Here is a 56,879-nt window from a genome sequence, read left to right as displayed (position 1 = left end):
CAGCGACCTGGCGCGTCGCCCAGTAGCCGAAACCGGCCGCGAACCCCGTCAGCGCCGTCCCCCACGCCACGTCGACAACTGCGACGACGATCGGCCAGTCCCTGAGCGTCGCGTAGTTGGTCATGTCGTAGGTTGCATAGGCGAAGAAGCCGAACAGCGCGCCATAGAGGACGGCCGTCGGCATCGAGCCTGCCTTCAGCGCCGGAACCACCGCGAAGATCAGGATCCCGATGACATAGACGGCGTAGAAGACCGCCGCGACCGCCAGATTGGGCTTGTCCATCATCAGGTGCCCGATCCGGTCGAAATAGAACCGGGTCGCGATCTGCGACAGCCAGATGAAGTCGACCAGCAGAAAGGCTGCCGCGGTCGCAGCATAGGCAACGAGATAGTGGGTCATTGGCTTTGCGCTTCCCGGCTCCGCTGCAGTCACGCTCGGGTTACGCCGGTGCCGGTTTTTTGGATCACTGCCCGGCGGCGCCGTCATGCCGGACAACCTCTTCCGCATCAGCCTCCACCGTCAGGAAACCGCCGGACTGGCGGTCCCACAAGTTGGCGTAGAGCCCGCGCCGGGCGAGCAAGTCGTCGTGGCGCCCCTGTTCGACGATGCGTCCGCCGTCCATGACGATCAACCGGTCCATCGCCGCGATGGTCGACAGCCGGTGCGCGATGGCGATCACGGTCTTGCCGGCCATCAGCTCGGTGAGGTTCTCCTGGATCGCGGCCTCGATTTCGGAGTCGAGCGCCGAGGTCGCCTCGTCGAGCACCAGGATCGGCGCGTTCTTCAGCAGCACCCGGGCGATGGCGATGCGCTGGCGCTGGCCCCCGGACAGCTTGACGCCGCGCTCGCCGACATGGGCGTCGAAGCCTATCCGTCCCTTCGCATCGCGCAGGCCCTCGATGAACGCCAGCGCATGGGCCCGCTCCGCCGCCCGCCGCAGCGCCGCCTCGTCGGCCTCCGGCCTGCCGTAGAGGATGTTGTCGCGTATGGAGCGATGCAGCAGCGAGGTGTCCTGCGACACCATTCCGATCTGCCGCCTGAGAGACGCCTGCGTCACCCGCCCGATGTCCTGGCCGTCGATCAGGATCCGTCCCGCCTCGACGTCGTAGAACCGCAGCAGCAGGTTGGCGAGCGTCGACTTGCCCGCGCCGGACGGCCCAACGACGCCAATCTTCTCGCCCGGCTCGATACTGAACGACAGCGAGTCGATGACGCCGCCCCTGCGCCCGTAGTGGAACCGTACGCCCTCGAAGTCGATCCGGCCCTCGGTGACGACCAGGTCCGGCGCCGACGGCGCGTCGGTCAGCGCGATCGGCCTGACGATCATGTCCATGCTGTCCTGCAGGGTGCCCATGGTGCGGAACAGGCCATTGAGCTGGCCGAGCATGCGGTTGAGCAGGAGGTTCAGCCGCAGCACGAGCCCGAGCGTCAGGGCGACCTCGCCGACCGACACCGTCCCCGCCTGCCAGAACAGCAAGGTCAGGCCGGCGATCAGCACCATCATCGTGCCGCTGAGCAGCGCCATCAGGCCGCGCACCGCCGTCAGGCTGCGGGTGAAGCGCCGCAGGACGTCGAGATAGACGCCGTAGCCGATGCGCACGCCCTGTTCCTCGCCGCCGCGGGTGCCGAACAGCTTGACCGTCTGAATGTTGGTGTAGGTGTCGACCAGCCGCCCCGTCACGCCCGAGGCGGCATGCGCCGTGCCCTTGGCGAGCGTGCGGATCCGCGGCACGTAGATCCGCGCGATCGCCGCGAACAGAACCAGCCACAGCGCGACCGCCGCGCCGAGCCACAGGTCGAGATCGGCGACCAGCAGCAGCGTCGCAAGGGCGTAGACGACGATGTACCAGACCGTCTGCAGCAGCGTCGTCATGAACTCGGCCGCCGACTGCCCCGCCTGCCAGACCTTGGCGGAGATACGCCCGGCGAACTCGTCGTGGAAGAACGACAGGCTCTGGTCCATGATCCGCCGGTGCGCCTGCCAGCGCACCAAGTTGGTGAAGCCCGGCACCACCGTCTGTTCCTCGACCAGCGCCGTCAAGGTGGCGACCGCCGTGCGCAGCACCAGCACCACCCCGGCCATCGCCAGCAGCACCGGACCGTGCCGGCTGAACAGGTCCGCCCTGGCGTCAGCCTGCAGCATGTCGACGATCATGCCGATGAAGCTGTAAATTCCCGCCTCGATCGCCGCCGTGATTCCGCCCAGCGCCAGCATGAGCACGAACGGCCAGCGCGCCTGGCGCACGAAGTGCATCAGGAACGCCGCCCCGCTGCTCGGCATGTCGGAGCCCGGTCCCCCCGGCCCCTTGCCGAAAGGGTCGATCCAGCGCTCGAAGAGGCGGTAGAGAGATTCCAAGGTTCGGACTCCTGACGGTCCGGCCGAACGGTCGGTCGCCCCCCGTCGCTTACAGCAGCACGGGGCCGGCATCAAATCTCCGGCCCGGACATAGATGGGGCGCGACGGCAAAACGGCGATGCCGCCGCGTGACAGCCGCGTGTCCGCGGTGCTATTCGGGCGCAAACGATGGGTCGGCGCGGAATTTCGCGGTTTCTGGCAGGTCTCCGGCAGGTCTCCGGCAGGTCTCCGGCAGGTCTCCGGTAGGTCTCCGGTAGGTCTCCGGCAGGTCTCCATCCACCGCAAACGCACGGAACCGATGCCCGATCTGGCCCTCTTCCAGCCCAACATTCCGCAGAACACCGGCACGATCCTGCGCCTGGCGGCCTGCATGGGCGTCGCCGTCCACCTCATCGAGCCAGCCGGATTTCCCTTGTCCGACAGTGCCTTGAGGCGCACCGGAATGGACTATCTGGAGCGCGCCGCCCTGATCCGCCACCTCGACTGGCCCGCCTTCGAAGCCTGGCGCAGGGCCGAAGGCCGCCGCCTCGTCCTGCTGACCACGAAATCCGCCGATCCCTATCCGCATTTCCCCTTCCAGGTGTCGGATATCCTGCTTTTCGGCCGCGAGTCGGCCGGCGTCCCTGCCGCCGTCCACGAGGCTGCGGACGCGCGCCTGACGATCCCGATGGTCGCGGGCCTGCGCTCCCTCAACGTCGCGGTTTCCGCGGCCATGGTGCTCGGCGAGGCCTTGCGCCAGACCGCCGCCTTCCCGCCTGCGCCGGCCGGCTAAACCGTTTTGGCCTTTGTCGGTCGGACTGCTAGAAAGGCCGCAACGAACGACCCGATCCGAGGAAAGCCCATGACCTCTTCCCCCACGGACCAGCGCGGCGGCCCTGTTCCGGACGCCATCGAAACCAAGAAGATCACCGCCGCCACCTGGTTCGAAGATCTCCGCGACCGCATCTGTTCCGCCTTCGAAACCCTCGAGGACGAGATAGGCGCACGCGGCGGCCCGCTGTCGGACAAGCCCGCCGGCCGTTTCGTGCGCACGCCCTGGGAGCGCACGGACGCCTCCGGCGCCAAGGGCGGCGGCGGCGTCATGTCGCTCATGCACGGACGCGTGTTCGAGAAGGTCGGAGTGCACGTATCCACCGTCCACGGCGCGTTTTCTCCCGAATTCCGGGGCCAGATCCCCGGCGCCTCGGAGGATCCGCGCTTCTGGGCCTCTGGCATCAGCCTGATCGCGCACCTGCACAATCCCCATGTGCCGGCCGTGCACATGAACACCCGGATGGTGGTCACCAGCCGCCAGTGGTTCGGCGGCGGCGCCGATCTTACCCCTGTGCTCGATGCCCGCCGCACGCAGGAAGATCCCGACACCGTCGCCTTTCACGCCGCCATGAAGGCCGCCTGCGCGCCCCATGCCTGCGCCGACTACGACCGCTACAAAGCGTGGTGCGACGAGTATTTCTTCCTGCCCCACCGCAACGAACCGCGCGGCATCGGCGGCATCTTCTACGACTACCTGCACTCCAGGGACTGGGACGCCGACTTCGCCTTCACCCGCGACGTCGGCCTCGCCTTCCTCGACGTCTATCCGAGGCTGGTGCGGGCCAATTTCGAGAAACCGTGGTCGGAAGCGGAGCGCGAGGAACAACTCATCCGGCGCGGTCGCTACGTCGAGTACAACCTGCTCTACGACCGCGGCACCATCTTCGGCCTGAAGACCGGCGGCAACGTCGCCTCGATCCTGTCGTCGCTGCCGCCCGTGGTGAAGTGGCCTTGACGGCTTGAAAGAATTGCAGAAATTTCCCAGGCCTACGCCGTGCCGCGGGTGTCTTCGGCCAGGCGGAGCAGGTCCTCGCGCGTCATCGTGTAGTCGCTGTCCATGAACGCGGCCCTCAGCCGCGCCAGCACCGCGCCCAGCGCCGGCCCCGCGGCGACACCTTGCTTCAGGAGGTCCCGGCCGCCGACCGGGAACATCGGGATCGGCCAGTTCCGGGCCAGGCCGAGAAGGGATTTCCAGGTCTCGTCGTAGGCTTCCCCGCCGCTGCGGGCCCAGGCGAGGAGCGCGCCATCGATCGCCGGCTGGCGCCCATCCGTGAACAGCACACCCCGGATGCCACGCTCGTCCGCACCGTGGGCGAGCTGGGCCGCAGCCCGGTGGGCGCGCATCATCCGCTCCCGCTCGGCGTTGGATAGCCGAAATCTGCTCACCAGCCGGTCCAGATCTTCCTCCACGAAGCCGGACAGCGCCACCAGGCAGACCGGCGCCTCCTGTGCCTCCGGGGCGACCCGGTCCAGCCGCCTCAGTGCCTCGAAATCCACCAGCCGGCCGACGCCTCCGGTCACGATTTCAAGGATCCCGCAACTCTCCATCAGACGGATGACGCCCGGCGCGCCGGCGGTGGTCACCAGCCGCTTGACCTCCATGCCGACCCGTTCCGCAGACAGCCGCCGCAAGCCGTCCCGCGCCCGGATCGCCGCATGCAACCCGTCCGGATCCGGCTGTCCGACACCATAGGCCGCGTGAATGCGGAAAAATCTCAGGATTCTGAGGTAATCCTCGCGGATGCGCTCGGCCGCATCGCCGATGAACCGTACCCGTCGTGCCAGGCAATCCTCGTAGCCGCCGATCGGATCGTCGATCCGCCCATGGCGGTCGACGTAGAGCGCGTTCATCGTGAAATCGCGCCGCCGCGCATCGTGGCTCCAGTCCCGGCCGAAGCGTACCACCGCATGCCGCCCGAAGGTCTCGACATCCTCGCGCAGCGTTGTGACCTCGTAGGCTATCCCCGAACTCACGACGGTTACCGTACCGTGGTCTATCCCCGTCGGCACCGGCTTGAGGCCATGTGCAAGGGCCCGTTTCATCACGGTGGCAGGCTCTGCGGTCGTGGCGATATCCACGTCCGCGACCGGAACCCCGAGCAGCGTGTTGCGCACCGCCCCGCCGACCGCGCGTGCCTCGTCACCGTCCTGCTCGAGCGCCTCGAACACCTGCTGGATCGATTGGGCGGTCAGCCAGGGGGCATCGGACAGGGAGCGCATGGCGGCCTATTCGAACCGGCCGGGAACGAACACGCCGTCGCGTATCTCGGCCGGCCTGTACTCCAGCCCTTCCGGCGACTTGTCGAACGAGGCCATCAGGCCGAGGCTGATGCTGACCAGCACCGCGCCGACGATGACCAGCCAGGCAATCGGCCCCTTGCGCCAGTTTTCGGAGGTCTGCTCCTTTTTCGACACCCAGAGCCAGAGCGCGTAGAACGCGAAAGGCAGCAGGAACAGGACGAGGTGGGTGAAAATAACGCGGACCATCAGCCGTACACCGTCTCATAGAGCGACCGGACGATGCCTGCGGTCACGCCCCAGATGAAGCGGTTCTGGAACGGCATGGCATAGAAATACCGCTGCTTCCCCTGCCATTCGCGGCTCTGGCGCAGGTGATTGGCCGGATTCATCAGGAAATCGAGCGGAACCTCGAACACGTCGGCAACCTCGTTCGGATTCGGGCGAGGCCGGATCGCGGGATCCAGGATGCCGATGACGGGCACGACCCGATAGCCGGACCCGGTGAGATAGGGACACAGCCGGCCGACGGTTTCCACCGCCGAGGCCTCGATACCGACTTCCTCGAAGGTTTCCCGGATCGCCGCGGCCTCCGGGCCGGCATCCTGCGGATCGATCTTGCCGCCCGGAAACGCCACCTGGCCGGCATGGGCCTGCAGGTGGTCCGTCCGGAGCGTCAACAGGACCGTCGCCCGGTCGCCCCGGTCGACGATAGGGATTAGAACGGCAGCGTCGCGCGGTGGTCCGGACCATGTCGCATAGGGCCCAAGGTCGGGATTGAGAATATGGTCACCCGTATCGCGGGGCGGATGCACGGGAATGCGCCGGGATGCCCGTTCGCGGAAATCCGCGACGGAGAATGCCGCCCTCTCGCAGGTTGAAGCGTTGTCTTCGATGATCGTCACGAATCCTTGCCGTTCCTCTCGTCGTCCGGGGGCAACGGCTCGACCGGGAAAAACACGCCGCCGCTCCAGACCCCTGTCCGCACTATGCCATCGACATCATGGTCGACAAAATCCTCTGCCAGTTCATAGAGCAACGGCCGGTTGAGCCGTGCCTCGAGCCGGCCACGAACCAGGATATAGGGTTTCAGGCCATCGTTTTCAGGATCGCGGTCAAACCGCAGCGGATGCTCGCCCCCGATCCGAACCACGTCGCCGACATTGGTGCGCACCGTCAGGACCTGCAAGTCGCCGCGTCCCTCGCGATGGAGTTCGACGCCGACGAATGGCGCGTCGTCCACCCGGATGCCGACCTTTTCCACAGGGGTCACGAGATAGTGACGACCGTCCGCATCGCAACGCAGGACCGATGCGAACAGGCGGACGAGCGCCTCGCGCCTGATTTCTGAGCCCATGTAGTGCCAGCTGCCGTCCGAGGCGATGCGCATGTCCAGGTCGCCGCAAAAGGGCGGATTCCACCTGTCGACCGGAGGCTTGGTCCGCCCGTTCGTGCCGGCGCGGGCGATCAGAGCCGCCAGGGCGGGCGACAGGTCCGTGATGGTGTCGAGCGGCTTTTCCGACATTGCCTGCGTCCTGTTCCGGTGGCCTGCCATGATTCCGCCGCGCTGACGGCCTGTGATCCGAGCCGGGAACGGTGGCCGTATGGGGTGCAGGCGCTCCGATCGCGATAAATAGCGGCTTATCTCTGACGGGATATGGTGTCAAACTTCGACGGGATATGGTGTCAAACTTCGCGGATCGCACCTGACGCAGCACACCCGTCCCGACAGCGAAGCGCGTCCGGCGGGACCGCTTGTTGGAATACCGGCGTGGAACCAGGGTTGAAACAGCAAAGGTCGACCATGAGCGCAATGAGCCCCAGCCCCGAGCTAGACCCGGCACGGATCGTCCAGGACGCGGAAGCGGCCGTCGAGAAGATCAATCAGGCCCGTACGGACATCGCCCGCGTCATCTTCGGCCAGGAAGACGTGGTCGAGCGAACGCTGGTCACCATCCTGTCCGGGGGACACGGCCTGCTGGTCGGCGTTCCCGGCCTGGCCAAGACGAAGCTGGTCGACACGCTCGGCACGGTCCTCGGCCTCAACGCACGTCGGATCCAGTTCACGCCCGACCTCATGCCCTCCGACATCCTCGGCGCAGAGGTCATGGAGCAGGCCGCCGACGGCAGCCGCGCGTTCCGTTTCATTCCCGGACCGGTCTTTTCCCAACTGCTGATGGCCGACGAGATCAACCGCGCCAGCCCGCGCACCCAGTCGGCCCTGCTTCAGGCCATGCAGGAATACCACGTCACGGTTGCCGGCCACCCGCATGACCTGCCGCGGCCGTTCCACGTCCTGGCGACGCAGAATCCGCTCGAGCAGGAAGGCACCTATCCGCTGCCGGAAGCCCAACTCGACCGGTTCCTGATGCAGATCGACGTTCACTATCCGGACCTGGAAGCCGAGCGGCGGATCCTGCTGGAGACGACCGGAGCATCGGAAGCAAAGCCCCGGACCGTCATCCAGCCCGAGGAGTTGCAGGCCTTCCAGCAACTGGTCCGGCGCATGCCGGTCGGAGAATCCGTCGTCGAGGCCATCCTCCGCCTGGTCCGCTCCGCCCGTCCGGCGGAGAGCGGCGGAGACGACGACATCACGCGCCTGATCGCCTGGGGTCCCGGCCCCCGGGCGAGCCAGGCGCTGATGCTGACCGTGCGCGCGCGAGCCCTTGTCGAAGGGCGGTTGTCCCCGTCGATCGACGACGTTCTGGCCCTTGCCGAGCCGGTCCTGCAGCACCGCATGGCCCTGACCTTCTCAGCGCGGGCCGACGGCCATTCGATCCGTGACGTGATCGCCAGGGTCAAGGCGCGGATCGGTTAGACCAAGAGAGGCAAATGGCAACGGAACAATCCGGCCCGACCATCGACACGGAGACCTGGCCAGGAATTCTGGGACAGGCCCGCACCGTTGCGGAGGCACTGCCGGACCTGCTTGCCGAGGCCCGGCAGGTCGGAAATTCCGTCGTGTCCGGATGGCACGGCCGGCGGCGATCAGGTCCGGGCGAGAGCTTCTGGCAGTTCCGGCCCTTCGTCATGGGAGAACCGGCGAAACGGATCGACTGGCGCCGCTCGGCCCGCGACGATCACCTGTACGTGCGCGAGCGGGAATGGGAAGCCGCCCATACCATCTGGCTGTGGGCAGACCTGACGGCATCCATGGCGTTCCGCTCCCGTCTGGCTCAGGTCACCAAGCGTGACCGCGCCCTCGTGCTGCTGCTGGCCGTCGCCGACATGCTGGCCAACACGGGAGAACGGATCGGTCTACCCGGTCTGACCCGTCCTTTCGCCGATCGCAACGCCGCCGAACGGATCGCCGACGCCCTTACCCATCTCGCCGGGCCGGTCGCCTTGCCGGACACCTCGGCGGTCCGACGCTTTTCCGATGTCGTCCTCATTGCGGACTTCCTGGATCCGATCGATCAGATCGCCGCCTGGGTCGGCCGCGTCGCCGGGACCGGCGCAAGGGGACATCTGGTGCAGGTTCTGGATCCGATCGAGGAAACATTCCCGTTCGACGGCCGGGTCGAGTTCCGCGACCCGGAACACGGCATCCGCTTGACCACAGGCCGGGCCGAAGGCTGGCGCGAGGCCTACAAGGACCGTCTGGAGGCCCAGAAGGCCGGGCTCAAGGATATCGCCGCGCGCGCCGGTTGGACCTACATCCTCCATCACACGGATCGGCCGGCCTCCGAACCGCTGCTGCTCCTGCACAGCCGACTGTCCGGCGCTCCGGCGGCCCTCCTGCGGGGAGGCGAATAGCCATGCTGGGCCTGCCGCTCGCCTTTGCCTCGCCGATGATCCTGTCGGCCCTGCTGCTGCTTCCGGTCATCTGGCTCCTGCTGCGCCTGACCCCGCCGCGGCCGCGCGAGATCACGTTTCCGCCGACGCGTCTGCTCCTCGACATCGAGAAGCGCGAGGAAACGCCCCAGCGCAGTCCCTGGTGGCTGACGCTTCTGAGGCTTCTGCTCGCCGCCATCCTCATTCTTGCCCTTGCCGGCCCGATCTGGCGACCTACGGAAGAAACCGCGTGGAGGCCGGGACCGCTGTGGCTGCTCGTCGACAACGGCTGGACCTCCGCGAAGGGATGGGACGTGCAGATGGCGGCGGCCGAGCGCATCCTTGCGCGTGCGGCAAGCGAGGGAAACCCCGTCGCTCTGGTCGCGACCGCAGACGGTGTCGGTCAGCCGCTCGACCCCGTCGCGGCCGATATCGCCCTTGAAAGGTTGCGCGCCCTGCAGCCCCGCCCCTGGGACAGGGAACGAAATGCCCTCACCCTGGCCCTGCGCAAATCCGCGCGAGAAGTACCGCCGGCAATGGCGATCTGGCTGACCGACGGTTTGCAGGACGGTTCGGGCGGCGCCTTCCAGAGGGATCTCGCCGAAACGCTTGGCGACACGCCTCTGACGGTGTTCACGGGACTTCAGACGCCCCTGGGCCTCAAAGGTCTCGCGAACACCGGCGACGCCCTGACCGTCACAGCGATCCGCGGCGACGAGGACGGCCCACGCACCGTGACCGCGCGCGCCCTCGACCTCAAGGGCCTGACGATCAGCGAGCGGACGGCTGAATTTGGGCCCTCGGACAAGACCGTCGACCTGACGTTCGACCTGCCGACCGAACTGAGAAACGATATAGCGCGGGTGGAAATCGTCGGCGAGACCGCCGCTGGCGCCTTGCAGCTCGTGGATGACAGCTGGCGCCGCAGGACCGTCGGCCTGATATCAGGCGCGGCGGCCGATCTCGCCCAGCCGCTGCTGTCGCCGATCTACTATCTTCAAAGGGCCCTTTCGCCGTTCGCCGACCTTCGCATCCCGAGGCAACCGGACCTGTCGCTATCGGTCCCGCAGTTGCTGGAAGAGGGCGTGTCGGTGGTCATGCTGGCCGACGTCGGGCGGCTGCCCGACCCGGTTGCGCAGGACCTCGACCGATGGATCCGCGACGGCGGCCTTCTGGTCCGCTTCGCGGGTCCGCGGACGGCCGGGGGAACCGATGACCTGTTGCCGGTCGGCCTGCGCGCGGGCGACCGCTCGCTCGGCGGCAGCCTGTCCTGGGAAGAGCCGCAACGCCTCGCGGCGTTTTCGGCAACCTCGCCGTTTGCCGGGCAGCCGATCCCCGGTGACGTCGTTGTCAACAGGCAGGTGCTCGCCGAACCGACGGCCGACCTGACTGACCGGACGTGGGCGGCGCTCGCGGATGGAACGCCGCTCGTTACCGCGGCCGGACGGGGCCGGGGAATGGTTGTGTTCTTCCACGTCACCGCCGACACGACATGGTCGAACCTGCCGCTGTCGGGGACGTTCGTGGACCTGCTGCGCCGGATCGTCGCCCTGTCCGGAACGCAACAGGCCGAAACCGGAGGGCTGCTCGAAGGCGGAGTCGAGGAGCAGAACCTGCTGCCACCCCTTCGCCTGCTCGACGGATACGGCCGCTTCGGGCCGCCACCCGCAGACGTGACGCCAATCCCGGCGCAGGCCTTTTCGGAAACCCTGGCCAGTCGAAGGTCGCCTCCGGGGCTGTATGGATCCGACGACGGCTTCCGGGCCCTCAATCTGCTGCGCGTCGATGCAACGCTTGCAGCCCTCGGCCCGCAGACGATGGCCGGCAATGTGGACCTGCGCCCCTACGCGACCAGCGTGCCCGTCGACCTGCGAGCCGGCCTGTTCGGGCTCGCTTTCCTGCTGCTGATCGCGGATGCGGTGGCGATCATCCTGCTTGCCGGTCTCGTCAGCCGCCTGCGCCTTCGCCGCGCCGCCGCCGCAGGTGTGGTCGTCACGCTGTCAGCCTTGCTCCTGGCGAACGAAAGCCGCGCCCAGGAAACATCGGATGACATGCGCGCTCTCGAGGCAACGCTGGAAACGCGCCTCGCGTTCGTGCTGACCGGCAATCCGGAGATCGACGACGCAAGCAGGACGGGCCTTTCGGGACTGAGCCGTTTCCTCGCCGACCGTACCGCCCTCGAACCCGGAGATCCGATCGGCGTCGACCTGTCGGTCGACGAACTGGCCTTCTTCTCGCTTCTCTACTGGCCGATCGATCCGGCCGCCGCCAAGCCGGACGCCCGGTCCATGGCCCGCATCGACGCCTTCATGCGCAACGGCGGCACCATCTTGTTCGACACCCGCGATCACATCACCGCGACGACAACCGGGTTCGGCAGCACACCGGCGACGCTCAAGCTGCGCGAGATCCTCGAAGGCCTCGATGTGCCGCCGCTGGAACCCGTGCCGCCGGACCACGTGCTGACCAAGGCTTTCTATCTGCTAGAGACCTTTCCCGGCCGGTACGACACCAGTCCGCTTTGGGTGGAGGCAAGCGAAGAGCTCGGCGGGCAGGGCGGACGCCCCGTCAGGGCCGGCGATGGCGTGACGCCGATCATGATCACCGGGAACGACTTCGCCGCCGCATGGGCCGTCGACGCAAACGGCGCCTACCTCTATCCGACGGTGCCCAACGACCCGGTGCAGCGCGACTACGCGTTCCGGGCCGGCGTGAACATCGTGATGTACAGCCTCACCGGCAACTACAAGGCCGATCAGGTCCACGTTCCGGCTCTCCTGGAAAGGCTCGGCCAATGAGGGAGGACGCCCTATGATCTGGTCCGTCTCCTTTTCCCCCCTGGTGCCGCTTGCCGTTCTGCTGGCTGGTGCAGCCGTCGCCCTGGTGCTGTCGGCTCTCGGCGGGGTCATGCGCATGCGCGGCTGGCTGTTGCGCGCGCTCGCCATGGCGCTCGTCCTTCTGGCGCTCGCGAACCCTGCGGTCGAGCGCGAAGACCGCGAACCCCTGTCGAGCGTCGTTGCCCTGGTCGTCGACAAGAGCCAGAGCCAAACGCTGGCGGACCGCACGACGACCGCCGCAGCCGCAGCCGAAACCTTGAAGGAACGCATCGCCGCCCTGCCGGGATTTGAACTGCGCGTCATCGAAGCTCAGAGTTCTACCGGATCGGACGGAACCGCACTCTTCGGCGCGCTTTCGGACGGCCTGTCGGACGTCTCCCCGGACAGGATCGGCGGAGCGGTCCTAATCACCGACGGCCAGGTTCACGACGTTCCGGCGAACGCATCGGCTCTCGGGTTCAACGCACCCGTACACGCCCTAGTGACGGGGACGGCGGACGAGTTCGACCGCCGGCTGGCGCTTCAACGTGCACCGCGCTTCGGCCTCGTCGGATCCGAACAGGTCGTTACTCTCCGCCTCGCCGACAGCGGTGCGGCCCAGGGCGAAACAGATCTGGTCCGCATCGACGTCCGGCGCGATGGCGAAACCGTCTCCCAACGGTTCGTCTCCCCCGGACAGACGATCGATATCCCGGTCGACATCGCCCACGGCGGCAACAACATCTTCGAGTTCGAGGCCGAATCGCTTGCCGGCGAACTCACCACCGTGAACAACCGCGTGGTCGTCACCATCGACGGCATCCGGGAGAACCTGCGGGTCCTGCTGGTTTCTGGCTCGCCGCACGCCGGCGAACGCACCTGGCGGAACCTGCTCAAGTCGGACGCGTCGGTCGATCTGGTTCACTTCACCATCCTGCGCCCGCCGGAAAAGCAGGATGGCACGCCGATCAGCGAACTGTCCCTGATCGCCTTTCCGACCCGGGAGCTGTTTTCGGTCAAGATCGACGAGTTCGACCTCATCATCTTCGACCGTTACGAGCGCCGCGGCGTGCTGCCGATGCTTTATTTCGACAACATAGCCCGCTACGTGCGCGAAGGCGGCGCGGTATTGATCGCCGGTGGGCCGGACTATGCCGAAGGCGGCAGCCTCTACCGCACGCCCTTGGCCCCTATTCTGCCTGCCCGCCCGACCGGCCGGGTCATCGAACGTCCCTTCCATGCGCAGATCTCGGATCTCGGCGATCGTCATCCCGTTACCAGGGGCCTGCCCGGCGGCCGGTCGGACCCGCCGGACTGGAGCCGCTGGTTCCGCGCCGTGGACGCCGAAGTGACCGCTGGCGAAGTCCTCATGACCGGGCCCGACCAATCGCCGCTGCTCGTCCTCAACCGTGAGGAGGAGGGCCGCGTCGCATTGCTGCTGTCCGATCATGTCTGGCTTTGGGCGCGCGGCTTCGAAGGAGGCGGTCCCCATGTCCCGCTCCTGCGCCGCCTCGCCCACTGGCTGATGAAGGAACCCGATCTCGAGGAGGAAGCGCTGCGTCTGTCGATGCGTGGCTCGGAGCTCGTGGTCGAACGGCAAACGCTCGAGGCAGAGGTCACCGACGCGACCGTGACCGCACCGAGCGGTCGCGACACTCGCCTGACCTTCTCCGAAAGCGAGCCGGGCCTGTGGCGGGCGAGCATGCCGACGACGGAACTGGGCCTCTACACGGTCACCGATGGGTCGCGCACCACGCTCATTCACGTCGGTCCCCAGAACCCGCGGGAGTTCGCGGACGTGCTCTCGACGACCGAGCGCCTTGCGCCTGTGACCGCGGCCACCGGCGGCAGCGCGACGCGCCTGCGCGACGTCGGCGGCGACCTCTCGGTGCCGCGGATCGTCCCTCTCAAGCGCGCCGCGGACTTTTCCGGCAACGGCTGGATCGGCCTGCGCACCACCGAGGCCAGCATCCTGAAAGGCATAGACCGCTATCCGCTGTTCATCGGGCTTTTCGGCCTGGCACTGCTGCTCGGCGCACTCTCCCTCGTCTGGTACCGGGAAGGCCGGTGACGCCCGGCGCTCAACGCCCGCCGCGCACGGGTCCGCTCGGGACATCAGCGCCGTTGAGCGTCGCAATCAGCAGCCGCGCCGGATCGACAGGACCGGGAAGGGTGATCCGCCCGAACGACACCGGCAGGAAGCCCAGCGGCCCATAGTAGGGCGGATCGCCGACGAGAAGCACCGCCGTCTCACCTTGCCGGCTGGCGGCGTCGAGGGCGGTCCGCAACAGCAGCTTGCCGAGGCCGCGGTTCTTGAACTCTGGCGCAACCGTCAGCGGCCCGAGAAGCATGGCCGGCGTTTCGCCGATGCGGATCGGCGTCAACCGCACGGACCCGACGACCTCGTCTCCGGCAAGGCCGACGAAACTGAGTGCCGGATCGTGCGGAATGCCTTCGCGAATGCGGAAGGCGGTGCGGGCAAAACGGCCCGGACCGAAGGCTACGGATTGAAGATTTTCGACGGCGGCATCATCGGCCGGCACTTCGAGGCGGACAAACCAGTTGATCGGTTTCATGGCGAGCAGGTTCCTGGCAGACGTCGACGGATCGGCGCCTGTGCCTTCGGCCTGACCTCGGAACGGGTTGCGGGTCAGATGGCGAAACCACGGCGCGACAACACGGACGGGGCAATGTCCCGTCGGCACCGTCGTCGTCGCTGGTCAAAACATCCGAACACGATCGTCAATCCGCTCACGCATGCCCTTAGCGGCAGCGTCGACGCCGATACCACGCGCCGTGGTCGCAGGTCCACAAAAATCACTGTCACGGCACGGCAACCAAGTGCTTTCCGAAACCGTTCACCATGAACGAACGGTGCATTCAACCGGTTGCGTCGCGGTGTCTGCGGACCAGATAAGGAGTAAGCAAGAGAGGAGAGCGACATGGGACTGCTGGTCGACGGCGTCTGGAAGGACACGTGGTACGATACAAAGAAGACCGGCGGACGATTCGTCCGCCAGGACTCGTCATTCCGGAACTGGATCACGGCGGACGGCTCTCCCGGACCGACCGGAACCGGCGGCTTCAAGGCCGAACGCGGCCGGTACCACCTCTACGTTTCGCTTGCCTGCCCCTGGGCGCACCGCACACTCATTTTCAGGACGCTGAAGCGCCTCGAGACCGCCATCGATGTGTCCGCCGTCGACCCCCTGATGCTGGAAAACGGCTGGACCTTCTCCACCCCTGAACCGGTCAACGGCGCCAGCCATGTCTGGCAAATCTACACGGCCGCCGATCCAGGCTACAGCGGTCGCGCGACCGTTCCCATCCTCTGGGACAAGAAGACGGGAACGATCGTCAGCAACGAATCCTCGGAAATCATCCGCATGTTCAATTCGGCCTTCGATCACCTCACCGGCTCGAAGGAGGACTACTATCCGGTCGCCCTGCGCCCGGACATCGACGAGATCAACGAGACCGTTTATGAAAATGTGAACAATGGCGTCTACAAGGCCGGCTTCGCGACCGGGCAGCCGGCCTATGACGAGGCCGTCTCAGCGCTTTTCGAAACGCTCGACCGATTGGAAGAACGGCTGTCCCACCAGCGTTATCTCGTCGGCGACCGCATCACCGAGGCCGACTGGCGCCTGTTCACGACGCTGGTCCGCTTCGATCCCGTCTATGTCGGGCATTTCAAGTGCAATCTCAGACGCCTTTCCGACTATCCGGCGTTGTCGAGCTATGTTCGCGACCTCTACCAGGTGCCCGGAGTGGCCGGCACGGTCGATCTGGAGCATGTCAAGCGGCACTACTACGGCTCTCACCGAACCATAAATCCGACCGGCATCGTCCCGCAAGGCCCGATCATCGACTATTCGCAGCCCCATGATCGGGCGCGGCTGGCAGCCTGAACCGGCAACCGCATCCCTACCAGTGAGGACTGACGGCGGCGCGTCCCCGCAATTCATCGAGGCGGCGAACGGTTGCCGCGGTCGCCTCGGCCGGGGGCGAAGCGATCGGGAAGAACCCGATTTCCGCGATCTCCGCATTCGGGATCGGCAGGGGATCGTGCTGCTCCCAGGTCGGGATCCGGAACAGCGCGACGTGATCGCGGCGTGTGGTCTCACGGTTGTGATAGACAGAAACCAGTTCCGGCGGACTGAGGGTTTGCACGCCTGTTTCCTCGGCCAGTTCGCGCTGCACCGCTTCTGCCATCGTTTCACCGACATCCACGCCCCCGCCCGGAAGATACCAGCCGGGCAGGTAGCGATGCCGGACCAGAAGGATCCGCTCCTCCCTGTCCTGCACGAGCGCCCGCACACCCAAGGTGTGAGGATTTCGCGCCAGGGATGCGGCGTGGACGATCGAGCGGGTCCACGACGGAGGCAGGATCGAGAGCAGTCTCAGCATGTCGTCAATATGCGCATTCATCGGCGATCGACAAGGCGTTGCAGGGGCAGACCTATGCGCAACGCGCAGGTCAGCCCCGTCTTGCTGGCACTGGTCATCCTTCCGGAAATGTCTACTTTGCGCGCACACTGTGCAAAATTGAGGCGCCATCCTGTGCATAGCCTGTGCAGGACGCCGGAATAAACGAGACAATACCATGTTGACCGCGTTCTTCACCAGCCTGCGCCGCACGCGCCGTTTCCATTGGAAGCCGGCGATCGACCTCAGCAATCCGCGGATCCGGGCAGCCCTGTCGACCTTCTCCTACAACTGAGGCCGGCCCGTCCGGCGGCGGATCCCCAACGACGACGGTCCGTTTTCGCTTGACGGCGACGTCATGGATCGGAAGATGCGGCCGACATGTTCAGACTGGCCCATTTCTCCGATCCGCATCTCGGCCCGCTTCCGGACCCGAGACTGTCCCAACTGCTGTCCAAGCGGATCCTCGGCTACGTCAACTGGCGCCGGAACCGCGCCCGCGCGATGAGCGGCGACTTTCTCGTCCGGCTGCTGGACGACATGAGGGCCGCCGCGCCTGACCACGTCGCCCTCACGGGCGATCTGGTGAACATCGCCCTGCCGCTCGAGATCGAGGCCGCGCGCGCCTGGCTCGAGTCGCTGTCCGCCCCTGACGACCTGTCCCTCGTTCCCGGCAACCACGACGCCTATGTCCCCGGCGCGCTGAAAAGCGCCCTGGAGGCGTGGCGCCCCTACATGACCGGCGATGCCCGGCCAGCACTTGAGCCGCATGGTCACCAGGTGCAGTTTCCGTTCGTTCGGAAGCGGGACGGCATCGCCATCGTCGGCGTGTCGACGGCGCGGGCAAGTGCCCCCTGGCTGGCGACCGGAAAGATCGGCATCGCCCAGGCGAGGCGCCTGGAAGAAGCCCTGGCCCGGCTCGGCGCGGAGGGCCTGTTTCGGGTGGTGATGATCCATCATCCGCCGTTCCGCAAGGCGACGGCGTGGCACAAGCGCCTGCAGGATGCGTCCCGCGTGCGCGCGGCGATCAGGAAGGCCGGCGCGGAACTGGTCCTGCACGGACACACCCATGTCGACAGCCGCGAGACCCTCAAGGGTCCGGACGGCCCGATCCCGGTCATCGGCGTGCCGTCGGCGACCAATGCCCCGGGAGGCCGCAAGCCCGGCGCCCGCTACAACCTGTTCGACATAGCACCCCGGGATTCCGGCGGCTGGTCCTGCCACTTGACCGAACGCGGCTTTACGGCGCCCGGAAGGGCGATCGAAACGATCGCCGATTGCGAGCTGGCAATCCCCGTGCCTCGCTGAAGTCTCAAGCCAGCGGGTTGGCGAACCAGGCGTAGGCGACAAGCCCGGCAATTCCAGCCAGGATGCCGACCAGGAACGCCACCAGGACCGGCCCCCAGGCGCTTGCGTCGCCCACTTTGCTCTTGGGGATGCCTTCCAGTGCGACGGCTGCCCGCAGCCGCGTGTTCAGCCAGTCCCCCTCCAGCGCGCGTTCCCGCTCGAGGATTCGCTCGGCGATGTATTCGGTCACGCAATCGGCCATGTCGTCGAGTTCGGCCGTCTCGAGGATGACCACCCGCCCAAGCCGCGTGTCCTTCAGAAAGCGGTAGGTTCTGCGATCGCCGGCGACGGCAATGTGGCTGGTGACGTCGATCCACAGCCGCGGCGTCGAACCGGGGAGGATCTGGAACGAGAACTGGTCGTCGTCTTCAGGCACTTCCTTGAAGACGTCCTTCAGTTCCTCGGCCAGAAGCTCCAGTCGGGCGCGTTCGGTTTCCTGCAACTCTACGATGACGTCGGAACGTTCGACCTCGCCGAGCCGAACCTTGCGGATCGCTTCGCGAAGCGTGCGAACCCGCGTGTGCGGAACCACATTGTCCTGCATCTCAGCCATCCGAAGTCCTAAACCTGACGTTGTCCGAAAGCATGAATGAATTATTACCAATTTGGTCCGAGGCCGGAAACCTCTGGTGGCCCAAGGGACCATTCTTCCACCGGCAAACTCGTCCGTTTGGTTAACATTTCTTAAGGCATATGCCCCCGCAACACCAGCCAAACCGTCGACGGCTGGCGGCCGCGCCCCGCATGGGCTATTTGAAACCTGATCGAACACCTGCACACGCCGCCGCCAGATCCGCGCGGACGCACGGGATCCGACCAGGGAGCACTCGGCATGAAGGTCAATGGCAAATCCTACAGGACGATATGGCCGACAAAGACCGGACGGACCGTCGAGATCATCGACCAGACGCGCTTTCCCCATGCCTTCGAGATCGTCGAACTCAGGTCCGTCGCGGATGTCGCCCGCGCCATCAAGACGATGCAGGTCCGCGGCGCTCCGCTGATCGGCGCCACGGCCGCCTACGGCGTCTGTTTCGCCATGGATGCCGATCCGTCGGAACAGGCGCTGGATGACGCCTGCGCGGCCCTGCTCGCGACTCGCCCCACCGCGGTCAACCTCCGCTGGGCGCTCGATGTGATGCGCCGCGCCGTTCTCCCCTTGCATCCGGACCTGAGGTCGGAAAAGGCCTGGCAGGTTGCCGCCCGGATCTGCGACGAAGACGTCGCCATCAACATGGCGATCGGCATGCACGGCCTTGAGATCATCCGCCGGATCGCGGAAACTAAGGGCCCGAACGCGCCGGTCAACGTGCTGACCCACTGCAATGCCGGATGGCTTGCGACGGTCGACTGGGGAACCGCGACGGCTCCCGTCTACATGGCCCACGACAGCGGCATTCCCGTCCATGTCTGGGTCGACGAAACGCGTCCGCGCAACCAGGGTGCCTTCCTGACGGCCTGGGAGCTCGGCCATCACGGGGTCCCCCACACCGTGATCGCCGACAACGCCGGCGGCCACCTGATGCAGCATGGCGAGGTCGACGTGGTGATCGTCGGCACCGACCGGACCACCGCCAACGGCGACGTCTGCAACAAGATCGGAACCTACCTGAAAGCCCTTGCCGCAAGGGACTGCGGCGTGCCGTTCTATGTCGCCCTGCCCTCGCCGACCATCGACTTCACGATCTCCGACGGCCTGGTCGACATCCCGATCGAGGAACGGTCGGGCTCGGAAGTCAGCCACATCACCGGCCGCACCGGCGCGGGGGAGGTTCATACGGTGGAAATCGTTGCCGCCGGCTCGAACGTCGCCAATCCGGCATTCGACGTCACGCCGGCGCGCCTCGTCACCGGCCTGATCACGGAACGGGGCATCGTCGAACCGACCAGGGCCGCGCTCGCGGCCGCTTTCCCCGAACGCGTCGCCGGCGCATGAGCGCCGAGACTCAGTCCCGCGGCTCGATCACCGGAACATGCGGGGCCGCACCCTTGGGCAGGATCCCGGCAAGCCGCGGATCGTCGACCACCTCGATCGCCCTGCGATAGGGCCGGAAGCCGAACGACCGGTAGAAGCCGAGCGCCGCAGGACTGTCGCCGGTGCAGGTGTGAACCCACAAGCGTCGGGTCTGGGGCCTGGACCAGGCGAGGCGCAGCGCCTCGGCCATCAGCCAGCGTCCGATCCCCTTGCCGATCGCGTCGCGAACAAGCCCGAAAAAGGCGAGTTCGACGTTTTCCTCATCCTGGAAATCGAGTTCGAGCACGCCCACGGCGGCGCCATTCAGCCGGGGCACATGAACCTGCCGGGTCGGTTCCCCGAGAAGATCGCCCAAGGCGCGGTCCGACAGGAGCAGCCTCGAAAACCAGAGCCAGTCCTCCCCGACGCTCCGGTAAAGCGCCCTGTAGGCCTCCGGATCCGGTGCGTGCCACCGCTCGAGGATCGCAGCCGCGCTCAAGGACGGCAGCGCCGCAGGCCTCTCCATGTCGAGGAACGTCACGATGACGGCGATCTTGCCGTCCGGCAGGTCGGTATAGCCGTCGAGATTGAGAATTGTCATGCCATCTCCAGGCCAAGGCGCAGGAGTCTTGGCCCCTTGCAAGGGCCGGTTCGATTCTGGTTCGGCGGGCAGCGACGCCGACCCTCAGCGCCCGTTAAGCTTCCGTTAACCATATTTGGCCACCTTGGACCTATGGCAGCGGTCGGAAACAACTACGCGAAACGCAACGAGCGGCCTTCGTTGAAGGAATACAACGACGCTTGGTCGACCGTACGCAAGCGGGCTATCCAGAAAACGCAGGTCCTGCGCAACGAATTGTCCAATTCGGTGTTCACGACCGGCGTGATCGTGAGCCAACAAAAGACGGCCGATGCGATCAGGGGATCTTATTCGAGCACCGCGTCCGCGATGGCGCGGCTGAACATCCTCGTCTGAACGTCGATCCATTTTATCAGATCGACCCGATGGTCTTGAGCTTCGCGCGCGGGTGTACCTCGCTCTGGCTCATGACGGTGGTATGGGCGCGGAAGCGTTCCACGATCGAGCGCACGAACGGGCGGGACTGTGGCGATGTCAGCAGCACGGGCACCTCGCCTTGCTGGGCCGCCTTCTCGAAACTGTCGCGCACCAGCCCGACGAATTCCTGCAACTTGGATGGCTGCATGGCCAACTGCCTGTCGTCGCCTTCGCCGATGATCGATTCCAGGAATGCCTGTTCCCATTTCGGGCTGAGCGCGATGAGCGGCAGATAGCCACCGGGTGCCTGGTTTGCAGCGCAGAGCTGGCGCGCCAGGCGGGCGCGAACGTGTTCCGCGATGCTGTTGGTGTTGCGCGTGAAGCCGGCCGCCTCGGCGATCCCTTCCAGGATGGTGCCCAGATCTCGGATCGAGACGCGCTCGGACAACAGCGCCTGCAGCACCCTTTGGACGCCGGACACGGTGATCTGGGACGGAATGAGGTCGTCGACGAGCTTCGCCTGCTCGCCCTTGAGTTCCTTCAGCAGCTTCTGGACGTCGGCATAAGTCAGGAGTTCGGCGATGTTGGTCTTGATGGTTTCCGTCAGGTGGGTCGACAGCACCGTGGCAGGATCGACCACCGTGTAGCCCCGCAAGGATGCGTCCTCGCGGAACTGCGCCTCGATCCAGGTGGCTGGCAGACCGAAGGTCGGCTCCGTCGTATGGGTGCCGGGCAACTTCACCTGGCCGCCCGAGGGATCCATCACCATGAACCGGTTCGGGTAAAGTGTCCCCTTGCCGGCATCCACTTCCTTGACCTTCAGGACGTAATCGTTGGCGGCAAGCTGGATGTTGTCGAGGATGCGGACCGGCGGCATGATCACGCCCATCTCGCCGGCGATCTGACGACGCAGGGCCTTGATCTGATCGGTCAGCTGGTCGCTGCTGCCAGGATCGCGCCCGTTGATCAGCGGCAGCAGGGCATAACCGAGTTCGATTCGAAGCTCGTCCATTTTCAGCGCATCGGTGATCGGCGGCTCCGGGGCAGGCTTGGGCGCGGTCTCGATCGCCTTGGCTTCGGCAATTTTCATCGCTGTTTGTTTCTTGGTATCGCTGCTCTTGAACGCCAGCCAGCCGGACAAGCCGGCCAGCGCGAGGAACGGCAGCATCGGCATGCCGGGCAGGAACGACAGGATCACCATGACGAAGGACGACATGCCGAGCGCCTTCGGATAGCCGGTGAACTGCGCCGCAAGCGCCTTGTCCGCGGCGCCCTGGACACCGGCCTTGGACACGAGGAGACCCGCCGCCGTCGAAACGATCAGGGCCGGAATCTGCGAGACGAGCCCGTCGCCGACCGTCAGCAGGGTGTAGTTATTGGCCGCATCCGAGAAGCTCAGGCCCATCTGCGCGACACCGATGACGATGCCGCCGATGATGTTGATGAACGTGATCAGCAAGCCCGCGATCGCGTCGCCGCGAACGAATTTGGAAGCACCGTCCATCGCGCCGAAGAAGGACGATTCATCTTCCAGGGTCTTGCGCCGTCTGCGCGCCTCGGTCTCGTCGATCAGTCCGGCTGAGAGATCCGCGTCGATCGCCATCTGCTTGCCAGGCATGGCATCAAGGGTGAAACGGGCAGCCACTTCCGCGATACGACCCGAGCCTTTCGTGATGACGATGAAGTTGACGATCACCAGGATCGCAAAAACGATCACGCCGATCACGAAATTGCCGCCCATGACGAAATTGCCGAACGACTGGATCACCTGGCCGGCAGCGCCGGTGCCTTCGTGGCCGTTGGCGAGGATCAGCCTCGTGGAGGCAAGGTTGAGGGCCAGCCGAAGCATCGTCGCGATCAGAAGGACCGTCGGAAAGGACGAGAATTCGAGGGGCTGCTGGATGAAAAGCCCGGTCATCAGGACCAGCACGGAGAACACGATCGAAATGGCGAGGAACAGATCCAGCATCATCGCCGGCATCGGCAGGATGAGCAGGATAAGAATCACCATCACGGCGAGCGCCAGGCCGATGTCGCCCCGGTTCAGCGTGGTCCACACCTCCCCCAGAGACGGGACGCGGCTCACGGCTCCCGGCGCCCCTCCTGCCTGGGACGTCTCCTTCAGAGCCTTGCCTTCTCCTGCCGAGGCGTCACTCATCGCCGACCTTCAGTTCGTCTGTCTCGCCCATCAGATCGCCGGACGCACTTCGCCCGGCCCCGGTACCGCGATGCCCTCGTCGGTGTACTGGTTGAGCTTGTTGCGCAGGGTGCGGATGGAAATGCCCAGGATCTTTGCCGCATGGGTCCTGTTGCCCAGGCAGTGATCCAGCGTATCGAGGATGAGATCGCGCTCCACGTCCGCGACCGTTCGCCCGACAAGCGAGCGTGACACGGCCTCGGCGGCCTGCACGGCCCGCTCGGCGGGCCCTTGCACGACGGAAAGCGGGCTTCCGTCCGGCATTCTGATCGCATCGACACCAATCTCGTCGCCGGTCGCCAACAACACGGCACGGTGGATGGTGTTTTCCAGCTCACGGACGTTCCCGGGCCACGGATTGGTCAGCAGGGCCCTGCGCGCATCGGCGCTGATCGGGCGCGACGGCACGCCATTCGCCTGCGCATAGTGACGCGCGAAATAGTCGGCCAGTTCGAGAATGTCCGCCGGTCGCTGACGAAGGGCCGGCAGTTTCAGATTGACCACGTTGAGGCGGAACAACAGGTCCTCTCGGAACGAGCCCTGTCTCACGCTCTCCGCCAGGTCGCGGTTGGACGTCGCGATAATGCGGATGTCGACCGGAACGGGCCGGGCGCCGCCGACCCTGTCGATCACGCGCTCCTGGATCGCGCGCAGCAACTTCGCCTGCAGTCGAACATCCATTTCCGAGATTTCGTCGAGCAGAAGCGTGCCGCCGTCGGCTTCCTCGAACTTGCCGATACGGCGCGCCACAGCGCCCGTGAACGCGCCCTTTTCGTGGCCGAAGAGTTCCGATTCGAGCAGATGCTCGGGGATGGCAGCGCAGTTGATCGAGATGAAGGGCTTGCCCGAGCGCGACGAACAGCGATGGACGTGCCTGGCGATCACCTCCTTACCCGTGCCGGATTCGCCGGTGATCAGGATCGAAGCGTCCGAGGGCGCAACCTGCTCGGCGAGCTTGACGACCACCGCCATCGCCTCGTCGCGATAGATGAGGTCGCCGCGTTCCTGCGAGACGGCAGCCAGCACAGCGGCGATCATCTCGGGATCCGGCGGCAGCGGTATGTATTCCTTCGCCCCGGCGCGAATGGCAGCCACAGCGGCCTTGGCGTCGGTCTCGGTGCCGCAGGCCACGACCGGAACGTGAATGCGTTCGCCTGACAGCTTGTCGAGCAGCCCCGCGATATCCAGCTTGACGTCGACCATCAGAAGGTCCGCGCCGCGACCGGAGCGCAGCACCCTCAAGGCCGCTTCAGCATCGTCCGCATGGGTCACGGTGGCGCCGCGCTGCATGGCAATCTTCGAAGCTGCCGTCAGCTGGCCGCCGAGCGTTCCAACAATCAGCAATCGCATCGTTGTCTCCTGCCCGCTGCGGTCAGCGGTCGGTCTTGATGATTTCCGTCATGGTGACCCCGAGCTTGTCCTCCACGAGGACGACTTCGCCGCGGGCCACCAGACGATCGTTCACGTAGATATCGATCGCCTCGCCGACTTTCCGGTCCAGTTCCAGGACCGTACCGGCAGCAAGTTTCAGCAGGTCCGAGACGTGCATCCGGGAATGACCGAGCACCGCCGAGATGCGGACGGGAACGTCGAAGACCGCTTCCAGGTCGGCCGCCGACTGGACGTGCACGCCTTCCTCGCCGTCGTCCGACCGACGCCCCGGACTCTCCAGTTCATCAAGCGGAATGCTGTTCTCGATCTCGTTGCTCATGCCTGAGTATCCTTGGCTTCAACGGCTTCTGCGACCGCGTGCCGCGCCCTGGCGCCGGCCTTGGCCTGAAAATAGTTGCGGATGACCTGGTCGATCTGCCGTTCGACCGCTTTGCGGTCGCGCAGGATGCCGCCGTCCGCCCATTCGATGCGGCAATCGCCGCGCTCGATGTCCGGCTCTCCGAGGATGACCAGCCGGCCTTCGAAGCCCTTTTCATAGACAAGCGGATCGGTCTTCGCCTTCAAGGCCTCGACATCGCGTTCCGCGACCCGGATGACGACATGCGGCGCCTGTCTCAAGGGACCCAGACATTCCGACACCAAGGCGACCGTTTCTGCCAGTGGATTGCGCGCGATCAGGTGTGCGCACAAGCGCCGCGCCACCAGGAACGAGAACGCAATGGCGTCCTTTTCCTGCCGGTCGCGGATCTCGCCCAACTGTCCGATCAGGTGCTCCACTGCCCCTACCAGATTGGACGTCTCCTCAGCAAACCGGGTTTCTTGCAGGGACCTGGCTTCTTCGACACCCGCCTTGCGACCCCGCTCGTACGCTTCGGCGCGCGCTGCCTCCAGCAGTCTTTCGTGTTCGTCCACCGCCAGCATGGGAACTTCCGGCGCCGACGGTTCTTCGACAACCGGCGCCGCCGGCTCGTTGAAGTCGGTGTCGAAAAGAAATTTGGACGGGGTCGTTAGGCGTCCCATGCGAATGGCCACAGCTCCACTTCACGTCAGTAGATGATCTCGTCGTCGCCCTTCGACTTCGAGATCATGATTTCGCCCTTGGCGGCAAGGTCCTTCGCAGTCGCCACCATGCCGGACTGGGCATCGTCGACATCGCGCAGGCGCACCGGTCCGAGCGCTTCCATGTCGTCCTGCAGAAGTTTCGCCGCCCGGCTCGACATGTTGCTGAAGAAGAACTCGCGCACCGCCTCGTTCGAGCCCTTGAGCGCGACCGCCAGGCGGTCCTTCTCGACATTGCGCAGCAGGGTCTGGCAGCTCGCCGCATCCAGCTTCATCAGGTCGTCGAAGGTGAACATCAGCGTCTTGATGCGTTCGGCCGACTCCCGGTTTTCCTCCTCCAGGGCAGCCAGAAACCGCGCTTCCGTCTGGCGGTCGAAATTGTTGAAGATGTCCGCCATCATCTCGTGGCTGTCGCGCCGGCTGGTGTTGGTCAGGTTCGACATGAACTCGACGCGCAGCGTCTGTTCGACCTTCTCCAGAACCTCCTTCTGGACCGCCTCCATCCGCAGCATGCGGCTGACCACCTCGAGCGCCAGATCCTCCGGCAGGATGGACAGCACCCGGGCGGCATGATCCGAGTTGATCTTGGACAGGACCACGGCGACCGTTTGCGGATATTCGTTCTTGAGGTAGTTGGCGAGGACGTTCTCCTGGACGTTGGAAAGCTTCTCCCACATGTTGCGACCGGCCGGCCCGCGGATCTCCTCCATGATGATGGAGACCCTGTCATGCGGCAGGAACGAGGCGAGCAGGCGTTCCGTGACGTCGACGTTGCCGGTCAGCGCGCCGCGCGAACTGAGCTTGCGCACGAAGTCCGCGAACAGGTCCTGCAGCATGTTCGGCGTCACCGGCCCGAGCTTGGCCATGGCCGCGGAGATCTGCCGGACCTCGATCTCGTCGAGACGCGCCCAGATCTTCTTTCCATGTTCCTCGCCGAGCGCGAGCAGCAGAACCGCGGCCCGTTCGGCGCCGCGCAGTTCGCGTTCGGTGCCGTCCTCGCTGACGGTCAGCTGTTTCTGCATTGACTGCGCCATGGCTTACGCCGCCTCCTCCAGCCATCCGCGTACGATGGTCACCGCTTCCGTGGGGTAGTCGTCGATCATGGCGCCGACCTTGGCGATCGAGGACGCCTGCAGTGCGCCCTGCGCCTTGGCTTCCTCCAGCCACTCGATGACGACCTCGTCGTCCTCTTCCTTCGCCTCTGCCGGAACCTCGACTTCCGCGACCAGCGTGCCGTCCGGCGCGATTACGAGTTCCTGCGGCGCCTTTTCCTCCGGCGTCACGATCCGGCGCAGCAGCGGCCGCACCACGAACAGCAGCAGCAGCAGCGAGATCAGCAGCAGGACGCCGAGTTCGGCAAAGCGCAGGACGTCGTCGCGCGTGAACTCGAACAGGCCGGCGGAGGCGCTGTCGAAATCCGGCTCGGGAGCCTGGGCGAAGCGCAGGTTCACCACCTCGACGACGTCGCCGCGGGCAGCGTCGAAGCCGACGGCCGATCGGACCAGGACGGCGATGCGGTCGAGCACCTCCTGAGTGCGCGGCGCGTATTGGACCTCCCCGCTCTCGTTGGGCGAATAGACGCCATCGACGAGGACCGCGACCGACAGCCGCTTGATGCGCCCAGCCTCGACAACTTCCGTCCTGACCGACTTGGAAATCTCGAAGTTGACGATCTCCTCGGCCAGATTCGAACCTTCGCGATCGCCACCCTCCCCGGCGTCTGCTTCGGCGTTCGGAATCTGGTTGCCGACCGTGACGCCGGCCTGGCGGGAGATGCTGGTCGACGATTCCTCCTTGGACTGTGTCGACCGCACGACCTGTCCTTCCGGATCGAACTTCTCCGATGTCTCGGTGATCCGGTTGAAGTCCACTTCCGCAGCAACGCGAACCCGGGCCCTGCCGGGCCCGACCACGCTGTTCAGGATTTCCTCGATCTGGTTCTTCAGCCGTTGCTCGATCTCGAAGGTTCGCTCCTGAAGCGACGATGCAACGATGCCTTCCGCGCTCTCGTCCGATCCGGTCGCCAGCAAGCGACCGGTGTCGTCGACAATCGAAACCCGCTCCGGACCGAGCCCGTCGACAGCGGCTGCGACGAGGTGCTGGATCGCCCGGATCTCGTTCTGACCAAGGGATCCGCGGGTCTTGATCGCAATCGACGCGGACGGCGGACGGCGATCGCGCTGGAACAGCTGGCGTTCGGGGATGACGAGATGGACCCGGGCCGAAACGATCCGGTCGAGAGACCGGATGGTTCGTGCCAGTTCGCCTTCCATCGCACGCAGATGATTGATGTTCTGGACGAAACTCGTGGCACCCAGCGTGTCGCTGCGGTCGAAGATCTCGTAGCCGATCGATCCGCCGGTCGGCAGGCCTTCCTCAGCAAGCCGCATACGGACGCGCGCCACCTGCTCCTTGGGGATCATGATGGTCGCGCCGTCGCGCTTGAGCTCGAACGGAATACCGAGCGATTCCAGCTGGTTGACGATCGCGCTGGAGTCCTCGAGGGTGAGGTCCGAATAGAGCTGCGTCATCTGCGGCGCAGTCACACGGAAGATAATGAACGCAAACACACCGATCAGAATCGCAGCAACGGCCCCCATTGCCGCCACGCGCGTTGGACCCAAAGTCCTGATGAATTCGACCAATCCGTTCACGGCTATCCGCCCGCGCTCACTTTGCCCACAGTCCGACCGATGGAATCACCTACCCTTCCCGGGCAGTGCGCCATAGTCCGATAGGCAAAATTTGCCCGCCAGAAGGTAAACAAGTTATTAACGAGTTTCGCGCCATTGCGGCGTTTTGGCGGTTTTCCGCCATTTTTCCTGATCAATCCGCGTTGCAAAAGGCAAAAAACTGCCGATCGGCGTTAACTCTTTGGCAACGCAACCAATCGGGGCGAGCTGAGGCGGGGAACGAAAAAGCCCGGCACGAGGCCGGGCTGGACGGATTTCGTCATCGCCGATTGGCGGTTCGGATCAGGCTTATCCAGCTAGTTCCGGTATTGCTGGATCCGAGTCGCCCTCAGACCCGCAAGTCCGTGTCGCTCGATCGAGCTTTGCCACGACAGGAATTCCTCGACCGTCAGGGTGTACCGGTGGCACGCCTCCTCCAGCGAGAGCAGTCCGCCCCTTACGGCCGCGACGACTTCAGCCTTTCTGCGGATCACCCAGCGCTTGGTGCTCGGCGGCGGCAGATCGGCAATCGTTAACGGGCTGCCGTCGGGCCCGATGACATACTTTACACGCGAACGAACTTGCTCGGTCATTGTACTCTCACACTAACCATGACCAGGTTTAGATTGAGAGTACACGGCGGGGTTTAAAATTTACCTAAGCAGGGATACACCATCCATTAACTATGAAAACGCAAAAACTTGAACGATATTTAAGAAACTCCGACCGAACGCGGACCGGACGAAAACCGGCCCTTTAGCATATTCTTCACCATGCCAGATGGCCTGTCCGCCGGAAATCGTAGGGGCCCGAACGGCGTCGGCAGGAACGACCGCGATGAGGCAGGACCGGCTCAGCCGACCCTGGCAACGGAGGTGACGGAACTGACGGGAACCCTCACCGCACCTATCTTCAGGAAGGCTTCGCCGCTCGATATGTCGACCTTGTCGACGATTCCGCTGACCTTGGTCGTCACGGTTTCCGCCTTTCCAGCGCCGTCGAAGACAGAGAACGAGATCGTATAGGCCCCGTCGGCTGCCGTGCCGCCCGTGCTGGTCTTGCCGTCCCAGGTGTAGGTTCCGCTTCCAGCCGCTAGGTCGACCTCGCCCTCGTAGACGACTGCGCCGTCGGAATTGCGGATCTTGACGAAGCCTGTCGCATCTTCCGAAACCTTGTAGGCCCACGACGCCGATCCCGACTCGAGCATGGCCGTGTCGCCACTCGCCGTGACCTCGGCCCCGAGATAGCTGACATAGCCCGAGGCCTGGCCGCTTTTGACGCTGGCCATCAGCTGTTCGAGATAGGTGTTGGTGAGGATCGACTGTTCGACCGAGGAATACTGGACGAGCTGGTTCGTGAACTGCGCCGTATCGAGCGGATCGAGCGGATCCTGGTTCTTGATCTGCGTAGTCAGCAGCGTCAGGAACAGGTCGTAGCTGCCGAGCAGCGTCTCCCGGCTCTTCGATGAGGACGATGTCGTTGCCGATGCCGAAGTGGTCGAGCCGACCTCTGCCATGAGCTTCACTCCTGAACGCCGACCGTCGTCGTCGGCGACTGTGCCGGGCCTCGGGCCCGGAGGTTAAACCCTGATATCCAGGCCGGATCGGCCGCCCGTCCGGTAGAGCTGGACGACCTGTTCGATGTCGCCTGGATCCGAAGTCTCGGCCGTTTCATCGCCGCTGCTGTCCGACCGCGCCTGACCCTCGCGCCCCTGATCGGCAAAGGTGAACTGGCTACCACCCTGATCTCGCAGGGAAAACTGCACAGACCCGCTATCGGTACGCAGACCTGCCTGCTCCAGCGCACGCTCCAGTCCGCGCTGGTCGCGCAGGAACAGGTCGAGCGTTTCGGAGCGCTCGACGACCAGATGCGCCTGCACGACGCCCTCGGACGACACCCGCATATGCACCTCGACCCGGCCGAGTTCCGGCGGATCGAGCCGCATCTGGAACCGGCTTTGGCCGTTGCGCAGATGATGAACGATCTGACCGGCGATCTGCGCCGCGGCAGCCTGGGCCTGGGCCGACGGCCCTTGCGCGCTGGCGCGACCGAGGCTCATGGCATCGGCGCGCGCGGAACCGCGCGCATCCAGGGAAAGCGGCTGCAGTTCGGCGCCATCGCCGCCGTCCTGGGCAGCATCCGAGGCGACGGCGGCCAGTTCCGCAGCCGCAAGGGCGCGCGCCGCGGCCGGCGCAGTCGGGCCGTTTTCGCCGCCCTGCGTCCGGACGCTTGCCTCGCCCGGCCGGTCGGAGCGGACATCGCGGCCGGTCGCGGCGCCATCGCCGCCGCCCTCGCCGACCCGCCCGTCCGCAACGACGGCACCGTCAAACCCTCCGACCTCCCGCCGGCTTGCAGCCGGAAGTGCGCCGGACTCCTGCCGGAGTCCTGCTGAAGCTTGTCCCGGCGTCGCGCTGCCCGCACGCTCCTCATCGACCTCCGTCGCCTGGGGGTGCCCCTGGAGACCAACGGTTGATGTCTGCGCCGGAGCGGCTGTGGCGGCACTCCCCTCTGCCACCCCACCCGGCACCACGGCGGCGGCGCTCCCCGCCGCGCCAGGCAACGGAGAAGCAGCGCGCGGATCGACAGCCTTGGCCGCCCCGTCGGCGAGCGGGACCTGCGGCAATGCACCCGCCTCGGCACCCTGACCGGCGGATGCGGTCAGGGTCCGGGCGACGGACGGCAACACAGCCGGATCAGCAGGAGCGGAAGCGGCAAGACCAACCCCGCCCGATGTGGAAGCGGCGGCGAGCCCGAGCGGATCGGGTCCATCGCTGGAGGCCGCGACCGGCCCTGCACCCATGGCATCGGCGCCAGCAGGCCGCAGAGCGACCGCAATCTCCCCGGCGGCGACACCGGTGGGCAACGGCGCCTCGCCGCCCGCGCCGGCCGGAGTCGCCTGCGCGGCGGCAGGGAGCACCCCGGATCCGGACAGGGGAGCAGCATCTCCTGGCGACTGCCCGGCCCCGGCAGAACCGGGCATCACGCCGGCGGCCGGACCGAGCGGCGCCGGCGGAGCACCCGCCGGACCCGAGCGCGAGCCGGAGTGCGGATCGAACGGGGCAGAGGCCACATCGAGATCCGCACCAGGCCCGGCCGGCGCATCCGCAGCCAGACCGCCCGAAGGGACGGCACCGGCAAACCCTTCCGGAAAGGACTGGACCAGGGCAGCGACCCCGTCGACGTCAACGACGCCCGTCTCGACCGCACCCGCCCCATCCCGATCGGCGTCGTCCGGCCCGGACGCCTCCGGATCGGCCGCGGCCCCGGCGCCGGATCCAGGCATCGGCGCGAACACCTGCCAGATCTCGCCCGCAGCGACCAGGGCCTGCGCCGCGCCGTCGGCCGCCGGAACCGCCGGCCCGTCCGCCGTCGCGCCGGCGACCGCAAGGACATCGACATCGGCACCCACAGGCGACGACAGCACCGCCACAGCAGACAGCAGCCCGCCTGCGGGCACGGACCCGGCAGGCCTCACGCCTCCAGGACCGCCGCCCGCGGCACCCGCGCTGCCGTCCACGCCAGAGACTGCACCGAGCAACGCCCCAAAGGGACCACCGCCCTCGGCCACGCCGGCGCGCACGCCGTCGGCACCACCGAGACCCGGCCCGCCGCCAGAACCACCGATCAGATCCGCCCGTAGCTGAAACGCCTGCACGACCACCCTCATGACACACTCCGCCCGTCGCGGCAGAGCCTTCGCCGGATACCAAAGCAACCTGCGCGCCAACCCGCACCAGATCTTTTATCTATTCCTCTCAAGGACTTGTAGGTCAGGATCCACAAGCTGCAGCACCGGCATCCCGGCAGAATATGCCCGACCGGCAAAGCTTGCCCGCCGCATTTGGCTTTGCGGGCGAAGCCCTGTATAGTGCGGCACCTTTCACTGACCGGCCGATCCCCGCCCGGCGTCCTTCCGCGTCGACGCGCGCCTGGTGCGCCGCGACGAAACGGCCGGCGCGGCGGGCCGGCCCTTTAATTTCGCGCTCCGGCCTCCCCCGGACGCGGCAAGGCTGACCGCATGCTGAACAGTCTCGACCTGCCCCGCCGTCCTCAGGACACGCGCGTGGTCGTCGCCATGTCGGGCGGCGTCGATTCCTCCGTCGTCGCCGGCCTGATGAAGCAGGAAGGCTACGACGTCGTCGGCGTCACGCTGCAACTCTACGACCACGGCGCCGCCGTGCAACGCGCCGGCGCCTGCTGCGCCGGCCAGGACATCCACGACGCGCGCCGGGTCGCCGAGCGGCTCGGCATCCCGCATTACGTGCTCGACTACGAGCGCCGCTTCAAGGAGGCGGTGATCGACCGCTTCGCCGAGAGCTACATGGCCGGCGAGACGCCGATCCCCTGCGTCGCCTGCAACCAGACGGTCAAGTTCTCCGACCTGCTGGAGACGGCCAGGACGCTCGGCGCCGACGTGCTGGCAACCGGCCACTACGTGCGCTCCGCGCCGGCCGGCAACCGCCGCGCCCTCTACCGCCCGGCCGACCTCGACCGCGACCAGAGCTACTTCCTGTTCGCCACCACCCAGGAGCAGCTCGACTTCCTGCGCTTCCCGCTCGGCGGCCGGCCGAAAGCCGAGGTGCGCGCGCTGGCGCGCCGGTTCGGCCTCGCCGTCGCCGACAAGCAGGACAGCCAGGACATCTGCTTCGTGCCGAAGGGCCGCTATGCCGACGTCATCGCCCGCCTGCGCCCCGACGCCGCCGAGCCGGGCGACATCGTCCATGTCGACGGCCGCGTGCTCGGCCGCCACGACGGCATCATCCACTACACCGTCGGCCAGCGTCGCGGCCTCGGCATCGCGGCCGGCGAACCGCTCTATGTCGTGCGCCTCGACGCCGCCGCGCGCCGGGTCGTCGTCGGGCCCAGGGATGCGCTGGCGACCCGCCGGCTTTCGCTGCGTGACCTCAACTGGCTCGGCGCCGAACCGCTCGACCCCGGCGCACCGGTCGCGCTGTTCGCCAAGGTGCGCTCGACCCGCCCGCCGGTGCCCGCCGTGCTGACCCGCCACGCCGACGGCGCGATCGAGGTCGAACTCGCCGACGGCGAGACCGGAGTCGCGCCGGGCCAGGCCTGCGTCTTCTACGACGCCGACGGTGCCGAGGCGCGCGTGCTCGGCGGCGGCTGGATCGCCCGCGCCGTGCCCGTCTCCCCCGGCGCGCTCCCCGACACGGTCGTCTCGCCGTGCGCTGCCGCCGGCTGAGGCCGAGGGTGGGGCAACCGGCCTCGACCTGCACCACTCCGCCGCGCCGGACGGTCTCAAGACAGTTTCCGGACGGTCTCGGGACACGGACAGGACCCGTCGCAGCCGCTTCGGACGGTGCGCGGGATCCGATCGGACCGGCCGCAGGCCGCAATCGGGACCGGCGCCGGACACCGCCCGCAAAACCCGCGCCCGCCGCCTGTCCGCAGCCCGCCCGCAGCCACGGCAACTGCCGGCCGGCACCGGCCGACCGCCCGCGCTCCGGCGCCCAAGGACAGGCTTGACAGCGCGCCGCGCGCCTCCTTATAAGCAGCCCACGCCCGCGGCCCCCGAGGCCGCCGCACGGCTGGCGGAGTAGCTCAGTTGGTTAGAGCAGCGGAATCATAATCCGCGTGTCGGGGGTTCGAGTCCCTCCTCCGCTACCAAATCATTCTTCTATGCGATTGATTTCTTTAAGAAAATCCGCAAACTAATTCTCTTGGCTAATTCGCAAAATGTATGTTGATTGGATCAACTGGCTGATTTCAAACGGAAATTTCTAGCGGGGGTTCAATGCCAAGCGCTACCATTTGTGACCCGCTCCGGCGCGTCCCTTCTGGCTCTCGCGGACAACGCCAGCCAAGGCGTCGCTGGTCTTATTCTGTGGTTTTGGTTGGGACGGCGAGTCCTGGATAGAGCTGTTTGTCCCGTCTCGGTTCGAACTGCAGACAATCGCAGCCTTGACCTTATATTTCTGAATCGCGCATCGATTTTCGATAACGACTGATTGGGCACCCCGTAATATCAGGTTCATGTCTAGTTTTTTCCTACGAAAAAGGGCGATCCTACACTGTATTTGTCGTCGAAACCCTCAAAAGCATCCGCGACAATTGTCTCGATCTCCTGAACCTCATCGTTGCGCAGTTTCTCAAACTCGCCGGTGCGGCGGCGTTTGCTAAGTAAGCCGCCGTTCTGGCGGATATGCATGATGAGATCCTGGGCCATGCGGTCGGGCATTTCAACCAGGTTCATGATGGCGGTCAGCGCCTGATCGCGGCACTTGAGGTAGTCTATCTCGCGCGGCAGATCGATCTCGACGGTTCGCTGCACGCAGCTAAAGAGGAACTCGGCCTCCTCTGTGCAGTCGAAATAGCGGTAGAGGTCCGCCGTATCGTTGGTGACCTCGACATTGTGGTTGGGCAGCGCGCGCCAGTCCATGAACTCCATCAGAGGACCGGAGTGCCGCTTCAGGGTCGCGGCGTAGTCGTCGATGCGATCCAGCATAACAGCCGAGACAGGAAACACCATGCCGGGCGGGGTATATTTGCGCTCGGCGAGTACGTGGTGGATGAGACAGCGGTGCAGTCGTCCATTGCCGTCGGCCAGCGGGTGGACGTAAACAAACCCGAACCCGATTGCAGCCGCCTGCAGGACCGGATCGACGTCCGAGGTCCGCAGCCTGTTGTTGCAGCCATTGAGGCCGGTCATGATGTCGGGAACATCCTGAGGGCGGGCTCCGATGAACTCGGGCAGTGGGTCATGGTTGTGGTCCCGCTCGCCCAGAAACACGCCCTCGCTGCGATATCCGATCTCGGTGAACCGATCGTCGCCGATCAGGATGCGGTGCAGGCGGTAGATCTCTTCTCTGTTTAGTGGACGCTTGCCGGCCTCCAGAACGGCTCGCCCCCAGCGCTCGAGCCGATTGGCTGGTGCGCGTTCCCCTTCGATCTCGAAGCTGGCGCGGCTGTCGGCGAGGAGGAGAAAGCTTGCGGCCCGGGAAACGACATGTGCGCCCGTTCGCCCGATCGTCTCCTGCGCCTTCCTGGAAAGATCTAGGGCCAGAAATGCTTCCAGTTTTTCTGTGCGCCTGATGATCGGGCAGAACGCGCCCGTACCAAGCAGATTGTTGCGCACACGATGGCGCAGGGAAAGCGATGGGGGACCGGTGAAATAGGCTTCGGGATCGAGGGCGTCGACGGCGGTGACTGTGGGGGCGTCGTCTATGTCGAGCCGCTTGCCGCTCAGGGTCTCGTAAAAGAACCACGCGCGCCGCGTCACTGCGCCGGTCGGTGTCCGCTGGATGAAGTCTATGAGGTCTTGTTCCGGCAGCGCATCGAGGATGCGTTTGAGAACCAGAAGATCGATCGGCTCATGGCGCAGGGCAAAGCCGAGATGCCCATCCAGGGTGTCGTCCGGCTGATACCGTTTGTCATAGACCTCCCAGGTGCCCTCCTGCCGGCGATTGCCGCGCACATGCCGTTCGGAGATGCAGGCCGGATTTCTCACCGGCGCCTTCACGCCAAGCGCGTGGATAAGCGCAGCCCACCCTGCGAGCCGCGTGCCCTCTGGAACGGGCTGATTCTGAAAATGGGCGGGCTTCCCGATGTCGAGTTCCATGTCGGCTTTCTCTCATGACCGTCGAAAAGCGATCATACGTTCACACATCTGTCGAAAAGAATTTACAGTCCGAGGATTGAAAATCAATCACCAATGTCGAAAAACGCTCACAAGAAGATGTGAGCGTCGATAACGTGTCCGCTTAAGCTTTTTGACTGACGAATGACATGACGGTTTCGATGGGCCGTCTTCCCATGTTTCGATAGCCCAGATGGAGGCGTTCGGTGTTGTAGTTGACGAGCCATGCGTCGAGATCGGCCTGAAGCGCGTCGACGCTGCCGTAGAAGGTCTCGCGCAATTTCACCCGGAAGAACTCGTCCAGGACGGTGCCGTTGAAGCGCTCGACGAAGCCGTTGGTCCGGGGCGTTCGAACCTTGGTGCGGCGGTGCTCGATACCGTTCAGGTCGAGGTAGAGTTCGTAAGGGTGCTTCTCGGTCTCGCAGAACTTGCCGCCGTTGTCGGTAAATGCCGCCGCCACCGACACAATCAGGTTCACCCGCGGCCGGCGAAGCGGGCCATCCAAGCGAGGCCGGCGTCGGTGGCGCCGCGCGGCCTGTACTCGGCGCCGAAGAAGCCGGCGTAGCCGGCCGCGCGCAGGGCCGGCAGCAGCCAGGCGAAGTCGACCTCGCCGTGATCCGGCTCCTGCCGGTCGGGCACGGCGGCGAACTGGATGTGACCGATCAGCGGCAGCAGCCGGGTCACCTCGTGCAGCAGATCACCGCGCATGATCTGCATGTGGTAGCAGTCGAACAGGATCCGGATACCTTCGCCGCCGCAGGCCGCGATGACGTCGGCAGCCATGTCGCAGCAGGCCAGGAAGTAGCCGGGCACGTCGCGGCTGTTGAGCGGCTCCACCAGCAGGCCGATGCCGTGGGGGGCTGCCAGGTCGCGCGCCTCGCGCAGGGTGTCGACGAAGGTCTGTCGGGCGCTCGCTCCCTGCGCCCGACCGGCCATGACGTGGATGTTGGCCGCGCCGATCCCGCGCGCATAGTCCAGCGCCTGGCGCAGGCCTGCCCGCGCCTCGTCCCTGCGGTCGGACAGGGCGGCAAGCCCGAAGTCGCCCGCCGCCACGTCGCCCCGCGGCGTGTTGATGGCGAGCACCGGAAGCCCGGTCGCCTCGAGAGCGGCCCGGAGGTCTTCCGCCGGCACGCCGTAGGGCCAATGCAGCTCGACCGCCGCAAAGCCGGCCCGATGCGCGGCCCGCACGGCCTCCGGCAGGCTCAGGTCGGTCCACAGGAAGCCCAGGTTGGCGGACAGCGGCAGCGCTTCGATCATGCCCGCTCTCCCGCCGCCGTCCCGCCGGCCAGCACGGCAAGGGCCCTGGCGAAGAAGTCGTCGCCGCCGAAGTTTCCGGACTTCAGCGCCAGCGCCAGAGGCGCATCCTCGACCCGGAGCGCCGGAACGCCGGGATCGATCTCCGGCCCGATACGCAAGGCCGAACAGCCCAGTCCCGTCACCACCGCGCCGGAGGTTTCCCCGCCGGCCGAGACCAGCCGCTGGATGCCGGTCGCTGAAAGCGCCGCCGCCAGATCGGCGAACAGGGCTTCGATCGCCTCGGCGAGTGCTGCGGCGCCGTAGGCCTCCTGGGCCCGTCGCACGGTCTGCGGGTCTGCAGAGGAATAGACCAGCGGTGCCTGCGGCTGGCCCGACAGCACGAACGCGACGATGTCGCCGATCCGCAGCCTGCCCTCCATCACCGCATCGGCGGTGATCTCGAGGGCAGGATAATCGCGGCGGTAGATCTCGACCTGGCGCCGGGTCGCCTGCGAGCAGGAGCCCGACAGCACCACGCCCGGTCCCCTCACGCCTTCGAACGACCAACTGCGTCCGGTCAGCAGCCCGGCGCGGCGGAAGTTCTCCGGCAGGCCCAGCGCCACGCCCGAGCCGCCGGTGACCAGCGGCAAGTCTACCGAGGCCGTGCCGATGGCGTGAAGGTCACCGTCGCTCACCGCATCGACGACGATCAGGCCGGCTCCCCGCGCCGCCTCGCGCGCAAGGGCTTCGGCGATCGCCTCGGCGCCACGCATCACGTCGGCATGGGCGACGTGGCCGACCGCCTGCCGCGTCTGCAGCCTCAGCCAGCGGCGGATGTCGGGATCGGTCATCGGCGTGAGCGGATGCGCCTCCATGCCGGACTCGTTCAGCAGCCGGTCGCCGACGAAGAGATGGCCCTGGTAGAGGCTGCGGCCGGCGGCCGGAAAGGCCGGACAGACCACGGCGTGGCCGGCGCCGAGCTTCTGCATCAGGGCTTCGGCGACCGGGCCGATGTTGCCTTCCGGCGTGGAATCGAAGGTCGAACAGTACTTGAAGAAGATCTGGCGGCAGCCCTGCGCCTGCAGCCAGTCGAGCGCGGCAAGCGACTGACGCACCGCCTCGCCCGCCGGCAGGCTGCGGGTCTTGAGGGCGACCACGCCGGCCTCCACGTCCGGCGCCGCCGGCGCGACGGGCAGACCGCAATATTGCGTCACCGTCATGCCCCCCTTGACCAGCGTGTTGGCAAGGTCCGAGGAGCCGGTGAAGTCGTCGCCGATGCAGCCGAGCAGCATGGGTCAGACCTTCTTCCCGAAGGTCTCGTCCGGCTCGCCCGGCAGGGGAATGCGGCCTTCGCGGGCATAGATCTTGACCACCGCCGCATCGCCCTCGCGCCCGAGCCCCGCCTCCCGCGCGGCCTCGAAGCGGGCGAGCGCCGCCTCGGCCAACGGCACCGACAGGCCGCCCCCGGCGGCCGTGTCCCGCACGATGCCGAGATCCTTGACGAAGATGTCGACCGCCGAATGCGGACGGTAGTCGCCGTCGGCGATGAAACGGCCGCGGTTCTCGAACATCCAGGACGTGCCGGCACAGCGCGAGATCACATCCACCATCTGGCCGGCGGGAATGCCCTGGCCGATGCCGAAGGCGAGCGCTTCCGCCGCTGCGACGATATGGACGCCCGCCAGCAACTGGTTGACCACCTTCATGGCGGAGCCCGGCCCCGCCCGGTCGCCGAGATCGAACACCGTCTCGGCCATGGCGTCGAGCGCCGGCCGCGCCCGGGCGAAGGCTTCCGGCGTCCCCGAGGCCATGACCGACAGCTGGCCGGACGCCGCCCTGGCCGCGCCGCCCGAAATCGGCGCATCGAGATAGAGGACGCCCCTGGCCGCAAGGCGCGTCTCGAACTCCACCGCGCGTTCGGGCGCGACGGTGGCGCAGGAGATGACGACCGCACCCGGCCGCAGCCGACCTGCGATATCGTCGGCGCCGAACAGCACGTCCTCCGTCTGCTCAGCATTGACCACCACCGTCACCACGATGCCGGCTCCGGCCAGCGCCGCCGCAAGATCGGCCGCACTGGCCGCGATCGCCCCGCCCTCGGCGGCAAAGGCCGCCATGCGCTGCGCATCACGATCGACGCCGCGGATCGCAAGCCCGGCCCTGCGCAACGACTGTGCAATGCCGAGGCCCATGGCACCGAGGCCGAACAGGACGATCCCGTCCGTGGAGGGGGACGTCATTGCGGCGCGTCCTGTGCGTGGTCTTCGAGATAGGTCTCGACGATGGCCGTGAACGAGGCGTCGGGCCTGAAGCCCAGGTCCAGCGCCCGACGGGTGTCGAAGGCCTTAGGCCAGGTCGAGATGATCGCCTCAATCGCGGGATCGGGCTCGTGGCGGATGAGCGCCACCGCTTCGTCGCCCGCCACCCGGCGCAGGGCCTCGATCTCGTCGGCGACGGTTGCCGAGATGCCGGGCATGGTCAGGTTGCGCCGACCGCCCAGAGCTCGCGTGTCGAGTTCCGCCGCGTGCAGCAGGTAACCGACCGCCGCGCGCGGGCTGGCGAACCAGTGGCGCACGGCGGGATTGACCGGCAGCACCGCCTCCTCGCCGGCCAGCGGTTCGCGCAGGATGCCGGAGAAGAAGCCGGACGCGGCCGCGTTGGGCTTGCCAGGACGGATGCAGATGGTCGGCAGGCGCAGGCCGATACCGTCGAAGAAGCCGCGCCGGCTGTAGTCGGCAAGAAGCAACTCGCCGATGGCCTTCTGGGTGCCGTAGCTGGTCATCGGGGTCAGGACCTGGTCGTCGCCGATGACGTCCGGCAGCGGCGCGCCGAAGACCGCAAGCGACGAGGCGAACACGACCCGGGGGCAATAGCCGGAGCGCAGATGTTCCGCGCGGATCGCCTCGAACAGGATCTGCGTTCCGTCCAGGTTGACGCGATAGCCCTTGTCGAAATCGCGCTCCGCCTCGCCGGAAACGACGGCCGCGAGATGGTAGATGATCTGCGGGCGGCCTTCGATCAGCCGTTCCGCCGCGCCCCCCGCGGCAAGGTCGCCCGCCGACACCTCGACGGACACCGGACCCGACGGTGCTGCAGCGGTCATCACGTCGAAGAGGGTCAGCAGATCGATGGTCCTGCCGGCAAGGCTGCCGCTGGCGGCCAGGGCGCGTGCGAGGCCCTGGCCCAGCATGCCGCCGCCGCCGATGATGAGAATGGACGTCATGATCGTTCCTGCCGACCTAGATGCAGCGGCCGCCGTCGACTTCGATCAGCACGCCGGTTATGAACTCCGCTTCGTCGGAGGCAAGGAAGCCGCAGGCCTTGGCGATGTCGAGCGGTCGCGACAGGCGGCCGAGCGGAATTCCGGCAATGATCTTGGCCCGGGTTTCCGGTGTGTCCTCTCCCGGCAGGAACTGGTCGGTCAGGCCGGTCTCGCCCATCACCGGATTGACGCCGCAGACGCGGATCTTGCGGTCGGCGAGTTCGGCCGCCATCGATTTGGTGATGGCGATGACCGCACCCTTGCTGCCGTTGTACCAGGTCAGGCCCGGACGCGGGCGCACGCCGGCAGTGGAGGCGATGTTGATGATGACCCCGCCGCCGTTCTTCTCCAGGACCGGAACGCCGTGGATGGCGGCATGATAGATCGACTTGACGTTGACCGCGTAGACCCTGTCGAAGGTCGCTTCGTCGATCAGCAGCATCGACTGGTTCTTGTGGGTCGTGCCGGCGTTGTTGACAAGAATGTCGAGTTTACCGTAGCGGGTCATCGCCGCGTCGATCATCGCCTTGGTATCGGCACTTCTGGTTACATCAGCGGTGAAGGCGCTGGCGGCGCCGCCGATGTCCTGCGCCACCTTCTCGGCCGCCTCGGCGCGGATGTCGACGACAAGCACCCTGGCCCCCTGTTCGGCGAAATAGTGGGCAATGCCTTCGCCATAGCCACCACCGGCGCCAGTGACGATCGCGACCTTGTCCTTCAGCTTCATCTCGACTTCACTCCTCTGAAAGGTGCGGCTCCAGCCCTCACCTGTAGAACAACTCGACCGGCCCGAGCGCGATCATCGGCACATAGGTAACCAATAGCACGCAGGCGAGGACGACGAGCACCATCGGCACCAGCGCAGGAACGATCTTCTGGATCGGTATGCCCGCCACGGCACAGGCCGCGAACAGGTTGACGCCGACCGGCGGTGTGAACATGCCCAGCGCCAGGTTGACGACGATGACCAGGCCGAAGTGCACGGGATCGACGCCGTAGCTGATCGCGATCGGCGCGAGCAGCGGCGCGAGCACCAGAATCGCGGCAGATGTCTCTATGAACATGCCGACGATGAACAGGAAGACGTTCACGGCCATGAGGAAGCTGTACTTGTCGGTAAAGACGTCGCGCACCCACTCGGCGATGATCGCCGGCAGTCCGCTGCGCGTGACCAGGAACGAGAACAGGCCGGCACCGGCGATGATGATCATGATCACCGTGCTCGAGATCGCCGAATTGCGCAGCGCCGCATAGATCTTCGCGACCGTCAGGGACCGGTACACGAACACGCCGACCACGAGCGCATAGACAACGGCAATGGACGACGCCTCCGTCGGCGTGAAGATGCCGCCATAGATGCCGCCGAGCACGATGACCGGCATCAGCAGCGCCCACAGGGAATGGCCGATCGCCGCAAGGAAAGGCTTGCGCTCGTCGCCGTCCCGAGCGCCGTAGCCTTTCACCCGGCACAGGATCAGCAGATAGACGAACAGCGCGGCGGCGACCAGCAGGCCGGGGCCGAGGCCGGCGAGAAACAGCTGGCCGATCGAGGTCTCGGTCGCCACGCCGTAGAGAATGAGCGGGATCGACGGCGGGATCAGCACGCCGAGTTCGGCAGAGGATGCCTGGATCGCCGCCGCCGTACCGACCGGGTAGCCGTGCCGGACCATGGCCGGAATGAGGATGACGCCGATGGCGAAGGTCGTGGCGACGGAGGAGCCCGATACCGAGGCGAAGATCATGCAGGTGACGACGCAGGTGCAGGCAAGACCGCCCTGGATGCCGCCGACCATGGACTTCGCCAGTTCCACCAGCCGTTCGGAAATCCCGGCCGCCGCCATCAGGTTGCCCGACAGGATGAACAGCGGGACGGCGAGCAGCGGAAAGGAATCGAGGCTGGCGAAAATCCGCTGGACCGCAAGGAGCAGCGACACGTTCGAGAACAGGGTGATGCCGAAGGCGCTAGCAAGGACTAGCGAGACGCCGATGGGCACGGCTGCGGCGAAGAGAACGAGCAGCGAAAATGCCAGCGCTGCGTTCATACCTGCCCCTCCACGTCCCTGGCCTCGCCGGGGCCGGACTGGTCCTGTTCGGCGAAACTGAGCAGAAAGCGAGCGATCACGCCGGGCACGGCGAAGGCCGCGCCTACCGGCAGCGCCGAATAGACCCAGGCGATGCTGATCTCGAGGCCGGCGAGGTTCTGCCGCTGCACCCGCATGGCCATGCCCGTGCCGTACCAGATGAGCAGCGCCAGGAAGCAAAGCGAAGCGACGGCGATGACGGCGAGGAGCACCTTGCGCAGCGGCTTGGGACCGACGTCGATCAGGAAATCGACCGCGATCATCACGCCCTGCCGGAACGCCGCCGCAAGCCCCATGAACACCATCCACATCATCACCGACCGGGCGGCGACCTCCGACCAGGCGGAGGGATGCCCGAACACGAAGCGCGTCACGACCTGATAGAAGGTGAGGACGACGATGACCGCCAGGGCGGCGACGGAGCACTCGAGAGCGACCCTTGTGATCCGGCGCTCCGCAGCAAGAAACCACTGCATGGGCGAACTCCTGCCGGGGTTGCCGCAGAGCTGCGGCAGCCCCGGGGCCGATGGGACGGTCCTATTCCTGAGCGGCCTGGATCCTCTTCAACATGTCGTCACCGTATTTGGCAACGAACGTGTCGTAGGCCGGGCTGACGGCCTTGCGAAAGGCGTCGAGGTCGACCTTCTCGACCACCTTCATGCCGTTCTGGCGCAGCAGGTCCACGCCATTGGCCTCGTCGGCCTCGACCTTGGCACGGGTGGCGGCGACCGCCGCCTTGGCAGCCTCAGCGAACCACCCCTTCTCTTCGTCGGAAAGTCCGTCCCAAAGGCTTGGTGAAGCGAGGATGATGGCCGGCGAGTAGACGTGTCCGGTCAGCGTGAGGTTGTCCTGCACCTCCCAGAACTTGGCCGAGGTGATGACCGGGATGGGGTTTTCCTGGCCGTCGATCACGCGCTGCTGAAGCGCCGCGAAGACCTCGGGGAAGGCCATCGGCGTCGGCGCCGCGCCGGCAGCTCGGAAGGCCTCCATGTGCACCTGGTTCTCCATGGTACGGATCTTCAGACCGTTCAGATCGGCCGGCGTGTTGATCGGCTGCCTCGAGTTGGTGATGTGACGGAAGCCGTTTTCCGACCAGGCCAGGCCGACGAGATTGTTCTCGTTGATCTTATCGAGGAGTTCCTGACCGATCGCGCCGTCGAGCACGGCACGGGCGTTGGCGTAGTCCTTGAACAGGAACGGCAGGTCGAGGACGAGCGCCTCCGGCACGAAATTGCCGAGGGGACCTGTCGAGGAGATGGTAAGTTCGACCGAGCCGATCTGCAGCCCCTCGATCACGTCCCGCTCGCCCCCGAGCGCACCGGCAGCCTGCTCGCGGATCTCGTACTTGCCGCCGCTGAGCTCGGAAAGCGTCTTGGCGAAGGCCTGCACACCCATACTGTAATGGGAATTCTGCGCCGTCGAATGCGCGAAGTTCAGGACGGTCTGCGCCATGGCCGTGCCGGCCATGGCGATTGAGACGGCAAAGGCGGACGCCGCCGCCGCTCTGCGAAAGTGAGTCATGCGTTTTTCCTCCCAAGTGTCTCCAGCACCGCCCGAAGTTTGGCTCCGATCATTTATCCAGTCAACCTGACTTACAACTTGATCGACCCTGGTTGATGATCGCATCCGGTTCGAACCGAGGGCCGGCAAGCACATCGACCGACCCTGCGGCGCGATTGACCATGACGGCGCTTTGCCCAATATGTCAGGATGATGGAAAAGCCAGCATCCCCAGCGCGGCCGGCGGAGTTCGCCTTCGCCGACCTGCAGCAGAGCAAGTCCGAGCGGCTGGCCGACAAGGTCTATGAGAACCTCTTTCATGCCATCGTGACAGGCATGATCGCGGCCGGAACCAGGCTGCCCTCGGAAAACACGCTGGCGCAGGAATTCGACGTGTCGCGCCCGGTGCTGCGCGAAGCCCTCGACAAGCTGCGCGAGGAGGGTCTCATCTATTCGGTGCGCGGCTCAGGCACCTACGTCAAGGACGCCGTCGCCGGCGAAACCCAGGAACAACTCGGCAGCGACGCCGAGCGGGAGGTTCTGGAGCGGATCGGCCAGATGCTAGACGGCATCGAGCTGCGCCTCATCGTCGAACCGGAAGCCGCCTATCTTGCCGCCCGGCGTCGCACCCCCGCCGACATCGAACGCATGCGCGGAGCGCTCGACCGCTTCAACGAGGCACTGCAGAAGGGTGCGATCCTGCACTACCACGACTATGCCTTCCACGAGGCCGTAGCCACGGCGACCTGCAATCCGCGCATCGTCGACACCCTGAAATCGCTCGAATATGACGTGTCGCGCTCGGTCACGCTGATGCGGTTTCTGGTCCGCTTCCAGCCCCTCGTGCGGGTCGAGGCCGTCCAGGCCGAGCACGAGGAAATCCTGCGCCACATCGAGGCCGGCGCCGCCACCGAAGCGAAGCGGGCCATGCGCAACCACATCGAGCACGCCCGCATCCGCATGCTGAACAGCCGCCCGGCGCGCTGAGGGCCGGACAGACGGGCAGACGCAGCGCGACCCTCTCCGCCCATCACTCGGGCCTCATCACCACGGCCTTGATCGCGGTGACACCAACATGGCCTCGAGCCTTTACCCGGTCGCAGCCGAAGCGCGCTCCAGCAGACAGACAGCCCCATGCCGCGCCCCTGCGTCACCGACCCGATCAGCACCTGCACCGCCTCGATGACAGCGTCACGGCGCATCTGCCGGCCGCCGTCGATGACCCGAACCAAGTCTATCCGGCCTTAGACCGTTGAGTCGGCAGGGCGAACGGGACTTCCCTCGTCCTTCGGACCGTGATTGCTGTCGACTGGAATCCGACCGGAAACCCACGATCAGTAAATCTAATTTACATGTTCACGCAACAGCTGGCAATCCCGGCAGAGCGGATCGGAGCGGTCGAGACGGCGTCCGATGGCCTGCGCGTGGGCTTCCGGCTCATCGCCCGCGACCGGTCCTGCCGGACATTCCGGCACCTGGGCGACGGACCGCCCGCGGTCGGCTGGCAAGCCGACCGCGCCTTTGACCCTATTCTCCCGGGGTCGGTTTGGGAGTGCGTGCAGCCTCGATCTCGCGGCTCAGTCGCGCCTCCTGCTCGACCTGCGGCGTGACCAGGCGACCGAGCAGGAGATAGGCGACAGGCGTGAGGAAAAGCGTCGACAGGGTCGCAAGGCCGAGGCCGCCGACGATGACCCAACCGAGCGCGATGCGCGCCTCCGCGCCGGCGCCGGACGCCAGGATCAGCGGCACGCCGCCGACGATGGTGCAGATCATGGTCATCATCACCGGCCTGAGCCGGATATTTGCGGCGTTCTCTATCGCTTCGCGCACGGTCTGGCCGCGGTCGCGCAACTGGTTTGCGAACTCGACGATCAGGATGCCGTTCTTGGCCATGATACCAACCAGCATGACAAGGCCGATCTGGCTGTAGACGTTGAGCGTGGTGCCGGTCATCAGCATGGCGAACACCGCACAGGCAAGCCCGAGCGGGACCGTGGCCATGATGATCACGGCGCTGACGAAGCTCTCGAACTGGGCTGCCAGCACCAGCAGGATGATGACGATGGCGAAGCCGAAGGTGCGCGCCATGCTCGACGACTGTTCGCCCAGCGTCGCCGTCTCGGCGAGCGGGATGATCCGTGCCCCGGGTGGCAGCAGCGGTTCGGCGATCTCCTGCGCCACATCGTAGGCGTTGCCGAGGGCGAAGTCGGGCGCGAGGCCTGCGGTGATCGCGACGGAGCGCATCTGCTGCTCGCGCGCCAGAGACGGAGGCACGGCCCTTTCTGTCAGCCTGGCGATGGTGGAGACGGGAACGAAGCGTCCATCGCCGGTCCGGATGAAGATGTTCTCCAGATCGGTCGGGTCGTTAATCGGATTGGTGGTCGAGACGAACTTCACATCGAAACTGCGGTCGCCGATGAACACCTGACCGATCTTGCGCCCGTCGAGCATGGCCTGCATCGCTGCACCAAGGCCGTTGATATCGATGCCGAGGTCGGACGCCCGCTCCCGGTCGATGGAGACGAAAAGCTGGGGCTGGGTCGCTTCGACCGACAGCCGTGGCTGACGGAACCGGGGATCGCGTTCCATCTCGGCGACGATGCGGTTCGCCGCCGCGCCGAGCTCGCCGTAGTCGCTGCCGGCGACCGCGAACTGAAGGCCAGAGCCTGCGCCACGGATACCGAGGCTGTTGGGCTGGAACGCGAAGGCGCGCACGCCGGGCACATCGCGGACGAGCCTTGTCACCTCGTCGAGAATTTCCTGCTGCGAACGGCTGCGCTCATCCCATGGGGCAAGGCGCATGACCATGAAACCCTGGTTGGAGGTTCCGCCCGAGCCGGCGATGGAAAAGGTACTGGTGATCTCGCCGCGGTCGCGGAACGGCTGCAGCAGGGCCTCGATGGCGCGCATCTGCTGGGACAGATAGTCGAGGCTGACGCCTTGCGGCGCGGAAATGCGCAGGAAGGCCATCGAGCGATCCTCGGTCGGCGTCAGTTCCGACTTGATCGTTCCGAACAGCGTGCCGGCCGCGGCGGCAAACAGGAGCGACACCGCCACAACCACCATCGGTGCGTCGAGGCAGGCGCGCAGCAGGCGTTGGTAGAGGCCGGACAGCGCACCGCCGACTGCTCCCGTCGCACGCCCGTGTCCGCCCTGACCGGTGCCTGCCTTGAGGATACGCGAGGCGAGCATCGGGCACAGCGACAGCGCCACGAGCGAGGACAAGAAAACGGCAATGGCGAGAACGAACCCGAACTCGCGGAACAGGCCGCCGGTCTGGCCGGGCAGGAACGACAGCGGCACGAACACCGCGACCAGCGTCGCAGTCGTCGCAATCACGGCGAAGAACACCTCATCGGTGCCGAGTACCGCCGCCGCGCGCGGGCCGATGCCTTCGTTGCGTCGCCGCACGATGTTCTCGAGCACGACGATAGCGTCGTCGACGACAAGGCCGGTGGCCAGCACCAGGGCCAGGAGGGTCAGGATATTGATCGAGAACCCGGCGAGATAGATCGCCGCGAGCGTGCCGATCAGCGCGACGGGCATCGACACGCCGGGGATGATGGTGGCGCGCCAATCCCACAGGAAGACAAAGATGATGAGCAGGACGACGCTGACCGAGATCGCCAGCGCGATCTCAACCTCGTGGATGGCCCCGTTGATGAAGGTCGCATCGTCGCTGGTGACCTCGATGGTCATGCCTTCGGGAAGGGTCTCCTGGATGCGCGCGGCGACCGCCCGCACGCCCTGCGAGATCTCCAGCGTGTTCGACTGGGCGGCACGCACGATCCCGAGGCCGATGCCAGTCTGCCCGTTGGCACGCAACTGCGACTGGCCGAGATCCGGCCCCATCGTCACGGAGGCAAAGTCGCCGAGCCGCGCCCGGCGGTTGACGATCATGCTCTCGAAGGCTTCGGGCGTGTCGAGCGCAGCTGTCGCGCGGACGATCAGGTCCTGGTTGCGGCTGGTCAGCGAACCGGCCGGCGAATCGAACGCCATCGACGACAGCGCATTGGCGACATCGCCGACGGTCAGGTTCAGGCTCGCCATCTTGGCCTGGTCGATGTCGATCCGGAAGATCTTCTTGCGATCGCCGTAGACCTGGACGTCGGCGACGCCGGGCACGGCCGCGAGCGTGTCGGCGATCTCGTCCTCGACGAGCACGGTCATGTCTTCCACGGACATCCGGTCGGAGGTGAGGCCGAGGCGCACGACCGCCTGGGAGTTGGCGTCAGCCTTGATGATGCGCGAAGGATCGGCGCCATCGGGCATCTGGTTGGTGATCCGCCCGAGCGCATCACGCAGATCGGACGCAGCGGCATTCAGGTCGACGCCATCGGAGAACTCGATCGTCACGCGGCTTTCGCCGAAGGAGGAGGTCGAGGAGATCGACTTGACACCGGAAACCCGCGAGGCGGCCCCCTCGATAATGCCGGTGACCTCTCGGTCGATGGTTTCGGCCGCCGCGGCGGGATAGTCGGTGCGCACCGTGATGACCGGTCGGTCGACGTCCGGCAGTTCGCGGATCTCGACGCCGAAGATCGCGGCAAGGCCCGCCACGACGATCAGCATGTTGAACACGAACGCCAGGACAGGACGGCGAACGAAGAGGGCGGTCAATCCGAGGTCCGGGAAGCGGCCTGTGTTCATCGGTTCCTCGTCCTGCTCAAGAGCCACTCGGAGCGGGCGAAAGCACGACCGGCTGCGCCCGGGTCGGCAGATCGCTGCGGCCGGCGATGGCCAGTTCGGCGCCCTCGCGGACGAGATGGAGCCCCTCGGTGACCACCTCATCGCCCGGCGCCAGCGACGCCTCGACAAGGACGCTGTCCGTGTTGCGCTGGATGATGCGTACGGCCACGCGCTCGGCGCGCCCATCGCGCACGGCCCAGACGAAGGCACCGTCGGAGCCCCACTGGACGGCGAGCGGATCGACGGCCGGATAGCGGTCGCCGGGAAACCGCATGGCGACCTGGAACGACATGCCGGCACGCAGCTTGTCGGCCACGTTCGGGATGCGAGCCTGGACCTGAAGCGTCCGGCTGTCAGGATCGATGCGGTTGTCGACGGCACTGACCACCCCGCGGAAGGTCTCGCCGGATCGGGCAACGGAGGTCGCCGTCAGAGGCGAACCGACCGGCACGGCCGCGTAACGCTCGGGCACCCAGAAATCGACCAGGATCTCGGAGCGATCGTCGATCGTGGCAATGACGGTCTGCGACGTCACGTAGTTGCCGGCGGCGATCGGCAGGATGCCGACGATGCCGCTGATCGGCGTTTCGACCGAGCGCCGAGACAGGGCAAGTTCCGCCTCGCGCAGTTGGAGACGGGCGTTCTCGACGGCGAGTTCGACCTCGGTGACCTGCACGTCGCTGACCGTGTTGGACCTGCGCAGGACCTTCATCCGTTCCAGTCGTGCCTCGGTATCGCGCAAAGAGATCGCTGCGCGCTCGGCCGCAATCTCTTCGGCCTCGGAATCGAGGCGGGCGATCACCTCGCCGGCCTTCACCGTCGCGCCCGACTGGACGAGAAGCTCGATCATGCGGCCGCTGTCAAAGGGCCTTACCTCGACCGACCGGGCGGCGCGGCCGGTCCCGATCGCGGAAAGCCGGTCGTTGATCGTCAATTCGACCACAGGCGTCGTGATCACGACGCCGTCCGGTGCCCGCCAGCCCTGACCTTTGCCGGCGTTGTCGCCCGGCACCGATGTGGCTGCGGTAAAGGGCAGCCAGTCGATGCCCCAGCGGGCCAATTGTTCCTCCGCACCAGGATGGAAGCGGGTCCAGATCGCCGCAGCGATGACGACCACGACAAGGGTCAGTACAAGTTGCTTCCAGACCGACACGCGCTTCTCCGATTGGGACCGCCAGATGATGCCGCCGGGATCGGCGGACATCCTTTTGCATCTATGGCAAATCTGACCGTGAACCATACGACGGGAAACATCAAAACATTTTGATGGCCGACGCCACCGCGGCCGCTCCCGCCCAGGCCGGCCGTCGCCCCGCGCGAACTCTATGGATTCTCACAGGATGCGCGATGCCACCTTATGTCCGGGCCACAATTTGAATTTGTGCGGCCATCCGCCAAGGCTGAGCATGGCGCCGCGCTCCGTCGGACGGAAGGATGGATGCGCGATCGCCGACAACAACGGCAGGCCAGCCTGCACGGGAGGGAAAACCATGCGGATTTCACGTCGAACCCTGATGACTTACGGAGTGGGAATGGGAGCGAGTTGGGTATTCAGCCCCGTCTGGGCGCAAGGTGCCACGGGCAGGGCGAACGAGGGCTTCGCGAAGGTCAGCCTCGGCGGGGCCGACATCTATGCGTTCAGCGACGGCACGGTGAAGCGTCCGCTGGAAGCGGCCTTCGTGCGCAATGCCCCGCTCGATGCGGTCCAGGCGACCTTGGCCGCCCAGGACCTGCCCATTGACCATATCGAGGTGCCCTACACGCCCTTCGTCATAGTCACGGGTGGCCGACACTACCTGATCGATGCGGGCTTCGCCGACAACGGTCCGGCGGGGACCGGTCTCCTGCACGAAAACATGCGGAAGGCCGGTCTCGACCCGGCCTCGATCGACGTCGTGCTGATGAGCCACCTGCATGGTGACCATATCAACGGCCTGCGCCGCAAGGACGGTTCCCTGGTCTATCCTCAGGCGAAGATCTACATCCCCCAGCCGGAACTCGATCACTGGTTGGACGCCCAGCGCATGGAAGCCGCGCCCGAGGCCGCAAGGGGCGGATTCCGCAACGTCCGCCGCGTTCTGGACGGCTATCCGGAAGACAGGATCGTGCGCTTCGCGCCGGGCGATCGCCTCGAAGGATTGTTCGACAGCATCGCCTGCTTCGGCCATTCGCCCGGCCACACCGCTTTCGCTCTCGGATCAGGAGCCGACAGTTTCACCTATCTGGGCGATGTCGCCCACTATCCGGCACTCTTCGTCACCAATCCGGACTGGCAGGTCCAGTTCGACATGAACGCGGATGCGGCACGTGAAAGCCGCCATGCCATGCTCAAGCGGATGAGCGAGCAGGGCGGCCTTGTCGGCGGCTACCATTTCCCCTCGCCGTCGCTTGGCCGCATCACGGCCGGCGGCAGCGGATATGCCTTCGAGGGTCATGGCTGACCCGCCGACGCATGACGGCACGGGCATCGGGGGGAGCAACGACTTCTCCCCGACGTCATCCCCCGCCATCGACCCGTCAGTACGGTCAACGTTTGCGCGGGCACGCACCAACACGGCGCATCATAAGATGCGCCGGTGCGGTCATCCGCCACGATGCGTTTTCGGCACGGCTGATGCGTAACCGTTAGACCGACTTGCCGGCGACGAGGCGTCCGGCTCTCATCGCCGCCTCGGCGCATGCGGTCAAACGGGAGGAGGCTAAACCATGCCGACAGGCGAAGAAGACGTGGTGGCCGATCTGGTTCGGGCCAACCGGATTCTGGCGAACGAGGGCGTGCTGGACGCCTTCGGTCATATCAGCGCGCGCGATCCGGCCCGACCGGACACGTTCCTGCTGTCGCGCGCGCTGAGCCCCGGCCAGGTCCAGCGTGCCGACATCATGCGTTTCGACCTCGAAGGCAACGTTCTGGAGGGCGACGCCAAGCCCTATCTGGAACGCGTCATCCATGCAGCTGTCTATGCCATACGGCCGGATGTCGGTTCGGTCGTCCATCACCATGCCCCGGCAGTGCTGCCCTTCACGGTGGCGCCGGCGCCGCTGCGTCCGGTGATCCATCTCGGAGCGGTCGCCGGCGGCGACTGCCCGGTGTGGGACAGCCAGGACGAATTCGGCGACACCAGCCTGCTGGTCGACAGCTTGGCCATGGCAGCCTCGCTCGCGCGCGCGCTCGGCGACCGCCCATCCTGCCTGCTTGCCCGCCATGGCGCACTGTGCGTCGGGCCGAGCATTCGCCAGACAACCTTCATCGCGGTCTGCATGCGCGACAACGCCGAGGTGCTGTCCGCGGCACTCCGTCTCGGCCGGCCATCCTATCTGAGTGACGGCGAGATCGTGCAGGCAGCGGCCAGGCACGACGGCGGCGCTCCGGTCGAACGGGCGTGGAGCTTCTGGTCCAGCCGGGCGGCATGACCGTAACAAAGTCACAGTATTCCGGCAGAAAGGCGCGCCGGCTGAGCGGACACCACAAGGGCGGCCGCGCGCAGGGCATCGAGCAGTGCCGCCGCCGCCGGCGTCGGCGAGAAGTCCGCCCGGACCGTCGTCCCGACGGGACGCATGACGTCCGGCAGGTCGACGGGCAGGATCTTCAGCACTCCCCAGATGACCTCATAGTGGACCTGGTGGCGCGACAGGATCGCGAGCCGCGAGCCGCGCATCAACAGGGAACGGACGGCGACGATCGAATCCGCCTCGATGACATTCTGCGGGGCCGACAAGCCTCTGTCGCGGAGAGTTTCCTCGAATTTCTGACGCAGCGGCACGCCCTGGAACGGCAGGATCCAGCCATGATCGAGGCAATCTGCCAGATCGACACGTTCGCGCCCGGCGAGCGGGTGGTCCGCACAGGCGACGATGGCGACGTCGTCGAGGAACAGTTCCTCCGAGTTCAGGCCCTCGACCGGGGCCGGTCGGCGGATCGTCCCGGCCAGGATATCGATGTCGCCGTTGCGCAGAGCCTTCAGCAGCACCTCGTAGGTACCGTCGACGATCGCAACCTCAGCCAGCGGGAAGGTTTCCAGCAGGTTTTCGATCGCCAGCGGTACAAGTTGCACGCGGGTCAGCGGCAGCGCACCGATCCGGATCCGTCCGCCTGCCTCTCCCCTTAGATAACGGATTTCCTCGACGGCCTGCCGGATCTCCGAACGGGCCAGCTTGACCCTCCGCAACAGGATTTCACCCGCGGGCGTCAGGCGCATGCCGTTGCTGGTCCGGTGGAACAACGTGTGCCCGATCCGCTCCTCCAGGGTCCGCAGGGACTTGTTCAGGGCCGGCTGGGACGGCCCCGCCGCTCGTGCCGCTGCACTGATCGAGCCGGACTCGGCAATTGCGAGCAAGGCAGCGAATTCATGATCCGCTGCATGCTGGGCGAGCATGTTCGTCCGCTCGGGAGCCTGCCGGTCGAAGGCATGCAGTTCCGCTTCCGCGGCTTTCAGATAATCCTGCGCGCGGCGCGCCCGCTGCGTCAGCAGCCGTCCCGCCCCGGTCATGCCGAGGGTTCGCGAGGTGCGATGGAAGAGCGAGGCACCGAGTTCGGCTTCCAGCGACTGCACGGCGCGGGTGATCGCAGGCTGGGACATGTTCACCAGCCGCGCCGCACCGGCAAAGCCGTTCGCCTCGGCCACCGCCAGGGCCGCACGCAGTTTCCGCAACTTGGGCAGAAGTTCCTCCAGCTATATCCCGAGCGTATTCGGCCCAGGCAATTTTCCTATTTATGTCAGCACTTTCTATCATGTTCACGTCAGAGCAAGAACATGACCATAACCGTTTTGCATCAATCGAAAGCAGAAGGCATTTCCGCTTTTCAAGCCCAGGACCGAGACTGCCCCCAACACAGCCGGCGGCATCGTTCGATCGCGACCAACACGGCCGGGCGGGAGGAGCAAGACAGGCATGGACGACGTGCACGGCCGGACCGAGCCGGCAACGAACTGGCTCGACGATCTGGAAAAACCGGTCGCGGGCGACAGGCAATCGAGATGCTGGGGCAGCGACGTTGTCGCCCAGACCTTGCGGGAGCTTGATTTCGATTTTATCGCGCTCGTGCCGGGATCGAGTTTCCGCGGCCTCCATGACTCGCTGGTAAACTGTCTCGGCAACACCCGGCCCAAGATGGTCCTCTGCCTTCACGAGGAGCACGCGGTCGCCATCGCTGACGGCTACGGCCGGGCGAGCGACCGGCCGATGGCAGTCGCCCTGCATGCCAATGTTGGCCTCATGCACGCTTCGATGGCCATCTACAACGCCTGGTGCGACCGGGTGCCGATGGTCATCGTCGGCGCCACTGGGCCGGTGGATGCGCACAAGCGCCGGCCCTGGATCGACTGGGTGCACACGGCCCGCGATCAGGGTGCCCTGATCCGGCCGTTCGTCAAATGGGACGACCAGCCGGCTTCGGCCGAGGCTGCCGTTGAGGCACTGTTGCGCGCCCATCAGGTGACGACGACGGCGCCGTTCGGTCCGAGCTACGTCTGCCTGGACGTGACGACACAGGAAGAGGCACTCGACCGGCCCGTGACCGTGCCCGATGCCCGCCGCTTCTCGGCACCGGCGCTTCCGGTCCCCGCACCGACCGCGCTCGACCGCATTGTCGGCGCCCTTGCAAAGGCACGCCGCCCGGTTTTCCTGTACGGACGGATGGCGCGCGGGCTGGCCGAATGGCAGCGTCGCATTGACCTGGCCGAGGCGACCGGCGCAGCGGTACTGACCAGCATCCACAATCCCTCGGTTTTCCCGACCTCCCATCACCAGCACGTCCTGCCGCCGTGTGGCGAACAGCGCACGGATGCCGAGCGCCGCCTGATCGCGCAAGCCGATCTGATCGTCAGCTTCGACTGGATGGATCTCGCCGGCTACCTCAGGAGTTGCACCGACACCTCGCAGAGCCAGCATCCGATCGGCTGCAGGGTGGTGCATTGCTCGCTCGACAGCATGCTGGCGAACGGCTGGAGCATGGACCACCAGGCGCTGGCGGCAGTCGACGAGAACATTCTCGCCCATCCCGACAGCCTGGTTGCCGCTCTGCTTGAGCGGTCCGCAGACGGGCGTGGCATCGGCACCGACTGGCGCTTCGATGGGCCGCACTGGACGACCAGGCTGCCGTCGCCGCGAGGCGGGAGCGAGGACCGGATCGCGCTCGGAGATTTCGCCCTAGCCATGCGCGCGCATGCCATCGAGAACGACGTCACCTTCGTGCGCCTGCCGCTCGGCTGGCCGACGGCGGCCAGCCACTTCACCCACCCCCTGTCCTACCTTGGCAAGGATGGCGGAGGCGCCGTCGGCGTCGGCCCCGGCCATGCGGTCGGCGCCGCGCTGGCGCTCAAGGACAGCGGCCGGATCGTGACTGCGGTGCTCGGCGACGGCGACACACTGATGGGCATCAATGCACTGTGGAGCGCGAGCCATCTCAGGTTGCCGCTGCTCGTCGTGGTCGCCAACAACACGTCCTATTTCAACGATGAACGCCATCAGGAGCGTGTCGCGATCGCCCGCGGACGGCCGGCCGAGAACAAGTGGATCGGTCAGCGGCTGAGCGACCCGGAAGTGGACATCTGCGCGATGGCGAGGGCCCAGGGTTTCGAGACCATCGGTCCGCTGCACAGCCATGCGGAGCTTGTCGCTGCCCTGCGCGCGGCGACGCAACAGGTCCGCCATGGCGGGCGGGTGCTCATCGATGCCCGCATCGAGGACGGCTACGCCAACATGTTCGGCCAGGAGGACGCGGCCTGACCGGCAACCGGCAGACCGCTTGGCCTTTCCGCTCCGGCCGACAGAAGCCGGAGCCAGATCATCCGAAGGAGGAGATGCAAATGACGAGGAATTCCCTGAAGAGCCTGACGGCGGCCCTGTTCGCCGCCACTCTTGTCCTGCCCGGCGTGGCGCTGGCCGAGTTTCCCGACAAGCCGATCACGATGTACATCGGCTTCGCCCCCGGCGGCGCTGTCGACACCACGGCGCGCTTGCTGATCGAGAACCTCGAGAAGGAACTCGGCGTGCCGGTGGTGGCCGTGCAGCAGCCCGGCGGCGGCGGCGCGGTGATGGCCGCGAGCCTGATGAACCTGCCGGCCGACGGCTATTCCATCGGCATGGGTGCCAGCGCGGCCTTTGTGTTGAGCCCGGTCTACAACAAGAGCCTGCCCTACACGATGGACGATCTCGACCACATCGCCACAGTTTCCTATCCGGAGGACGCGCTGGTGGTGCGCAAGGACGCCCCCTGGAACAGCTACGAGGACCTCATCAAGGACGCCCGCGACAACAAGCGCGTGCTCACGCTGTCTTCGCAGGTCGCCGTGTCGCGGCTCATGGCCATCGCCCTTGAGCAGAAGGAAGGCATCGACATCGACGTCATCCCGACCCAAGGCGGCGGCGCAGGCATCCAGCAGGTGCTGGGCGGTCATACCGACATGACCTGGGGAGCCTCCGGCTGGCACCAGCTGGTTCAGGCCGGCGAACTGAAGCCGCTGTTCTCGCTTGGCTACAAACGCAACGAGACGTTCTCCAACATCCCGACCCTGCGCGAGCTGGGACATGACTACGCCTTCGTCGACACCTTCATGCTGTCCGCTCCCAAGGGCCTGCCCGCCGACGTGTTGGAGCGGCTGACGAAGGCGGTCGAGGCGGCGCTGACCGACGACCTAAAGCAGCAGTTGCACGAGCGCATGTTCCTCACCGCGGACTATCGCAATCCGCAGGACACGCTGGCCTATCTGCGCAAGCAGCAGGAAGAGGTCATGCCGTTCCTCGAGGCGATGCTCGCCGAAGACGCCAAGAAGTGACACGAGAGCACGGCCTGCCACACCGGGCGGGCCGGGCTTTTCCGTCTTGCAGGGGAACGAAGGGTTGCGCACCTCCGATATTCTCTCCGGTCTGTTTCTTCTGGGCCTCGGGCTGGCACTGTACGCCGTGATCATTCCCGATCAGATCGGCAGCATGTCTTTCGGCGGTCTTCCGCCGGACTTCTTCCCCAACCTGATCGCCCGCCTGCTGATCGGCCTGACCGCGCTGATGCTCGTCCTGCGCCTCCTTGCCGTCCTGATGCGTGCCCCGCAGGCAGAAAGCGGGCAACCGCCGCTCGGCCTTGCCGAATTCGCCTTCATCACGGCCGCAGCCACCATGCTGGTCGCCGTCTACTGGGTGATGGTCGCCCACAGCTTCATTGCCGCCGGTGTCCTCGCCGTTATGGCGACGGGGATCGCCATGGGTGCGCTGCAGCGCGAACGGCGCAGGCATCTGTGGCAGCTGGCCCTGCTCGCGGTCGGCGCACCCGCCGCGATCTACCTCGCTTTCCGCTACCTCTTCCTGATCTACCTGCCTGCCTGAGAGACGAGCCGATGGACACCATCCTTGCCGGCATTCAGGATGCCCTCACCGTCGTCAACGTCGCCTATATCTTCGCAGGGGTGGCGATTGGCATCGTGGTCGGAGCGATTCCCGGCCTGAATGCACCGATGGCGCTGGCCGTGGCGGTACCGCT

At 66.1% G+C, this 56,879-nt stretch carries 49 protein-coding genes, 1 tRNA gene and 1 pseudogene (2 of these 51 cut by a window edge); 19 read left to right on the top strand and 32 right to left on the bottom strand.

What is annotated here, in order from left to right:
- Both SL003B_RS05910 and SL003B_RS05905 read right to left on the bottom strand, forming a co-directional pair.
- On the bottom strand, positions 1-400 hold the 5' portion of the coding sequence (locus SL003B_RS05910) for a DUF2177 family protein (protein ID WP_013651914.1). 5 nt of this gene lie to the left of the window's left edge; 400 of the gene's 405 nt are visible here — the first part of the coding sequence; the start codon lies at positions 398-400; the stop codon falls past the left edge of the window.
- 64 nt (positions 401-464) lie between these two features.
- Positions 465-2,357, bottom strand: coding sequence for an ABC transporter ATP-binding protein (locus SL003B_RS05905; RefSeq protein ID WP_013651913.1), 1,893 nt, complete (start codon positions 2,355-2,357; stop codon positions 465-467).
- A gap of 298 nt (positions 2,358-2,655) precedes the next feature.
- On the opposite strand from SL003B_RS05905, the gene SL003B_RS05900 reads away from it, so the two are divergent.
- Positions 2,656-3,129, top strand: coding sequence for a tRNA (cytidine(34)-2'-O)-methyltransferase (locus SL003B_RS05900; RefSeq protein ID WP_013651912.1), 474 nt, complete (start codon positions 2,656-2,658; stop codon positions 3,127-3,129).
- Positions 3,130-3,198: 69 nt separating this feature from the next.
- Positions 3,199-4,125 carry an oxygen-dependent coproporphyrinogen oxidase gene (hemF, locus tag SL003B_RS05895; protein WP_013651911.1) on the top strand — a complete coding sequence of 309 codons (927 nt, stop codon included), beginning with the start codon at positions 3,199-3,201 and terminating at the stop codon, positions 4,123-4,125.
- A gap of 32 nt (positions 4,126-4,157) precedes the next feature.
- Here hemF and SL003B_RS05890 read toward each other — a convergent pair whose 3' ends face one another.
- The 4 genes from SL003B_RS05890 to SL003B_RS05875 are packed head-to-tail and all read right to left on the bottom strand — an operon-like array spanning position 4,158 to position 6,933.
- Entirely contained in the window at positions 4,158-5,390 is a 1,233-nt protein-coding gene (locus SL003B_RS05890; protein ID WP_013651910.1) for a CCA tRNA nucleotidyltransferase, read from the bottom strand.
- Between the two features lie 6 nt (positions 5,391-5,396).
- Positions 5,397-5,657 (bottom strand): DUF6111 family protein, encoded by a 261-nt coding sequence (locus tag SL003B_RS05885; protein ID WP_013651909.1) that lies wholly within the window; start codon positions 5,655-5,657, stop codon positions 5,397-5,399.
- Complete coding sequence (locus SL003B_RS05880; protein ID WP_013651908.1) at positions 5,657-6,313, bottom strand: CoA pyrophosphatase; 657 nt, start codon at positions 6,311-6,313, stop codon at positions 5,657-5,659. The genes SL003B_RS05885 and SL003B_RS05880 overlap by 1 nt, the downstream gene beginning before the upstream one ends.
- Complete coding sequence (locus tag SL003B_RS05875; protein ID WP_013651907.1) at positions 6,310-6,933, bottom strand: DUF1285 domain-containing protein; 624 nt, start codon at positions 6,931-6,933, stop codon at positions 6,310-6,312. Before SL003B_RS05875 ends, SL003B_RS05880 begins: the two co-directional genes overlap by 4 nt.
- A gap of 279 nt (positions 6,934-7,212) precedes the next feature.
- Here SL003B_RS05875 and SL003B_RS05870 point away from each other — a divergent pair, with 279 nt between their 5' ends.
- Genes SL003B_RS05870 through SL003B_RS05855 form a run of 4 tightly spaced genes read left to right on the top strand, consistent with a single transcriptional unit; the run spans position 7,213 to position 14,069 of the window.
- Complete coding sequence (locus SL003B_RS05870; RefSeq protein WP_049792553.1) at positions 7,213-8,226, top strand: AAA family ATPase; 1,014 nt, start codon at positions 7,213-7,215, stop codon at positions 8,224-8,226.
- A gap of 14 nt (positions 8,227-8,240) precedes the next feature.
- Positions 8,241-9,164: a DUF58 domain-containing protein gene (locus tag SL003B_RS05865; protein ID WP_013651905.1), complete on the top strand. Its 924-nt coding sequence runs from the start codon at positions 8,241-8,243 to the stop codon at positions 9,162-9,164.
- 2 nt (positions 9,165-9,166) lie between these two features.
- Positions 9,167-11,980, top strand: coding sequence for a DUF4159 domain-containing protein (locus SL003B_RS05860; protein ID WP_013651904.1), 2,814 nt, complete (start codon positions 9,167-9,169; stop codon positions 11,978-11,980).
- 13 nt (positions 11,981-11,993) lie between these two features.
- A complete protein-coding gene (locus SL003B_RS05855; RefSeq protein WP_013651903.1) occupies positions 11,994-14,069 on the top strand; it encodes a membrane protein in 2,076 nt (691 codons plus the stop codon).
- A gap of 10 nt (positions 14,070-14,079) precedes the next feature.
- Here the strand turns inward: SL003B_RS05855 and SL003B_RS05850 are convergent, their stop codons facing one another.
- Entirely contained in the window at positions 14,080-14,574 is a 495-nt protein-coding gene (locus SL003B_RS05850; protein WP_041375399.1) for a GNAT family N-acetyltransferase, read from the bottom strand.
- 366 nt (positions 14,575-14,940) lie between these two features.
- Between SL003B_RS05850 and SL003B_RS05845 the strand changes: the two genes are divergently transcribed.
- Positions 14,941-15,909, top strand: coding sequence for a glutathione S-transferase family protein (locus SL003B_RS05845; RefSeq protein WP_013651901.1), 969 nt, complete (start codon positions 14,941-14,943; stop codon positions 15,907-15,909).
- A gap of 16 nt (positions 15,910-15,925) precedes the next feature.
- Here SL003B_RS05845 and SL003B_RS05840 read toward each other — a convergent pair whose 3' ends face one another.
- Complete coding sequence (locus SL003B_RS05840) at positions 15,926-16,408, bottom strand: NUDIX domain-containing protein (protein WP_148259257.1); 483 nt, start codon at positions 16,406-16,408, stop codon at positions 15,926-15,928.
- Positions 16,409-16,807: 399 nt separating this feature from the next.
- On the opposite strand from SL003B_RS05840, the gene SL003B_RS05835 reads away from it, so the two are divergent.
- Positions 16,808-17,734, top strand: coding sequence for a metallophosphoesterase family protein (locus SL003B_RS05835; RefSeq protein WP_013651899.1), 927 nt, complete (start codon positions 16,808-16,810; stop codon positions 17,732-17,734).
- 4 nt (positions 17,735-17,738) lie between these two features.
- Here the strand turns inward: SL003B_RS05835 and SL003B_RS05830 are convergent, their stop codons facing one another.
- Positions 17,739-18,326 (bottom strand): hypothetical protein, encoded by a 588-nt coding sequence (locus SL003B_RS05830; protein ID WP_041375398.1) that lies wholly within the window; start codon positions 18,324-18,326, stop codon positions 17,739-17,741.
- Between the two features lie 279 nt (positions 18,327-18,605).
- On the opposite strand from SL003B_RS05830, the gene mtnA reads away from it, so the two are divergent.
- Positions 18,606-19,709, top strand: coding sequence for an S-methyl-5-thioribose-1-phosphate isomerase (gene mtnA / locus SL003B_RS05825; RefSeq protein ID WP_013651897.1), 1,104 nt, complete (start codon positions 18,606-18,608; stop codon positions 19,707-19,709).
- A 10-nt stretch (positions 19,710-19,719) separates the two neighbouring features.
- Here the strand turns inward: mtnA and SL003B_RS05820 are convergent, their stop codons facing one another.
- On the bottom strand, positions 19,720-20,328 hold the full coding sequence (locus SL003B_RS05820; protein WP_013651896.1) for a GNAT family N-acetyltransferase: 609 nt from the start codon (positions 20,326-20,328) through the stop codon (positions 19,720-19,722).
- A 180-nt stretch (positions 20,329-20,508) separates the two neighbouring features.
- Here SL003B_RS05820 and SL003B_RS05815 point away from each other — a divergent pair, with 180 nt between their 5' ends.
- Positions 20,509-20,703, top strand: a complete 195-nt coding sequence (locus SL003B_RS05815; protein ID WP_148259256.1) for a hypothetical protein — start codon at positions 20,509-20,511, stop codon at positions 20,701-20,703.
- 16 nt (positions 20,704-20,719) lie between these two features.
- On the opposite strand, the gene flhA is transcribed toward SL003B_RS05815, so the two are convergent.
- The 9 genes from flhA to SL003B_RS22690 all read right to left on the bottom strand — a co-directional run bounded on the left by flhA (position 20,720) and on the right by SL003B_RS22690 (position 31,711).
- On the bottom strand, positions 20,720-22,735 hold the full coding sequence (gene flhA, locus SL003B_RS05810; protein ID WP_479687518.1) for a flagellar biosynthesis protein FlhA: 2,016 nt from the start codon (positions 22,733-22,735) through the stop codon (positions 20,720-20,722).
- A gap of 177 nt (positions 22,736-22,912) precedes the next feature.
- On the bottom strand, positions 22,913-24,271 hold the full coding sequence (gene flbD, locus SL003B_RS05805) for a sigma-54-dependent transcriptional regulator FlbD (protein WP_013651893.1): 1,359 nt from the start codon (positions 24,269-24,271) through the stop codon (positions 22,913-22,915).
- Between the two features lie 22 nt (positions 24,272-24,293).
- Complete coding sequence (gene fliN, locus SL003B_RS05800) at positions 24,294-24,632, bottom strand: flagellar motor switch protein FliN (protein ID WP_013651892.1); 339 nt, start codon at positions 24,630-24,632, stop codon at positions 24,294-24,296.
- Positions 24,629-25,345, bottom strand: coding sequence for a FliH/SctL family protein (locus SL003B_RS05795; RefSeq protein ID WP_242390332.1), 717 nt, complete (start codon positions 25,343-25,345; stop codon positions 24,629-24,631). Before SL003B_RS05795 ends, fliN begins: the two co-directional genes overlap by 4 nt.
- Before the next feature lie 14 nt (positions 25,346-25,359).
- On the bottom strand, positions 25,360-26,406 hold the full coding sequence (gene fliG / locus SL003B_RS05790) for a flagellar motor switch protein FliG (protein ID WP_013651890.1): 1,047 nt from the start codon (positions 26,404-26,406) through the stop codon (positions 25,360-25,362).
- Between the two features lie 3 nt (positions 26,407-26,409).
- Positions 26,410-27,972 (bottom strand): flagellar basal-body MS-ring/collar protein FliF, encoded by a 1,563-nt coding sequence (fliF, locus tag SL003B_RS05785; RefSeq protein ID WP_049792552.1) that lies wholly within the window; start codon positions 27,970-27,972, stop codon positions 26,410-26,412.
- A 389-nt stretch (positions 27,973-28,361) separates the two neighbouring features.
- Positions 28,362-28,637, bottom strand: coding sequence for a CtrA inhibitor SciP (sciP, locus tag SL003B_RS05780; RefSeq protein WP_013651888.1), 276 nt, complete (start codon positions 28,635-28,637; stop codon positions 28,362-28,364).
- Between the two features lie 260 nt (positions 28,638-28,897).
- The gene (locus SL003B_RS05775; protein ID WP_013651887.1) at positions 28,898-29,560 is read right to left on the bottom strand and encodes a flagellar hook assembly protein FlgD; all 663 of its coding nucleotides are present in this window, start codon (positions 29,558-29,560) and stop codon (positions 28,898-28,900) included.
- Between the two features lie 63 nt (positions 29,561-29,623).
- Positions 29,624-31,711, bottom strand: coding sequence for a flagellar hook-length control protein FliK (locus SL003B_RS22690; RefSeq protein ID WP_083812055.1), 2,088 nt, complete (start codon positions 31,709-31,711; stop codon positions 29,624-29,626).
- A 351-nt stretch (positions 31,712-32,062) separates the two neighbouring features.
- Here SL003B_RS22690 and mnmA point away from each other — a divergent pair, with 351 nt between their 5' ends.
- Together mnmA and SL003B_RS05750 are read left to right on the top strand one after the other, a co-directional pair.
- Entirely contained in the window at positions 32,063-33,244 is a 1,182-nt protein-coding gene (gene mnmA, locus SL003B_RS05755; protein WP_013651883.1) for a tRNA 2-thiouridine(34) synthase MnmA, read from the top strand.
- A gap of 348 nt (positions 33,245-33,592) precedes the next feature.
- Positions 33,593-33,669 (top strand) — tRNA-Met (locus SL003B_RS05750).
- Positions 33,670-34,039: 370 nt separating this feature from the next.
- Here SL003B_RS05750 and SL003B_RS05745 read toward each other — a convergent pair.
- From SL003B_RS05745 to SL003B_RS05700, 10 genes and pseudogenes are all read right to left on the bottom strand, one after another.
- Positions 34,040-35,620, bottom strand: a complete 1,581-nt coding sequence (locus tag SL003B_RS05745; protein WP_013651882.1) for a Fic family protein — start codon at positions 35,618-35,620, stop codon at positions 34,040-34,042.
- 142 nt (positions 35,621-35,762) lie between these two features.
- A pseudogene (locus SL003B_RS05740) lies at positions 35,763-36,092 on the bottom strand (integrase core domain-containing protein); the annotation flags it as partial.
- A gap of 20 nt (positions 36,093-36,112) precedes the next feature.
- On the bottom strand, positions 36,113-36,895 hold the full coding sequence (locus tag SL003B_RS05735; RefSeq protein WP_013651880.1) for a hydroxypyruvate isomerase family protein: 783 nt from the start codon (positions 36,893-36,895) through the stop codon (positions 36,113-36,115).
- Positions 36,892-38,166, bottom strand: a complete 1,275-nt coding sequence (otnK, locus tag SL003B_RS05730; protein ID WP_013651879.1) for a 3-oxo-tetronate kinase — start codon at positions 38,164-38,166, stop codon at positions 36,892-36,894. Before otnK ends, SL003B_RS05735 begins: the two co-directional genes overlap by 4 nt.
- 3 nt (positions 38,167-38,169) lie before the next feature.
- On the bottom strand, positions 38,170-39,114 hold the full coding sequence (gene ltnD / locus SL003B_RS05725; RefSeq protein ID WP_013651878.1) for an L-threonate dehydrogenase: 945 nt from the start codon (positions 39,112-39,114) through the stop codon (positions 38,170-38,172).
- A complete protein-coding gene (gene denD, locus SL003B_RS05720) occupies positions 39,111-40,097 on the bottom strand; it encodes a D-erythronate dehydrogenase (protein WP_013651877.1) in 987 nt (328 codons plus the stop codon). The genes ltnD and denD overlap by 4 nt, the downstream gene beginning before the upstream one ends.
- Before the next feature lie 16 nt (positions 40,098-40,113).
- Entirely contained in the window at positions 40,114-40,863 is a 750-nt protein-coding gene (locus tag SL003B_RS05715; protein WP_013651876.1) for a glucose 1-dehydrogenase, read from the bottom strand.
- A 37-nt stretch (positions 40,864-40,900) separates the two neighbouring features.
- Positions 40,901-42,178 (bottom strand): TRAP transporter large permease, encoded by a 1,278-nt coding sequence (locus SL003B_RS05710; RefSeq protein WP_013651875.1) that lies wholly within the window; start codon positions 42,176-42,178, stop codon positions 40,901-40,903.
- Positions 42,175-42,693, bottom strand: a complete 519-nt coding sequence (locus SL003B_RS05705; protein WP_013651874.1) for a TRAP transporter small permease — start codon at positions 42,691-42,693, stop codon at positions 42,175-42,177. Before SL003B_RS05705 ends, SL003B_RS05710 begins: the two co-directional genes overlap by 4 nt.
- 61 nt (positions 42,694-42,754) lie before the next feature.
- Positions 42,755-43,738: a TRAP transporter substrate-binding protein gene (locus SL003B_RS05700; RefSeq protein ID WP_013651873.1), complete on the bottom strand. Its 984-nt coding sequence runs from the start codon at positions 43,736-43,738 to the stop codon at positions 42,755-42,757.
- A 189-nt stretch (positions 43,739-43,927) separates the two neighbouring features.
- On the opposite strand from SL003B_RS05700, the gene SL003B_RS05695 reads away from it, so the two are divergent.
- Positions 43,928-44,704 (top strand): FadR/GntR family transcriptional regulator, encoded by a 777-nt coding sequence (locus tag SL003B_RS05695; RefSeq protein WP_013651872.1) that lies wholly within the window; start codon positions 43,928-43,930, stop codon positions 44,702-44,704.
- A gap of 540 nt (positions 44,705-45,244) precedes the next feature.
- Here the strand turns inward: SL003B_RS05695 and SL003B_RS05690 are convergent.
- The gene (locus SL003B_RS05690) at positions 45,245-48,367 is read right to left on the bottom strand and encodes an efflux RND transporter permease subunit (protein ID WP_041375394.1); all 3,123 of its coding nucleotides are present in this window, start codon (positions 48,365-48,367) and stop codon (positions 45,245-45,247) included.
- A gap of 16 nt (positions 48,368-48,383) precedes the next feature.
- Positions 48,384-49,610, bottom strand: a complete 1,227-nt coding sequence (locus tag SL003B_RS05685) for an efflux RND transporter periplasmic adaptor subunit (RefSeq protein WP_242390331.1) — start codon at positions 49,608-49,610, stop codon at positions 48,384-48,386.
- 328 nt (positions 49,611-49,938) lie between these two features.
- Between SL003B_RS05685 and SL003B_RS05680 the strand changes: the two genes are divergently transcribed.
- Both SL003B_RS05680 and SL003B_RS05675 read left to right on the top strand, forming a co-directional pair.
- Entirely contained in the window at positions 49,939-50,847 is a 909-nt protein-coding gene (locus SL003B_RS05680; protein ID WP_013651869.1) for an MBL fold metallo-hydrolase, read from the top strand.
- 265 nt (positions 50,848-51,112) lie between these two features.
- Positions 51,113-51,817 (top strand): class II aldolase/adducin family protein, encoded by a 705-nt coding sequence (locus tag SL003B_RS05675; RefSeq protein WP_013651868.1) that lies wholly within the window; start codon positions 51,113-51,115, stop codon positions 51,815-51,817.
- Positions 51,818-51,828: 11 nt separating this feature from the next.
- On the opposite strand, the gene SL003B_RS05670 is transcribed toward SL003B_RS05675, so the two are convergent.
- Complete coding sequence (locus tag SL003B_RS05670; RefSeq protein WP_049792551.1) at positions 51,829-53,055, bottom strand: LysR family transcriptional regulator; 1,227 nt, start codon at positions 53,053-53,055, stop codon at positions 51,829-51,831.
- Positions 53,056-53,296: 241 nt separating this feature from the next.
- Between SL003B_RS05670 and SL003B_RS05665 the strand changes: the two genes are divergently transcribed.
- The 4 genes from SL003B_RS05665 to SL003B_RS05650 form a co-directional block, all read left to right on the top strand.
- On the top strand, positions 53,297-55,132 hold the full coding sequence (locus SL003B_RS05665) for a thiamine pyrophosphate-binding protein (protein WP_013651866.1): 1,836 nt from the start codon (positions 53,297-53,299) through the stop codon (positions 55,130-55,132).
- Positions 55,133-55,212: 80 nt separating this feature from the next.
- Positions 55,213-56,181, top strand: coding sequence for a tripartite tricarboxylate transporter substrate binding protein (locus tag SL003B_RS05660; protein WP_013651865.1), 969 nt, complete (start codon positions 55,213-55,215; stop codon positions 56,179-56,181).
- A 64-nt stretch (positions 56,182-56,245) separates the two neighbouring features.
- Positions 56,246-56,725 (top strand): tripartite tricarboxylate transporter TctB family protein, encoded by a 480-nt coding sequence (locus SL003B_RS05655; protein ID WP_013651864.1) that lies wholly within the window; start codon positions 56,246-56,248, stop codon positions 56,723-56,725.
- 11 nt (positions 56,726-56,736) lie between these two features.
- Positions 56,737-56,879 carry the 5' portion of a tripartite tricarboxylate transporter permease gene (locus tag SL003B_RS05650; protein WP_013651863.1) on the top strand. 1,396 nt of this gene lie beyond the right edge of the window, so 143 of the gene's 1,539 nt are visible here — the first part of the coding sequence; its start codon is at positions 56,737-56,739; the stop codon falls past the right edge of the window.

It is taken from the genome of Polymorphum gilvum SL003B-26A1 (assembly GCF_000192745.1).
In the GTDB taxonomy this organism is placed as follows: Bacteria; Pseudomonadota; Alphaproteobacteria; order Rhizobiales; family Stappiaceae; genus Polymorphum; species Polymorphum gilvum.
This window is presented reverse-complemented; position numbering and strand designations above follow the sequence as displayed.

Bases quoted from the DNA above. Each gene is read 5' to 3' on its own strand.
- SL003B_RS05900 (WP_013651912.1), top strand. From the start codon at position 2,656: ATGCCCGATCTGGCCCTCTTCCAGCCCAACATTCCGCAGAACACCGGC.
- hemF (WP_013651911.1), top strand. From the start codon at position 3,199: ATGACCTCTTCCCCCACGGACCAGCGCGGCGGCCCTGTTCCGGACGCC.
- SL003B_RS05890 (WP_013651910.1), bottom strand. From the start codon at position 5,390: ATGCGCTCCCTGTCCGATGCCCCCTGGCTGACCGCCCAATCGATCCAG.
- SL003B_RS05885 (WP_013651909.1), bottom strand. From the start codon at position 5,657: ATGGTCCGCGTTATTTTCACCCACCTCGTCCTGTTCCTGCTGCCTTTC.
- SL003B_RS05875 (WP_013651907.1), bottom strand. From the start codon at position 6,933: ATGTCGGAAAAGCCGCTCGACACCATCACGGACCTGTCGCCCGCCCTG.
- SL003B_RS05870 (WP_049792553.1), top strand. From the start codon at position 7,213: ATGAGCGCAATGAGCCCCAGCCCCGAGCTAGACCCGGCACGGATCGTC.
- SL003B_RS05865 (WP_013651905.1), top strand. From the start codon at position 8,241: ATGGCAACGGAACAATCCGGCCCGACCATCGACACGGAGACCTGGCCA.
- SL003B_RS05860 (WP_013651904.1), top strand. From the start codon at position 9,167: ATGCTGGGCCTGCCGCTCGCCTTTGCCTCGCCGATGATCCTGTCGGCC.
- SL003B_RS05855 (WP_013651903.1), top strand. From the start codon at position 11,994: ATGATCTGGTCCGTCTCCTTTTCCCCCCTGGTGCCGCTTGCCGTTCTG.
- SL003B_RS05850 (WP_041375399.1), bottom strand. From the start codon at position 14,574: ATGAAACCGATCAACTGGTTTGTCCGCCTCGAAGTGCCGGCCGATGAT.
- SL003B_RS05845 (WP_013651901.1), top strand. From the start codon at position 14,941: ATGGGACTGCTGGTCGACGGCGTCTGGAAGGACACGTGGTACGATACA.
- SL003B_RS05840 (WP_148259257.1), bottom strand. From the start codon at position 16,408: ATGCTGAGACTGCTCTCGATCCTGCCTCCGTCGTGGACCCGCTCGATC.
- SL003B_RS05835 (WP_013651899.1), top strand. From the start codon at position 16,808: ATGTTCAGACTGGCCCATTTCTCCGATCCGCATCTCGGCCCGCTTCCG.
- SL003B_RS05830 (WP_041375398.1), bottom strand. From the start codon at position 18,326: ATGGCTGAGATGCAGGACAATGTGGTTCCGCACACGCGGGTTCGCACG.
- mtnA (WP_013651897.1), top strand. From the start codon at position 18,606: ATGAAGGTCAATGGCAAATCCTACAGGACGATATGGCCGACAAAGACC.
- SL003B_RS05820 (WP_013651896.1), bottom strand. From the start codon at position 20,328: ATGACAATTCTCAATCTCGACGGCTATACCGACCTGCCGGACGGCAAG.
- flhA (WP_479687518.1), bottom strand. From the start codon at position 22,735: ATGGTGATTCTTATCCTGCTCATCCTGCCGATGCCGGCGATGATGCTG.
- flbD (WP_013651893.1), bottom strand. From the start codon at position 24,271: ATGCGATTGCTGATTGTTGGAACGCTCGGCGGCCAGCTGACGGCAGCT.
- fliN (WP_013651892.1), bottom strand. From the start codon at position 24,632: ATGAGCAACGAGATCGAGAACAGCATTCCGCTTGATGAACTGGAGAGT.
- fliG (WP_013651890.1), bottom strand. From the start codon at position 26,406: ATGGCGCAGTCAATGCAGAAACAGCTGACCGTCAGCGAGGACGGCACC.
- fliF (WP_049792552.1), bottom strand. From the start codon at position 27,972: ATGGGGGCCGTTGCTGCGATTCTGATCGGTGTGTTTGCGTTCATTATC.
- sciP (WP_013651888.1), bottom strand. From the start codon at position 28,637: ATGACCGAGCAAGTTCGTTCGCGTGTAAAGTATGTCATCGGGCCCGAC.
- SL003B_RS05775 (WP_013651887.1), bottom strand. From the start codon at position 29,560: ATGGCAGAGGTCGGCTCGACCACTTCGGCATCGGCAACGACATCGTCC.
- SL003B_RS22690 (WP_083812055.1), bottom strand. From the start codon at position 31,711: ATGAGGGTGGTCGTGCAGGCGTTTCAGCTACGGGCGGATCTGATCGGT.
- mnmA (WP_013651883.1), top strand. From the start codon at position 32,063: ATGCTGAACAGTCTCGACCTGCCCCGCCGTCCTCAGGACACGCGCGTG.
- SL003B_RS05745 (WP_013651882.1), bottom strand. From the start codon at position 35,620: ATGGAACTCGACATCGGGAAGCCCGCCCATTTTCAGAATCAGCCCGTT.
- SL003B_RS05735 (WP_013651880.1), bottom strand. From the start codon at position 36,895: ATGATCGAAGCGCTGCCGCTGTCCGCCAACCTGGGCTTCCTGTGGACC.
- otnK (WP_013651879.1), bottom strand. From the start codon at position 38,166: ATGCTGCTCGGCTGCATCGGCGACGACTTCACCGGCTCCTCGGACCTT.
- ltnD (WP_013651878.1), bottom strand. From the start codon at position 39,114: ATGACGTCCCCCTCCACGGACGGGATCGTCCTGTTCGGCCTCGGTGCC.
- denD (WP_013651877.1), bottom strand. From the start codon at position 40,097: ATGACGTCCATTCTCATCATCGGCGGCGGCGGCATGCTGGGCCAGGGC.
- SL003B_RS05715 (WP_013651876.1), bottom strand. From the start codon at position 40,863: ATGAAGCTGAAGGACAAGGTCGCGATCGTCACTGGCGCCGGTGGTGGC.
- SL003B_RS05710 (WP_013651875.1), bottom strand. From the start codon at position 42,178: ATGAACGCAGCGCTGGCATTTTCGCTGCTCGTTCTCTTCGCCGCAGCC.
- SL003B_RS05705 (WP_013651874.1), bottom strand. From the start codon at position 42,693: ATGCAGTGGTTTCTTGCTGCGGAGCGCCGGATCACAAGGGTCGCTCTC.
- SL003B_RS05700 (WP_013651873.1), bottom strand. From the start codon at position 43,738: ATGACTCACTTTCGCAGAGCGGCGGCGGCGTCCGCCTTTGCCGTCTCA.
- SL003B_RS05695 (WP_013651872.1), top strand. From the start codon at position 43,928: ATGATGGAAAAGCCAGCATCCCCAGCGCGGCCGGCGGAGTTCGCCTTC.
- SL003B_RS05690 (WP_041375394.1), bottom strand. From the start codon at position 48,367: ATGAACACAGGCCGCTTCCCGGACCTCGGATTGACCGCCCTCTTCGTT.
- SL003B_RS05685 (WP_242390331.1), bottom strand. From the start codon at position 49,610: ATGTCCGCCGATCCCGGCGGCATCATCTGGCGGTCCCAATCGGAGAAG.
- SL003B_RS05680 (WP_013651869.1), top strand. From the start codon at position 49,939: ATGGGAGCGAGTTGGGTATTCAGCCCCGTCTGGGCGCAAGGTGCCACG.
- SL003B_RS05675 (WP_013651868.1), top strand. From the start codon at position 51,113: ATGCCGACAGGCGAAGAAGACGTGGTGGCCGATCTGGTTCGGGCCAAC.
- SL003B_RS05665 (WP_013651866.1), top strand. From the start codon at position 53,297: ATGGACGACGTGCACGGCCGGACCGAGCCGGCAACGAACTGGCTCGAC.
- SL003B_RS05660 (WP_013651865.1), top strand. From the start codon at position 55,213: ATGACGAGGAATTCCCTGAAGAGCCTGACGGCGGCCCTGTTCGCCGCC.